Genomic DNA, 55,530 nt, shown 5'->3' with positions numbered 1-55,530 from the left:
GGCGGGAGCGGGGAGGGGCCGCCCGGGACATTAGAAATGGGCGTGCGGCTGCAGCTTCAGCCGGCTGCGGCCGAAATCGAGCTGCTTGCTGACGAGCCAGTCCAGGTTGCGGGCATTGAAGTAGCTCTTCAGCGCGTAGCGCCAGAACAGATCCTCCGCGCGGGAGGAGGGTCCGTGCACCGCCTTCACCTGGGCGACCTCGCCCAGCGCCCGCGCCTTGTGGGCGAGGTTGGCGCTGTTGTTCTGCCCCGTGCGGCGGAAGCAGGCCACCGGGCGGCCGACGCGCGCGTAGGGCTCCCGCGCCAGGGCACGGCAGAACATCTCGTAGTCGCCGCAATCCTTGAAGGCGTGATCGAAGCCGCCGAGCTCGGCGTAGAAGTCGCGGGCGATGTAGGTCGCCATGTGCATCACCGGATTCCATCCGAGGCACACGAGCATGCGCGGCGTCATCCAGTTGGGTGGGGCGGCCAGCCCGCCCAGGCTCCGGCCGCGCCCATCGATCCAGCGGATGCCGCCGACGACCCAGCGCCGACGGTGGCTCCGGTAGGCCGCGACGACGGCCTCCAGGCCGCCGGGAAGCAGGATGTCATCGGCGCCGAGGAACCCGAGCAATTCGCCCGAGGCGGCAAAGGAGCCCTTGTTGATCGCATCGAAGATGCCGCGATCCTTGCCCTGAAGCACCGTGGCGCCGAGGCTCCGGGCGAGTTCCACCGTACCGTCCGTGCTGCCCGCATCGACGATCACGTGCTCGACTTCGATGCCGTTGCGGGCGCTGGCGCGCGAGGATTCGATGCATTCGCGCAGGTATTCGACGCCGTTGAGCGTCGGGGTGACCACGGACACCTTCATCGCAGGCTCCCTCGTCTCTGGCTCGGATCACGACTCGATTGCGAGTTGGATCGCGCTTTGGATTGCACGGGTGTAGCGGCAGCGCCGGGCCTCATGGCGCCGCGGGATCGTCAGGCGAGGGATCGTCAGGCGCAGGATCGTCAGGCGACGGCCGCCAGGACGCCCGAGGAGAGCGCGCCGGAGGAGAAGCCGTCGCGGCCCGCGCTCAAGGGGAGGGGGGATACGAGGCCTCCGAACCGCTCGACCGGGGCGCTGCCGTGGCTGACGATGCCCTTGTTCATCGCCCAGACCGCGGCCTGCGTCCGGTTCTTCACCCGAACCTTGCGCAGGATCGCCTTGACGTGAACCTTGACCGTGGCCTCCGCGATGTCGAGATTGCGGGCGATGACCTTGTTGGATTCGCCCAGAGCCAGACCTTCGAGGATGTTGACCTCGCGGCTCGACAGGCTGGAGAGCGAGGTCCCGTCCGCCCGCTGAAGCCCGGTCAGGGCGGCGACCGGACCGGGGGACCGCACCGGCTCGACGGCCAGGCACAGACGCCCGAGGAAGCTCATCGGCAGCACCGCGCAATCGGCGATCACCACCTCCAGGGTCTTGAGAAGATCGGCGGGAGACACGTCCTCGGTCAGATAGGCCGAGGCACCGAGCTGGAGGCTACGCAGCATCAATCCTTCGGTATCGCGCAGCGCCAACGCCACGATCTTGACCTCCGGCAAGGCTTCGGCGACCTGCCCGATCAGGTCCCCCGCCTCCTCGTCGATGACGACGAGCGCTAGACGCGCCGCCTCGAGGTCGGACAGAGGCAGGGCCGGGCTGGCCGCGACCTGTCGCACCGTGAAGCGCGTTCCGGCCAGAAGCGAGACCAGACTTTCTCTGACCATGCGATTGTCACTGACAATCAGCGTATCGATGTGTTCCATCGGAGCTACTCCCCTGATCTGCCGGAAACCTCCCGCGCCGAATCTTCCTGAGCGGCCCGTTCTATTCGAGCCCTTCGCACAAACATATTGTGCGTCGCAGGATGTTAGGCACAAATTAACTAGACCGAATGGGAGCGTCCGTGTCATGTCAGAAAAAACTTGGACACCCAACAGGGCCTATCCAATTCGTACTAGATTTTACCCTTGAGGATGGTCGGCGCGAGAAGCGCAGCTTCCGTGCGATTTCTGACTCCGAGCATTCGGATCACGGCGGAAACATGAATTTTCACTGTCGCCTCGGCAATGTTCAGCGCGAAGGCGATCTCTCGATTGGACAATCCCTTGCCGATCAAGGCCAGAACTTCGCGCTGACGCAGCGTCAGACCGATCGTCCGCGCACCGCGCTCCGGCTGCCGCATCGCGGAGGCGGGTTCCGGCGACTTCACGGCCAGGATGGTGTTGGGGGCGTAGAGCCGGCCCTCGAGCGTCGTGCGGATGGCCTCGAGCATCTCCTCGTGGCGCTGCCGACGGACGATCAATCCGTGGAAGCCGAGGCTCAGGGCATCCTGAAACAGGTCGGCTGACGCGTGCGAAACGACGAGCAGGAGGCGCGCGGCGCCGGCCGCCCGCTTCAGCCCCCCGAGATAAGTCGGATCCCCGGCGGGAAGCAGGCGCGATCCGACGATGACGAGATCGGTTTTCAGCGGAGAGCGAAGATGATTGATGAGTTCCGACGCCCCGGACACATCGACGATAATCATTCCGCTCGAACCGATCTCCAGAGCCTTCCGCAAACCGACGCGGAAGCTTTTCTGGTCATCTGCGATAATGATCCGCCACATGACGTTTGCTTTACTCCACTGGCGGACGTCGATGTCAGAGACAAGCCCGGCTTGTCTTGATAACCTCACCTCGAGCAACGGGACGGCCGCCTCACGGCCTCCGAAAGATTTTCAGCTGCACCGCACAACGCTAGATAACAGACAAAGAGATAATTCAAACTATAGTTATGCGTTCGGTCGAGCCGATGCTGCATCACAGCAAAGCTCGAAGCTATCGAGTTTTATCACCCTGGCCGATACCAACAAGTTTCTCTCAAGAGACTACCCTATATAGGCAAACATTATTTTACTTACTCAATCGCGCTATCGATTGAATCCAAAAAAATCCAGGCTGGCACAGCGGTGACCATTGAATACGCCCTTTGGGCTATCAACTACGAGGTATCCGCCTGACACTTTTGTTATATACTGCGCTGCAGCGGAGTCGTATCTTACAACCCTACGGTTGATCGAGCGATCCTGGTCCGGTGCTCAGCGTATAACTCAGATGGATCATGCCGCTGCGGCGACCGTAGGTGATCGGGGGGCTTCGATGGTCTCAGTCATTGCAGCGGGCAATCCCCGCCGAGTCACGAATTCGGCCGCGAAGGTGCAGCACGCATCGGCGTGCAAAACCCTTGCCGCGTGTCCCGTCCACCATCGATCAAGAAAGCGGCCGCCTCATCTCCGCACGCCCAGCCGCTGACGTGTCGGGGCTCCGTCGATGAATCAGCACGCGGCACCGGCGCCAATCGGCATGGGCCCGCTGAGCGCGGAAGCCGTGCGGACCTTGGAAGCGATCAGTGATCCTGTCCTCGTCGTCGCCCGCTCGGGCAGCGTCGCCTATGCCAACAACCCCGCCCGCCAACTACTGACGCGGGAAGATCCGGTCCCGATCCACCTCACGGGCAAGGCCTCGACGGCCTTTCTGGCTCGCGCCCGGACCACGCGCAGGCCGCTCCCCGGCGTGATCGCGGTCAAGCGGAGAGCGGGCGTGTACCGCTACCGCTGCCAGGGCTGCCGCCTGAATCGCGAGAGCATCGATCCCCTCGTCCTGCTGCGGATCCTGCCGGTTCGGGATGCGCGCTTCAACCTGTTGGCGAGTGAGGCGGTGATGTTGCGGCGTGAGCTCGCAGAGCGCGAGCGCTACCAGCGCCGCCTGCAGTCACTGCTGCGCGAGCGCGACCTGCTGCTGGCCGACCTGCGCCGCACCGCCCAGGCCCGGACCCGCGCCGAGCGCGACCGGGACGCGGTTCTGGCTCAGCTCTACCGGGCGCATCACGCGGAGCGGGAACGCCTTGCCCGCGAGCTTCACGACGAGGCCGGCCAGCAGCTCGCATGGCTGAAGCTGCGGCTGGACCGGTTGCGGCGCGCGCCGTCACCCGAGGAAATCGAGGCGATGCTGAAGCAGGTCGATGCGATCTCGGCCAGCCTGCGCCAGGTGGTTCGGGAACTGCGCCCGGTGGCGCTGACCGAGCTCGGCCTGATCCTCGCCCTGTCCGGGCTCGTGCGGGAGTGGTCGGATCGGTGCGGGATCCCCATCGAGTTCCAGCTCTCCGGAATCACTGTGACCCTCACGCCGGAGATCGAGGTGACGATCTTCCGGCTCGTTCAGGAAGCCCTGACCAACGTCGTCAAGCACGCACCGGGGGTGCGCCACGTCTCCGTGACCCTGCAATACGCCCGCGCCGACGTCACGCTGGCGATCGAGGATGACGGACCGGGCCTCAAAATCGAGCCGGCGCCGGACGCGCGCCGCGCGGGGAGCGGTTTCGGTCTCGCGGGGATGCGCGAGCGGCTGATGCTGCTCGGGGGACAGCTCATGATCGAATCGCCTCCTGGCGGCGGGACGACGATTCTGGCGCGTTTGCCGATGACAGGGGGCTGATATGGGCAGGGCAGAAGCAAGTGTCAGGGTCGCCCTGATCGACGACCATCCGATCTTCAGAAGCGGCGTCCGCGGCCTGCTCGGCGAGACCGCCGGCATCGAGGTCGTCGGGGAGGCGAGCGACGGACGGCACGCTCTGGACCTCGTCCACCGGACACAGCCCGACGTCGTCGTCATGGATATCACCATGACCGGCATGAGCGGGCTCGCCGTGGCCCGTGCACTTCGCGAGGCGGGTTCGGCGGTGCACATCGTTTTCTTGACGGTCAACGAGGATCTCGGCTTCGTCGACGAGGCGCTGAGCGCGGGCGCCCAGGGCTACGTCCTGAAACGCTCCGCCGGCACCAGCCTTCTGGAGGCGATTGAGGCCGTCGTTTCCGGCGGCCGTTATGTCGACAAAGAGATGCGCGCGGCTCCCTCTCCGCCCGGCCGCACGGAGGCCGGGCCACCCGCTCCCCATCCCGGCGAGGAGGGCGGCCTCACCGTGCGGGAGCGCGAGGTGCTCCGGCTCATTGCCCTCGGCATGACGATGAAGGAGGTCAGCCTCTCGATGTCGATCTCGGTGGCCTCGGTCGATACCTACAAGATCCGCGGTTGCAAGAAGCTCGGTCTCCGCTCCCGCGCCAGCATCGTCCGCTACGCCCTCGGGCAAGGTTGGCTCGAGACGGAGAATAGGCGCCTCTCAACTGATCGGCCACCATCCTTGATGTGAGCTTTTCGAAAACACCCTTTCGCCCCTGCCGTATCACCGCCCCTCAAGGCCATCCTGGGTCGTCACCTCGATCTTCGAGACTGTCGATCGGATCGCTTGCCGGAAGCGCCCGCCGCTCCAGAGCGCTCTTTAATACGCCCGCTGCGCTCTCCTCGTCCAAGCGAGGACGATCGGCGACCGGGCGTCTTGTGAAACACCCTCAGTCGAGCTCCTGCGCCGCGCGCTCCAGTGCCCCGAGAAGGGGTTCGATCTGCGCAGCACTCAGATCGTGGAAGCCGAGGGTGCGGCCCATCACGACGCCGAGCAACGCGAAGAACAGGGCGGCTCCGACCCCCGCCGGTCCCTCCGTGGCCTCGAACCGGGCGAGCCGCTCGGCCACGAAGGCGCGGTATCCGGCGAGCGCATCCGGATTCTCGGCGGAGGCGAGCAGCAGGGCCCGACTAAAGTCTTCCTCCTCGCCGTAGCTGCGGCGCAGGTGCTCGATCATGCCGAGCGCGAGCCCCGAGGCTCCCCCCGCCCGCTCGGCCTCGCAGGCAGCGATGCCGGCGCGCAGGTGCTGCAGCTTGCGATCGACGAGGGCGAGGATCAGCGCGTCCTTCGAGGCATAGTGGTGCAGCACGCCGCCCTTGCTCAGGCCCGCCTCCGCCGCAACCGCATCGATGGTCAGGGCCCGCGCATCGCCGCGGCGCAGCACCGCACCGGCCGCGTCGAGAATCACTTCCGCACGGTCGTCGCGGCGGGTGCGCGTCCTCTGCGACATGATCGACCCCGAACCCTGTACGCCGTCCCGGACATTCGATCCGGTCTCTGCCGCTCAACAATCGCCGGATGGCGGATTTGGACTTCGCTCCAGCGCCGCGCGGGCTTGCTGATACGCTCCCCGCTCTGATCAAGTAGAGACCGTATCGAACGCGCAAAGCGCGCAGAGACGGCACGCCTCACCAGCAAAGATTAAAAACCGTCTGGACGGTCGGTAAGATAGACGATAAGCCTGCGCCGCGAAAGACGCCTTGGCGGAAGGGGGGCACCTATCCCGTCCCAATCCCGCGTCTGCGCCTCGTCCTCTGCCCGGAACCTCGGCCGATGTCCTCAGGGCTCCGCCCCGTCCTCACCGCAGTGCTCGCAGCGGCCCTCTCGGCCCTTTCCGTCACCGCGGCGCTCCCGGCGGGCACGCCGGCAGCATCCGCCGTGCCGGAGGCGGAGAACCCCTCCGTGGTGCTGGTCCGTGTGGTGACCGCCCGGAAGGGGCCGGTCACGTCGGACGTGGTTCTGACCGGTGACGTCCAGGCCCAGGCCCAGACCAACATCGCCTTCCGCACCAACGGCAAGGTCGCCGAGCGCCGGGTCGAGGTCGGCGACCACGTCACCGCCGATCAGGTGCTGGCGGTGCTGGAGCCGCTGGTGCAGCGGGCCAACCTCGACAATGCCCGCGCCGCCCTGGTCTCGGCGGAGGCGCAGCTCACCCAGGCCAAGGTGACCTTCGAGCGCCAGAAGCAGCTCATCGGCGGCGGCTACACCACGCGCCCGGCCTACGACAACGCCGAGCAGCAATTGCGCACCTCGCAGGCCGCGGTCGATTCGGCCAAGGCGGCGCTCGGCACCGCCGAGGAACAGCTCTCCTATACCGAGTTGAGGGCGGGCGTGCCCGGCATCGTCATGAGCCGCACCTTCGAGGTCGGTCAGGTGGTGCAGTCGGGCCAGGCGGTGATGGTGCTGGCCCAGGACGGCCCGCGCGACGCGGTGTTCAACGTCTACGAGGCGCTGACCGCACACCCGCCCGGCGACAAGACGATTCACGTCACCCTCCAGTCCGACCCCGCGGTGTCGGTCAACGGCCATGTGCGCGAGATCTCGCCGACGGTGGATGCGGCGAGCGGGACGGTGCGCGTCAAGGTCGGGCTCGACGAGACCCCGCCGGCGATGTCGCTGGGCGCCGTGGTGATCGGCCGGGGCCGCTTCGCCTCGCGGGAGGCGGTGGTGCTGCCATGGTCGGCCCTCTACCGCTCCGACGGCCGCCCGGCGGTGTGGATCTACGATGCCGGGGCGGGCACGGTCGCGATTCGCGATGTCGAGATCGACCGCTACGGCTTCGACGACATCGTGCTCAAGACCGGCGTCGAGCCCGGCGAGACGGTGGTCACCGCCGGAATCCAGTTCCTGCGTCCGGGTCAGCACGTCGCGCTGGCCGGGCCGGCGACCACGGACGAGGCCACGCGGGAGTCGGCCAAGGCCGCGGCGGGGGAGGGTGGACGATGAGGCGCATACTCCTCGTCGCCGCCGGTGCCTCTCTGCTGGCCGCCTGCCAGCCGTCGCAGGAGGCGCCGACGCCGCCCCCCGTGCGGCCGGTCCTGACGACTCTGGCGCATCCCACCGACAGCGTGATCTTCGGTCCCTTCGCCGGCACGGTCGAGCCGCGCTACCAGTCGCAGCTCGGCTTCCAGATCGGCGGCCGCGTGGTGGCGCGCGACGTCACCGTCGGCGACGTCGTGAAGAAGGGGCAGCGGCTGGCCGCCCTCGACCCGATCGTGTCGCGCTTCGATCTCAGCCGCGCCGAGGCGGAACTGGCCGACGCCAAGGCCCAGGCCGAGAACGCGACGGCCACCGAGGCGCGCACCCGGCGCCTGATGGAGGGCAACAACGTCACCCAGGCCCAACTCGACGCGGCGGTGGCCCGGCGTGACACCGCCCAGGCCCGCCTCGCCCAGGCCGGGGCCAGCCTGCAGAAGGCCCGCGATCAGATCGGCTATACCGAGCTGCACGCCGATTTCGACGGCGTCGTCACCCAGCGGCTCGCCGAGATCGGGCAGGTGGTGAGCCCGGGGCAGGGAATCGTCACGCTCGCCCGGCCCGAGACCCGCGAGGCGGTGGTCGACATCCCGGAGACGCTGGCCGGCGCCATGCCCAAGGATGGGCGGTTCACGGTGGTGCTCCAGAGCGCGCCGGAGATCACCGCCCGCGGCCGGGTGCGCGAAGTCGCCCCCTTCGCCGAATCCGGCACCCGCACCCGCCGCGTCCGCCTCACCCTGGAGGAGCCCGGTCCGGCCTTCCGCCTGGGAGCCACCATCACCGTCGCGCTGGAGCGCGGCATCGAGCGCCGCTTCGTCCTGCCGGCCACCGCGCTCCTCGATTCGGAGGGGCGCCGCTCGGTCTGGATCGTGCCGGAAGCCGGCCAACCGGGAAACGGGAGTGCGGACGATGCGCAGCCCGGCGAATCGGGCACCCGGCGGGTCGAGCGCCGCGACGTCACCCTCGACGGGGACGGGCCGGACAGGAACGGGCGCGTCGCCGTGCGCATGGGCCTGAAACCCGGCGAGCGGGTCGTGGTGGCGGGCGTCCACTCCCTGCGCGACGGCCAGACCGTCCGGCTGGCGGACGACCGGAACTGAGCCGGAACCCGGTAAGACAGGCTGCAAAGGTTTCCGCGTGAAGGACTTCAACCTTTCCGACTGGGCGCTCGGCCACCGTTCGCTGGTCTGGTTCCTGATGCTCGTGTGCCTCGTGGCCGGCGTGATGGCCTATTCCCGGCTCGGCCGCGAGGAGGATCCGCCCTTTGCCATCAAGACCATGGTGGTCCAGGCGAGCTGGCCCGGCGCCACGATCAAGGACACCCTCGATCAGGTCACCGACCGGATCGAGAAGGAGCTGCAGCAGATCAACGCCCTCGATTATGTCCGCAGCTACACCACGCCGGGCCAGTCGACGGTGTTCGTGCAATTCCGCGACACGACGCAGAAGGAGGAGATCCAGCCCGCCTTCTACCAAGTGAGGAAGCGCCTCGGCGACATCGCGCACACCTTCCCGCAAGGGGTGCAGGGGCCAGCCTTCAACGACGAGTTCGGCGACGTCTACGGCAACGTCTACGCCTTCACCGCCGACGGCCTGACCCACCGGCAGTTGCGCGACTACGTAGAGGGCGTGCGCACCGAGATCCTGAAGGTTCCCAATATCGGCAAGACCCTGCTGATGGGCGTGCAAGGCGAGACGATCTACCTCGACTTCTCGACCCGCAAGCTCGCGGGCTACGGCATCGACATCCAGGCGCTGATCAAGGCGCTGCAATCGCAGAACGCGGTGGCCGCCTCCGGCGTGGTCCAGGCGGGACCGGAGCGAGTGAGCTTGCGCGTCAGCGGCCAATTCACGTCGGAAGACTCGCTGCGCAACGTGAATCTTCGCTTCAACGACCGCTTCTTCCGCCTCGCGGATGTGGCCGAGATCTCCCGCGGCTACGAGGACCCGCCGGCCGCCCTGTTCCGCGTCGGCGGCAAGCCGGCGATCGGGCTCGCCATCGCCATGCGCCCCAACGCCAACCTCCTGAAGTTCGGCGAGGATCTGAAGGAGCGCATGCACCGCATCGAGGGCAAGCTGCCCATCGGCGTCGGCATCCATCTCGTCTCCGACCAGCCCAAGATCGTGGAGGAAGCGGTCGGCGGCTTCACCAAGGCGCTGGTCGAGGCAGTGGTCATCGTGCTGCTCGTCAGCTTCGTCAGCCTGGGGCTGCGTGCCGGGCTCGTCGTCGCGATCTCGATCCCGCTCGTGCTCGCCATCGTCTTCGTCATCATGCAGATCATGGGCGTGACGCTGCAGCGCATCTCGCTCGGCGCCCTCATCATCGCGCTCGGCCTCCTTGTCGACGACGCAATGATCACCGTCGAGATGATGGTGGCCCGGCTCGAACTCGGCGACAACCTGAAGAAGGCGGCGACCTACGCCTACACCTCCACCGCCTTCCCGATGCTCACCGGCACCCTGGTGACGGTGGCGGGCTTTCTACCGATCGGCTTCAACGGCTCGTCGGCGGGCGAGTACACCTACTCGCTGTTCGTGGTGATCGCCGCCTCGCTGCTGGTCTCCTGGGTGGTCGCGGTGCTGTTCGCGCCGCTGCTCGGCGTGACGATCCTGCCCAAGACCATGAAGCACCACGCCGAGAAGCAGGGCCTGTTCACCCGTGCCTTCATGGCGGCCTTACGGGTGGCGATGCGGCTGCGCTGGATCACCGTAATCGTCTGCGTCGCCCTGATGGGTCTCGCCGTCGTCGGGATGGGCCACGTGCAGCAGCAGTTCTTTCCCTCCTCCGATCGCTCCGAGGTGCTGGTCGATCTGACCCTGCCGCAGAACGCCACCGTCACCGAGACACGAGCGCAGATGGACCGCTTCGAAGCTCATCTGAAGGATGATCCCGATATCGAGCGCTGGTCCTCCTATGTCGGACAGGGCGCGGTGCGCTTCTACCTGCCGCTCGACCAGCAGCTCGCCAACGCCTTCTTCGGGCAGATCGTGATCGTCACGAAGTCGCTGGAGATCCGCGACCAAGTGATCGCGCGGCTGCAAAAGATCGGCCGGCACGACTTCGTCGGCACCGACGTGCTGGTCCAGCCGCTCAATCTCGGCCCGCCCGTGGGCCGTCCGATCCAGTACCGCCTCTCCGGGCCGAACGTGCAGGAGGTGCGCCGCCTTGCGCTCAAGCTCGCCGACGTGGTCGCCACCGACAAGCGTCTCGCCGTGCCGACCTTCGACTGGAACGAGCCCGGCAAGGTGCTGCGCGTCGAGATCCTGCAGGACAAGGCGCGCCAGCTCGGCGTCACCAGCCAGGACATCGCCGGCATCCTCAACGGCATCGTCGGCGGCCAGGCGATCACGCAGGTGCGCGATTCGATCTACCTCGTGAACGTGGTCGGCCGAGCGCGCACTGTCGAGCGCACCTCGCTCGACACGCTCCAGAGCCTTCAGGTCGCGCTCTCCAACGGGTCGGTCGTGCCGATCCTGGCTTTCGCCAAGATCGACTACGACCTGGAGCAGCCGATCGTCTGGCGCCGCGACCGGGTGCCGACGCTGACGGTGCGTGCCACCATCAACGACGCGACACAGCCGCCGACGATCGTCGCCGCGCTCCAGCCCGCCATCGACGCCTACGTCGCGGCGCTGCCGGAGGGCTACACGCTGGCCGTCGGCGGCGCGGTCGAGGAGGCGGGCAAGGGCCAGGGTCCGATCGCGGCCGTGGTGCCGGTGATGCTGCTGGCCATGGCCTTCTTCCTGATGATCCAGCTCCAGAGCTTCCAGAAGCTGTTCCTGGTGTTCTCGGTCGCGCCGCTGGGCCTGATCGGGGTGGTTCCGGCCCTTCTGCTGTTCGACAAGCCGATGGGCTTCGTCGCGATCCTCGGCATCCTGGCGCTCATCGGCATCATCGTGCGCAACGCGGTGATCCTGGTGAGCCAGATCGAGGAATGCGAGGCGGACGGGATGGAGCCCTGGGATGCGGTGGTGGAAGCCACCCGGCACCGCATGCGGCCGATCCTGCTCACCGCGGCGGCGGCGAGCCTGGGCCTGATTCCGATCGCCCGCGAGGTGTTCTGGGGCCCGATGGCCTACGCGATGATCGGCGGCATCCTGGCGGCGACGGCGCTGACCCTGCTGTTCCTGCCCGCGCTCTATGTCGGCTGGTACCGAATCAAGCCGCCGCCGCGGGGCAAGGCGTCCGCGCGCCATGCCGTCGGGCACTGACGCAGGACGCTGACCGGGCGGAAGCGGTCTGTCCGGCGGGAAGATTCGTCCCGTCGGCCGGAGCAAGACCGGACCTATTATGCAGTTTACGCGCAGTGTAGGGAATATTGCGCGCTTAAACGCATCACCCCTGCTCTGTTTGCATAGCCGTTCTGTGTAACCTGCTGCGGCACCAAATTCTCTTTTCGTATGTCAACCCATCCGCTAGGCACGTGCCGAACGCCGCGACAAGGCGGCGGCTTCGATCGTACCTTCAGGCGAGCCGGCTGCCCGCGATGACCACCGACCACGCCACGGCCAATTCCCGTCCGCTCGAGCGCGACGCGCAGGTGGCCATGAGCCACCACGACGTCAGTCCCAACGATATCGCGCTCGGCGTGGTGATCGGACGCGCTTCGGAATATTTCGACTTCTTCGTGTTCGGCATCGCCTCGGTACTGGTGTTCCCGAAGGTGTTCTTCCCCTTCGCCGACCCACTGACGGGCACGCTCTACGCGTTCGCGATCTTCGCGCTCGCCTTCATCGCCCGCCCGCTCGGCTCGATCTTCTTCATGTGGGTGCACAAGCGGCACGGGCGCGGGGTGAAGCTCACCGCCGCCCTGTTCCTGCTCGGCGGCTCGACCGCGGCGATCAGCTTCCTGCCGAGCTACAACTCGATCGGGGTCGTCTCCATCGAGCTGCTGGCGATCCTGCGGGTGGCGCAGGGTTTCGCGCTGGGCGGCGCCTGGGACGGCATGGCCTCGCTTCTCGCCCTCAACGCGCCGCGCGAGCGCCGCGGCTGGTACGCGATGATCCCGCAGCTCGGCGCGCCGTTCGGCTTCATGGTGGCGAGCGCCCTGTTCGCCTTCTTCGTGGTCAACCTGACGCCTGAGGACTTCACCGACTGGGGCTGGCGCTTCCCGTTCTTCTGCGCCTTCACCATCAACGTCGTGGCCCTGTTCGCCCGCCTGCGCCTCGTCGCGACGCCGGAATTCACCCGCCTCCTCGACAAGGGCCAGCTCGAGCCCGTCGGCATCGTCGATCTCGCCCGCCACCACGCGCTGGACGTGTGGATCGGCGCCTTCGTGCCGCTGGCGAGCTTCGCCCTGTTCCACCTCGTGACGATCTTCCCGATCGCGTGGCTCGTGCTGTCGAGCGACCGTTCCGCCGGCGACTTCCTGATGGTGCAGTTCTCCGGCGCCGTCATCTGCGCCGGCGCGGTCGCCGCCTCGGGCCTGATCGCCGACCAGATCGGGCGCCGCAACATGCTGCTCATCAGTGCCGGCCTGATCGCCGCCTTCGCCTGCGGCTCGATCCTGGCGCCGCTGATCTTCGGCGAGAACGCCATCGGCCAGACGATCTACGTCAATATCGGCTTCATGCTGCTCGGCCTGTCCTACGGCCAGACCACCGGCGCCGTGACGTCGCGGCTCGGCTCGCGCTACCGCTATACCGGCGCGGCGCTGACCTCGGATCTCGCCTGGCTGTTCGGCGCAGGGTTCGCCCCCCTCGTGGTGCTGTACCTCTCCACCGCCTACGGCCTCGCCATGGTCGGCGTGTACCTGCTGTCCGGTGCTCTGGCGACGCTGCTCGCGCTCTCCCTCGACCGCTCCGAGATGCGCCAGATGTGATTGTGGGCCCGCGGGCGGAGAGCCTCTCGCCGCGGGATCTTGAGTGAAACGAACCGTCGCCGTGCGGGACGATGCCCGCGCGGCCCTTGCGATGGAACGAAGATTCGTGGCCATGACCGCCGACCGTTCATTGAGAGCCCGTTCCGGGGCCGGCTCCGTGCGCCGGATCCTGCAGGGCGCCGTCCTGCTGCCCCTGTTCGGCCTGCTCGCCGGCTGCAACCTCGTGGTGATGCAGCCGTCGGGCGACATCGCCGTGCAGCAGCGCAACCTCATCCTCGCCTCGACGGGGCTGATGCTGCTCATCATCGTGCCCGTCATCGCGCTGACCCTGCTGTTCGCGTGGCGCTACCGTGCCTCGAACACGGCCGCCCGCCACGACCCCGACTGGGATCACTCGACCGGGCTCGAAGTGGTGATCTGGACCGCGCCGCTGCTGATCATCATCGCCCTCGGCGCCCTGACCTGGATCAGCACCCACACCCTCGACCCGTTCCGGCCGCTCTCGCGCATCGAACCCGGCAAGCCGGTGGCGGCGGACGTGAAGCCGCTCGAGGTGCAGGTCGTCGCCCTCGATTGGAAGTGGCTGTTCTTCTACCCCGAATACAACGTCGCCACCGTCAACGAATTGGCCGCGCCGGTGAACCGGCCGATCCAGTTCAAGATCACCGCCTCCTCGGTGATGAACGCCTTCTACGTCCCCGCGCTCGCCGGCATGATCTACGCCATGCCCGGCATGCAGACGCAGCTCCACGCGGTGATCAACAAGGCCGGCGAGTACGAGGGCCTGTCCTCGCACTACAGCGGCACCGGCTTCTCGCGCATGACCTTCAAGTTCCACGGGCTCGATGGCGACGGCTTCGACCAGTGGATTGCCAAAGTGAAGCAGCAGGGTTCGGACCTGACCCGCGATGCTTATCTTGAGCTCGAACGCCCGAGCGAGCGGGTGCCCGTCACCTATTATTCGAAGTTCGCCGACGGGCTCTTCGGCAAGATCGTCGGCATGTGCGCCATGCCCGGCAAGATGTGCATGGGCGAGATGATGGCCATCGACGCCAAGGGCGGCGCCGGCAAGGAGAGCCGCGAGAACGTCGACCGGCTGCAATACGACAACCGCCACACGCAGCGCGGCGACGAGCCCCCGGGCGCGACCACGCCGGCCTCGCACCGCGCGCCCAAGAGCGAGTCACCCGACTCCGACAAGACCCACGAGGGGAGCGGCCAAGGCCGCACCGCTCCCGACCAGACCAACAACTGATCCGTCGCCGCCCCAGGATTTACGGACGAGCCTCATTCCATGTTCGCAAACACGGACCTGCAGCATCTGCTGTTCGGGCGCCTCTCTCTCGAGGACATCCCGTTCCACGAACCGATCCTGCAAGTAACCTTTGCAGGCGTCGCCGTGGCCGGGATCGCGGTGCTCGCCGCGATCACCTATTTCCGCTTCTGGGGCCCGCTCTGGCGCGACTGGCTGACCTCGGTCGATCACAAGAAGATCGGCATCATGTACGTCATCCTGGCGCTCGTGATGCTGCTGCGCGGCTTTGCCGACGCGCTGCTGATGCGCTCGCAGCAGGCGATCGCCTTCGGCGCCAACGAGGGCTACCTGCCGCCGCACCACTACGACCAGATCTTCACGGCGCACGGCGTGATCATGATCTTCTTCGTGGCGATGCCCTTCGTCACCGGCCTGATGAACTACGTCGTGCCGCTGCAGATCGGCGCCCGCGACGTCGCCTTCCCGTTCCTGAACAACTTCTCGTTCTGGATGACGGTCTCTGGCGCGGTCACGATCATGATCTCGCTGTTCGTGGGTGAGTTCGCCCGCACCGGCTGGCTCGCCTACCCGCCGCTCTCGGGCGCGGACATGAGTCCCGGCGTCGGCGTCGACTACTACATTTGGGGCCTGCAGATCGCGGGCATCGGCACGACGCTGTCGGGCATCAACCTGATCGCGACCATCGTGAAGATGCGCGCGCCCGGCATGTCGATGATGAAGCTGCCGATCTTCACCTGGACCTCGCTCTGCACCAACGTGCTGATTGTCGCCGCCTTCCCGATCCTCGCCGCCGTTCTCGCGCTGCTGACCCTCGACCGCTACGTCGGCACGCACTTCTTCACGAACGACCTCGGCGGCAATCCGATGATGTACTTCAACCTCATCTGGATCTGGGGTCATCCGGAGGTCTACATCCTCATCCTGCCGGCCTTCGGCGTGTTCTCGGAGGTCACCTCGGCCTTCTGCGGCAAGCGCCTGTTCGGCTACACCTCGATGGTCTACGCGACCATCGTCATCACGATCCTGTCCTACCTCGTGTGGCTGCACCACTTCTTTACGATGGGGTCGGGCGCGAGCGTGAACTCGTTCTTCGGCATCACGACGATGATCATCTCGATCCCGACGGGTGCCAAGATCTTCAACTGGCTGTTCACGATGTATCGCGGCCGCATCCGGTTCGACGTGCCGATGCTGTGGACCGTCAGCTTCATGGTGACCTTCGTCATCGGCGGCATGACCGGCGTGCTGCTCGCCGTGCCGCCGGCCGACTTCGTGCTCCACAACTCGCTGTTCCTGATCGCGCACTTCCACAACGTGATCATCGGCGGCGTGCTGTTCGGCATGTTCGCCGGCGTGAACTACTGGTTCCCGAAGGCCTTCGGATTCAAGCTCGACGAGTTCTGGGGCAAGGTCAGCTTCTGGTTCTGGACCATCGGCTTCTACGTCGCCTTCATGCCGCTCTACGTGCTCGGCCTGATGGGCGTGACCCGCCGTGCCCAGCACTTCGACGATCCCTCGCTGCAGCCGTGGTTCGTGGTCGCCGCCATCGGCGCGGGCCTGATCGCCATCGGCATCGGCGCGATGATCGTCCAGTTCGCGGTCTCGATCAAAAACCGCGAGAAGCTGCGCGACGTCACCGGCGATCCGTGGGAGGGCCGCACCCTCGAATGGTCCACCTCCTCGCCGCCGCCGGACTACAACTTCGCCTTCACGCCCGTGGTGCACGGCCTCGACGCGTGGTGGGAGATGAAGGCCCGCGGCTTCCAGCGCCCGCTCCAGGGCTACAAGCCGATCCACATGCCCAAGAACACCGCCACCGGCGTGATCCTGGGCGTGATCAGCATCGCCTTCTCCTTCGCAATGATCTGGTACATCTGGTGGCTGGCGGCGCTGACCCTCGTGGCGACCTTCGTCGTCGCGATCGGCCACACCTTCAACTACAACCGCGACTACTACATCCCCGCCGAAACGGTTCGCCGCACGGAAGAGCAGCGGACCGAGGCGCTGGCGGCGGTGCGGGCCTGAGGACACCATGGCATCCCATGCAAACTCCGCCCTGACTGGGGCGGCCTCCGCCGACGTGCCGCGCTACCTCGATCTCGAGGGCGAGCATCACCCGGAAGGGAGCACGATGCTCGGCTTCTGGATCTACCTGATGAGCGACTGCCTCATCTTCGCGGTCCTGTTCGCCACCTACGCCGTGCTCGGCCGCAACTATGCGGCCGGGCCCTCGCCGAAAGACCTGTTCGACCTGTCCCTGGTGGCGGTGAACACGTCGATGCTGCTGTTCTCCTCCATCACCTACGGTTTCGCCATGCTGGCGATGGCGAAGAACGATGTCGCCAAGACACAAGCGTGGCTGGCGGTCACCGGCCTGTTCGGCGCGGCCTTCGTCGGGCTCGAACTCTACGAGTTCGCGCACCTGATCCACGAGGGCGCCACGCCCCAGCGCAGCGGCTTCCTGTCGGCGTTCTTCACCCTGGTCGGCACCCACGGCCTGCACGTCACCTTCGGCCTGATCTGGCTCGTCGTGCTGATGGTCCAGACCCAGCTCAAGGGCCTGATCCCGGAGAACCAGCGCCGGCTGATGTGCCTGTCGATGTTCTGGCACTTCCTCGACGTCATCTGGATCGGCGTCTTCACCTTCGTGTACCTGATGGGAGTCCTGCAATGAGCGGGGCAGCGCGCGCGGACGATCACGCCCATGGTCATGGCCACGATGGTCATGGCCACGGCGGCCATGGGCAGGACGCCCACGGCCACGGCTCGTTCAAGGATTACGTGACGGGCTTCGTCCTCTCCGTCATCCTGACGGCGATCCCGTTCTGGCTGGTGATGGGCAACGTCATCGAGGACAAGCTCGTCACGGGCGTCGTTATCCTCGCGCTGGCGATGGTGCAGATCGTGGTTCACATGATCTACTTCCTGCACATGAACACCAAGTCGGAGGGCGGCTGGACCTTCCTGGCGCTGATCTTCACGGTCACGATCGTGGTCATCACGCTGTGCGGCTCGATCTGGGTCATGCACCACCTCAACACCAACATGATGCCGATCTCGGCCGAGGAGATGCGTCACGCCCCCTGACGCCTCCCCGGAGTCCGGCGCGCCCGGACCCGCTGCTGCGGCAGCGGGTCCGGGGCGTTCCTTACTCGCCCGCATTGCGCTGGTTCTGGCAGGCCTCGCCTTGATCGGCATGTTCCTTGCCCTCGGCACGTGGCAGGTCGAGCGCCGGGTGTGGAAGCTCGACCTGATCGACCGGGTCGAGGCCCGCATCCATGCCGAGCCGGTGTCCGCACCGGGACCGGAGGACTGGGCCGGCCTCACGGCGGCCTCGGCCGAGTACCGGCGGGTTCGGCTCACCGGGCGCTTCGCCCATGACCGCGCCACCCTGGTCCAGGCCGTGACCGGGCGCGGCGCCGGGTTCTGGGTGCTGGTGCCGCTGGCCACCGACCGCGGCTTCACCGTGCTCGTCAATCGCGGCTTCGTCCCGTCGGAATCCCGCGAGCGTGCGGCCCGTGCGACGGGCGAACCGGACGGGGAGGTGACGGTCACGGGGCTTCTGCGTCTGACCGAGCCCGGCGGCGGCTTCCTGCGCCGCAACGATCCGGCGGCGGATCGCTGGTACTCCCGCGACGTCGCCGCCATCGCCGCTGCCCGCGGGATCGACCGGAAGCAGGCCGAGGTCGCGCCCTACTTCGTGGATGCCGACGCCGCTCCGAATCTGGGCGGCCTGCCGGTCGGCGGCCTCACCGTGGTGGCGTTCCACAACAATCATCTCGTCTACGCGCTGACGTGGTACGCGCTCGCCGGCATGAGTGCTGCGGCCCTCGTCTACGCGCTCAGAGGATCACGCAGGGTGTCCCGTCGCTGATAGTCCTCCCTCGGCACATTGACGCATCTGCGGTGGGCGGACGGTCGCACTACTGCGTGACGAGACGCCCGGCGGGCTCGAAAACAATTTTTTATATTTCAGATCACCCCGCCGTATCGATTTAATGGCTGAGGTTGTTAACCCTTTGCGCACAGGGGCTGTCGCGATTCGCGGCCGCTCCGTGACGCCGGATAAAGGGGGGAATCGATATGGGAGTCGCCCTGCACGGGCTTGGGCGGGAAGGGCTCGATCGCCGCGACGGCGACGAGTTCGCCCGTCGCGTGCCTGAGCCTCTGGCGGGTCTCATCGTTCACATGGAGCGGACGCTCGTTACGCTGACCGGGGAGAACGGGGGCCGCAACGAGCTGCATGCCCTGCGCAACACGCTCTCCGACCTCTGCGTGCTGACCGAGGAGACCCCGCGGATCCGGCGGGCGGTGGATCGTTTCGTTCTGGCCGGCGACCGCCTCGGCGAGGCGGTGATCGCGCCGCGAGGCTACGAGCGCCGGTGGTGCAGCGCCCGCCTGAGCAAGGCCCGGCAAGCGCTCGCGTCTCTCGAACGGACGCTGGCGGACGCCCGCCCGAGCCGGATCGCAGTGCGGCTCGACCGCGACTGGTAGGGGCAGGAGCCGGACGAGGCACGCGAAAACGGCCGAGCTTGGCGGGAACAGTTACGCCGGCCAAAGGTTTGCGGACGCGGACACTCGCCGCGCCGTTCCCCCTCGAGCCACCGAATGGACAGACCCAGCCGATCGGCCCAGACCTGGGCAGCCACGGCCGGCGCCGCCGCCCTGGCGGTCGGCGCATGGTACCTCCTGCCCGTCGAGGATTGGCTGCGCGCCTTCTCGAATTGGGCGAACGGTCTCGGCCCCTACGGCCTCGCGGCCTTCGGCGTGCTGTTCTTCCTCGCGACCCTCCTCGTCGTGCCGGGCACGCCGCTCACCATCGCCGGGGCGGTCGCCTTCGGCTGGGCGGTGATGCCGGTGGTGCTGCTCGCGGCGACACTCGGCTCCTGGCTCGCCTTCGTGGCCGCCCGCTACTTGTTTCGCGAGCGGGTGCGGGGGCTGATCGCGCGCCGGCCGGCGCTGAATGCCACCGTGGAGGCGGTCGGCGACGGCGGCTGGCGGCTGATGACCCTGATGCGGCTCAGTCCCTTCGTGCCGTTCAACGCCCAGAACTACGTGTTCGGGGTGACGGATGTCCGCACCTCCGCCTATCTGGTCTCCACAATCATCGGCATGCTGCCGGGCACTCTGGTCTGCGTCTATCTCGGCGTGATCGGCCGCCATGCCGGCAGCGACGAGCCGACCCACTGGATCACCCTCGGTCTCGGCCTTCTCGCCACCGTGGCGGCGGTGGAACTGACCCGGCGGCGGGTGCGGGCCAAGCTTGAGACGGGCAAGCCGGCCCGCGCATGAGGATGGATCTCGGAGTGGGCAAAGGATCGGCCGAGAGCTGGCTGCGGCCCGGGCTCACCTGCTGGCGGCAGGAGCGGGCGGGGCGCGCCGCGGTGCTGCATGACGGCGCGGCCTATTTCGCCGCCGCCCACGCGGCGCTACTGAACGCGCGCCGCTCCATCACCCTGATCGGCTGGAGCTTCGATCCGCGCTCGCGCCTGTTGCCGGGCGATGCGCCGGATGCCGGCGAGACGCTGGCCGAGTTGCTGCGCCGCCTCAAGACGGCGCGGCCGGAACTCGCCGTCCGCATCCTGATCTGGGACATGCCCTGGCCGATCTCGGCGGGCAACGACCACACGCCCGACAGCGTGCGCGCGAGCCTCGGCCCCGATATCGACTTCCGCATCGACAGCACGCTGCCCTTCGGCGCCTGCCAACATCAGAAGATCCTGGTGATCGACGATCGGATCGCCTTCTGCGGCGGCAGCGATTTCGAGGTGAACCGCTGGGACACGCCTGCCCACCGCGACCGCGATCCCCGCCGCCGCCTGCCGTCGGGCGAGGACTACCCGCCGCGCCACGACGTGATGATGCTGGTCGATCGCTCCGCCGCCACCGCCCTGGCCGAACTGGCCCGCGAGCGCTGGCGCCGCGCCACCGGCGAGACCTTCCCCTTCGCCGATTCCGAGGCCGATCACGATCCCTGGCCCGGCACCCTGGCGCCGCACCTGACCGACGTGACGGTGGGCATCGCCCGGACCGATCCGCCGCTCGGCGGCCGTGCGGCGGTCACGGAGAGCGCCGCCCTCTATCTCGCCTCGATCCGTGCGGCGGAGCGGTTCATCTATTTGGAGAACCAGTACCTCGCCTCGCCGGTGGTGGCGGAGGCGCTGGCCGCGCGCCTCGCCGAGCCGGAGGGGCCGGAGATCGTGATCGTCCTGTCCGAGCGCAGCCCGAGCGGCTTCGACCGCCTGACCATGGACAGCGCACGCCGCGGCCTGATCCGCGGCTTGCGGCGCGCAGATCGCTTCGGCCGCCTGCGGATCGTGGCGCCGCATACCGAGAAGCGCCGGCCGATCCTGGTTCACGCCAAGGTCGCGATCATCGACGAGCGCCTGCTCCGGATCGGCTCGACCAACCTCAACAACCGCTCCTTCGGCTACGACACCGAGTGCGATCTGGCCGTGGAGGTGCCGCCCGAGGACGGTGAATCCCGCGCGGCGGTGCGGCGGCTGCTCGTGCGGCTGCTCGCCCATCACGGCGGCTGCCCGCCCGACGTGTTCGCGCAGGCCTTCGAGGCCCGCGGCTCCCTGCGGGCGGTGCTCGACGATCCCCGGTTGATGCCGAGCCCACGGGTCTGCCCGCTGGTTCCCTCCCGCCGCGGCCCCGTGGCCCGCCTCGTCGAGGCGTTCCATCTCGGCGACCCGGTGAGCCCCGCCGATGCGTGGCGCCCCTGGCGGCGGCGCAAGGCGCTGCGCCGAGCCAGAGGCGAGGTGGCTTCGAAGGCCGGGGCGCCATCGCCGGGGGAGGTTTTAGAGGCGACCTGAGCCCCTGTTTCGCGGGCGCCGGGACGGGTCGATCGAGCCGATCTTCGAAAGCCCGGCTCGAAGGAGGTCCGGCGACGGGGCCGTCCTGACGACTACTTGTCGAACACGCGCTGCAGAGCCGCCTGATCTTTCCGCGCGTCCTTGTCCGCGGGCAGGGCGAGCAGGGTGAGGATGCGCGCCTTGTCCGGCGTGAGGTCGCCCGCGAACACGGCGCCGGCCTTGCGCAGGGTGTTGCCGCCGCCCTTGAAGCCGTAGACCGGCAGCGCGCGGCCATCCGCGACCTTGGTCGCCACGATCACCGGCACGCCTTTGGCGATGACCTCGGCGATGGCGTCGTGCATCTCGGCATTGACGTTGCCCCAGCCATAGGCCTCGACCACGATCGCCTCGGCGCCGCTCTCAGCGGCGTGCCGCACCTGCGAGCCGTCCGCGCCGGCATACATCGCCACGAGATCGACCCGCGGCATCCGCTCCGGCAGCGGCAGGGTCTGGCGGCGCAGGGAGCGGCGGCCGAACACGACGCGATCCTCGTCCACGTAACCGAGGATGCCGGCCTCGCCCGAGTTGAAGGTCTCGACGTTGCTGGTGTGGGTCTTGCGCACCTCGCGGGCCGCGTTGATGCGGTGGTTGAGCGTCACCGTCACCCCCTGGCCGACCGCGCCCTCGGCCAGGATCTGGCGGGCGGCGTTGAGGAGGTTGCGCGGCCCGTCGGCATCGGCGTCGGAGGCGTTGCGCTGCGCGCCCACCAGCACCACAGGCTTGTCGCTCTTCAGGGTCAGGTCGAGGAAGTAGGCGGTCTGGTCCAGGGTGTCGGTCCCGTGCAGGACGATCGCCCCGCGGATGCCGGGATCGGCGAGCAGCGCGTCGATCCGGCGAGCCAGCGCCGGCCAGCGGTCCGGGCCCATATAGTCGCTCGGCACATTGCTGAACTCGGTGACCTCGATGGTGGCGATGTCCTTGAGCTTCGGCACCGCCGTCACGAGATCCGCGCCGGAGAGCGCCGGAACCGGCGCGTGGGTCGTCGGATCGAGCTTCATCGCGATGGTGCCACCGGTCGCGACCACGGCGATCCGCGGCGGTTCGGCGAGCGCCGGCCCGGCGAGCGCGATCAGGGCGGCGAGACCGAGGGCGGTCAGAGGTCCGGTGGTCTTCATCATCACGCGCGTTCTCTCCCGTCCACGGCCGGTCGTCGGGCCGGCTCGCGGGCGACCATGCGCGTGCGGGTGCAAACCCTCAACCCGGCCCGATCCGGATCTCCGCCAGAACCGGCAGGTGATCGGAGGCCTGCCGCGCCAGCGGAGTGTCCACCACCGCGACGCGCTCGACGGCGACCTGCTCGCTGACGAAGACATGGTCGATGCGCAGCAGGGGGAAGCGGCTCGGGAAGCTCGCCCCGCCGCGCCAGCGACGGTCCCCGGTCAGGCGGCGCGCATCGGTGAGGCGTCGGCTCAGCCGGCGGTAGGCGCGCGACCAGCCGGTGGCGTTGAAATCGCCGAGCAGCACCGTCGGCACACGGCAGGCGGGATCGCCGAGCCAGTCGGGTCCGAGCAGCGCCTCGGCCTGGGCGATGCGCTCCGCCCCGAGCAGCCCGAAATGGGTGGTGAGAACCTGGAGCGCAACATCACCCGCACTCACCTCGACCCAGAGGGCGCCGCGCGGCTCCAGGCCGGGGCGCTGCAGCAGGCCGGGCAGGGCGTCGGCGCGCTTGAGCCGCGAGGGCAGGTGGGTGAGCAGCGCGTCGCCGTAGCGCTCCTCCTCGATATGCAGGGCCGGGTGGAAATGCGCGAACATGCCGACGAGCCGCGCGATCTCCTCCGCCTGATCGAGGCCGCCGGTGCGCGCACGTCCGACATCGACCTCTTGGAGCGCGACGATGTCGGGCTCCAAGGCAGCGATCACCTGCGCGACCCGCTCCGGCGCCACCCGCCCGTCGGTGCCGCGGCAGTGGCGGACATTGTAGGTGACAAGGCGCAGGCGCCGCGACGCCACCGGATTCGGCGCCTCCGCCGCGATCCGTGGCCGCTCCTCCGTCTGCCCTTCGATTGGCTCCCCGCGCACGCCCCCTCCCCCGGCCGATCCCCGCGCATCCGTCTGCCAAGGACCGGAGAGGCGCGCCAACCGAACGCCGGGACCGGCCAACCGATCCCTGATCGCGGCACCGTCCGCGCGGCAAAACCGCGCCGACAGCCGTTTTCCGAGCTCGGCGGAACCGCATCGGGGATGACCTCTTTCGAAAGGGCGAGGCGCACGGTGCGGCGAGAGCAGGAGCGGATGGACGTGATGCGGACGAGAGAGGTGCGCGGGGCATGAGGACCGAGGCATGAGGACCGAGGACGCCAGCGCCCGCTACGTCGATCTCGATGCCTGGGGCGGGCTCGATATCCTCCAGGCGCTCTGGGAGGGCCAGCTCGCGGCGGTCGCGGCGGTGGGGCCGGCCCTGCCGGCGATCGAGGCGGCGGCGCGGGCCGCCGAGCCGGGCCTGCGCGAGGGCGGGCGGCTGGTCTATGTCGGGGCCGGCACCTCGGCGCGGATCGGCGTGCAGGACGGAGCGGAATTGCCGCCGACCTTCGACTGGCCGGAGACGCAGCTCGGCTTCGCCATCGCCGGCGGGGAGGGCGCCCTGCTGCGCGCCGTGGAGGATGCGGAGGATTCCGCCTCCGACGGGGCGACCTGGATCAGCCGTGCCGAGATCGGCCCGCGCGACGTTGTGATAGGGCTCGCCGCCAGCGGCTCGACGCCGTTCACCGTCGAGGCGCTGAAGGCGGCCCGCATCCTCGGCGCCGTCACCGTCGGCATCAGCAACAATCCCGAGGCGCCGATCCTGCGCGAGGCCGCCCACGGCATCCTCGCCGCGACCGGAGCAGAGGTGCTGGCGGGCTCCACCCGCATGAAGGCGGGCACGGCGCAGAAGGTGATCCTCAACCTGTTCTCGACTCTGGTGATGATCCGGCTCGGCCGGGTCTATCGCGGGCGGATGGTGGCGATGCGGGCGACCAACCGGAAGCTACGCGCCCGCGGCGTCGCCATGGTCTCCGAACTCGCCGGCTGCCCGGCGGAGACGGCCGCCGACGCGCTGACGCGGGCCGAGGGCGACATCAAGCGCGCGGTGCTGATCGCCGGAGGAATGAGCGTGATGCGGGCCGACGACCTGCTCAACCGCCACGACGGCAGCTTGCGCCGGGCGCTTCGTGAAGTGGGGCGATCATGACTGCAACGACCTCGATGACGACCTTCATGGCGCGGGAGATCGCCGAGATTCCCGCTGCCGCCGAAGCGGTGCTGGCGGCGGGCGAGGCGGCCCGCATCGGCGCGCGGCTGAGGGCCGAGAGTTTCCCCTTCGTAGTGGTGTGCGGGCGGGGCAGTTCGGGCCATGCCGGCGTCCATCTGCGCTACCTGATCGAGACGCGGCTCGGCCTGCCGGTCTCGGCCGCCGCGCCCTCGGTGGTGACGGGGTATGCCCGCCCGCCGCAGGTCGCGGGTGCGCTCTTCGTCGTGGTCTCGCAATCGGGCCGCTCGCCCGATCTCGTCGCGGCGACGCAAGCCGCACGCGCGGGCGGCGCCCTGACGCTCGCCCTCGTCAACGATCCCGACTCGCCGGCCGCGCAAGCCAGCGACCTCGTCCTGCCGATCCTCGCCGGACCGGAGCAGGCGGTCGCCGCCACCAAGACGGTGACGAACTCAGCCATCGCGGGCGCAGCGCTCGTGGCCGCTTGGGCCGGCGATCGGGAGCTGGAACAGGGGCTTTCCGCCATGCCGGAGCGGCTCGACCGAGCGCTCGCCCTCGACTGGTCGGCCTGGAGCGCCGATCTCGCGGAGGCGCCGACAGCCTTCGTCACCGGGCGCGGCCACAGCCTTGGCCCCTTGCGCGAGATCGCGCTCAAGCTCGCCGAGACCCTGCGCCTGCCGGCCCTCGGCTACTCGGCGGCGGAGCTGCGCCACGGCCCCCGCGCCTCCGTCTCGGCGGCGACGCCGGTCCTGGCCCTGCGCCAGGCCGACCCGCTGGCCGAGGGCGTGGACGATCTGGTGCGCGATCTGACCGCGGACGGCCTGCGGGTCCATGCCTGCGGCGGCCCCCTCGGCACGCTGCCCTGGATCGGGGACGGCCATCCAGCCTGCGATCCCATCACCATGTTGGTGCCGGCCTACCGCGCCATCGAGGCGGAGGCCCGCCGCCGCGGCCTCGACCCGGACAAGCCAACCGGCCTCACCAAGGTGACGGAGACGCTGTGATGAATCCGGATTTCGACAAGGCGAGCCTTTTCGCGGGTCCAGGGCAGAGCCCTGGGATCCCATCGGGGCGCTGCCCCGATACCCCGCCGAAGGGCTGATCCCTTTGGGAGCTCAGGATCATTGCGCCCTCGCCGTCGAGCGGGTCTTTGACGGCGAGCGGATGCTCGGCGACCGCGTCGTCGTCCTGCGCGGTGGGCGGATCGCCGACGTCACCGCCGAACCGCCCGCCAACGTGCCGCTCGTGCAGCTGCCGGCCGGCGCGGTCCTGGCGCCGGGCTTCATCGATTGTCAGGTCAATGGCGGCGGCGGGGTGCTGCTCAACGACGATTCGAGCGTCATCGGCATCGCCCGGATCGCGGCCGCCCACCGGAAAGGCGGTAGCACCGCCCTGCTGCCCACCCTCATCACCGACACGCGGCCGGCGATCCGGGCGGCGATCGAGGGCGTTGCCGAAGCGATCCGTGCGGGCGTTCCGGGCATCCTCGGCATCCACCTCGAAGGGCCTTTCCTGAGCCCGCAGCGGATCGGCATCCACGATCCCGGCCGCCTCGCCGAATTCGGCCCCGGCGATGCCGAGCTGCTCACCGGATTGGGGACGCGGGGCATCACCCTGGTGACCCTGGCGCCCGAGCGGGTGCCGGCCGGCGCGGTGGCGGACCTCGTCGCCCGCGGCGCACGGGTCTGCGCCGGGCATACGGCGGATGCGGGCCCCGCGATCCGGGCGGCGGTGGCGGAGGGGCTCACCGGCTTCACCCATCTGTTCAACGCGATGTCCCAGATCGGCCCGCGCGAGGCCGGCGCGGTGGGCGTCGCCCTCGCGGAAGAGGCGACGTTTGCCGGGATCATCGCCGACGGCCACCATGTCGGCGGCGACCAGCTTCGGCTGGCCCTGCGCCTCAAGGGGCGCGACCGACTGATGCTGGTGAGCGATGCCATGCCGCCGGTCGGCGACACCCGCGCGGACACCGCCTTCACCCTGTTCGGGCGCCGCATCGTCCGAACCGGTGATCGCCTCACCGGCGAGGACGGCACCCTGGCGGGCGCGGCGATCACCATGGCCGAGGCCGTGCGTCACATGCGCACCCACGGCGGCGCCTCCCTCGAAGAGGCCCTGGCCATGGCCTCGCTCACCCCAGCCCGCTTCCTCGGGCTCGATGCCCGGCTCGGCCGGATCGCCCCCGGCTTTGCGGCCGATCTCGTCGCGCTCACCGCTGAGGGCGACGTGCTCGGCACCTGGATCGGCGGGCAGCACGCCGCCTGAGTCGACCTTCGCTCTGTCGTCGCCTGATGTCGCAGGGGCGAACCCTGCGCGTTGCGGGAACGTTGGCGCGGCGCCATTCGACGGAAGCGACCGTGACGGACAGACCCATCGCCGACTACGCCGTGATCGGCGATACCTGCACCACGGCCCTCATCGCCCGCGACGGTTCGCTCGACTGGCTCTGCTGGCCCCGGCACGACAGTCCGGCTTTGTTCCTGGCCCTGCTCGACAGCGAGCGCGGCGGCGCCTGCCGCCTCGTGCTCGAGGATCTACGCGAGACCAACCGCCGCTACCTGCCCGGCACCAACATCCTCGAGACCACCTTCGTCACCGCCACCGGCCGGGCGGTGCTTACCGACTTCATGCCCTTGCATCCCCTCGAAACCGTGCCGGAGGAGGGGCCGGACGGCCGCGCCCAGGGCCAGGTGGTGCGTCGCCTCGCCTGCGTGTCGGGCCGCGTCGCCGGCCACTGGCGCCTGCACCCGCGCTTCGACTATGCCCGCGCCCCGACCGAGGCCTCGGCGGAGAGCGAGACCTGCGTCCGTTTCCGCGGCGGCGGTGACGCGATCCGCGCCGCCTGCACCCGGCCGCTTACCCTCCACGAGGGAGTCGCTAAAGCCGAATTCGCGCTGACGACCGGCGCCCGTGCCGACCTCGTGATCGCTCACGGCGAGGACGGGGCAGCGGGGGAGGGGGCGCTCGACGCGGTCGATGCCTCGCTCGCCGCCACGCGGACCTATTGGGAGGAATGGTCGGGCCGCTGCACCTATGATGGGCCCTATCGGGAGACGGTGCTGCGCAGCGCGCTCACCCTCAAGCTCCTGACCCACGGCCCCTCGGGCGGCATCGTCGCCGCCGCGACCGTCGGCCTGCCCGAGGCGGTACCGGGCAACCGCAACTACGATTACCGCTACGTCTGGATGCGGGATGCGAGCTTCACCGTCACCGCCTTCGTCAACCTGGGTTACGACCGCGAGGCTGCCGAGTTCCTACGCTTCCTGCGCGAAGCCGATGCCAGCCGGGGCCGCAACCTCCACCTGATGTACGCCCTCGGCGGCGAGGTGCCGCCGGAGGAGTGCCTCGACCACCTGCGCGGCTGGCGCGGCGTCACACCGGTCCGGATCGGCAACGCGGCGGCGGATCAGGAGCAGTACGACATCTACGGCGAATTCCTGGTGGCGCTGCACGGCTACCTGGAGGCGGTGGACTACGACCCGCCGGTCAAGGTCAACGACCACCTGCCCGAGGCGCTCGGCCACCTCACCGACCACATCCTGCGCGCCCGCCACGCCCCCGACCACGGCCTGTGGGAAATGCGGACGGAGAAGCGCCAGAGCCTGCACACCAAGGCGATGCTCTGGGTCGGTCTCGACCGCGCCGTGCAGATCGCCCGCTCCGATCCAAAGCACCGGCTCGCCGACGCGGAAACGATCGAGCGGTGGGAGCAGGCCGCCGCCGAGATCCGCGCGGAGTATCATGCGCGCGGCTGGAATCCGTCGCGCGGCGCCTACACCATGGCCTATGGGGCGGACGATCTCGACGCGGCGGTGCTGCGCGCCGTGCTGTTCGACGCCTTTGACCCGGACGATCCGCGCGTCGCGCAAACCCTCGAACGCATCGGCGCTGAACTCGGCGCGGGCGACCTCCTCTACCGCTACCGGATCGATGACGGCTTGATCGGCGAGGAGGCGACCTTCACCGCCTGCGCCTTCTGGCGGGTCGGCTGCCTCGCGCTGGCCGGGCGAGGTGATGAGGCGACCGCCCTGTTCGAACGGCTGTTGGCGCGGGGCAACGACCTCGACCTGTTCGCCGAGGAGATCGACGCGGAATCGGGCGAGCAGCGCGGGAACCTGCCCCAGGGCTTCACCCACATGGCGGTGATCAACCACGCCGTCCGCTTGGCCGCGGACGAGGGCGGGACCCGGACCGACGAGCCGGATTGCCGGGCGCAGCCCGAGGTGGTCCCGGCGTGAACGACATGACGTGACCTGTCCGATGAAATGACCTGTCCGATGAAATGACTTGGCCGGCGCGATCCGCGTCGATCGACACAAACCGGACCGATTGTCGGGTTAACCCTTCGTCCGAGGGGCGGCGATGCGGAGGTGATCCGATGCGAAGCTACAACCTGTTCCGTCGCCGGGGCCAGGAATCGCTCCTTTGCGCGGTCCCGGAGAGCTGCGCCGTGCCGCGCTTCGTCGGCGGACGGCGCTGGACCTTCGGCGGGCGAATCGACGGCAGCAAGAGCCCTCCGCCCGGATTCGACGACCGCGCCGCGGCGACCGCCGTGCGCTTCAACGGCTATTACCTGTTCCAGTGCCTCGACGAGGGCGGGACGGACCGATCGGCCGACCGGTCGTGAGCGCGTGCGCGATCGTGTCGAGCATTCCTTAACGGCCGGCATGGCAGATAGATCGGGCCGTCGGAGGGGCCGGAGACCGATCATGATGAGCGAGAAGCGCCAGGAGACGCGCAAGCGGACCTTCCTCAAGGGAAGGATCCACTTCAACAAGGGGGCGTCCAGCATGGACTGCCTCATCCGCGACTTCTCGGAGATGGGTGCGCGGCTGGAACTGAGCGAGACCAACACCCTGCCGGAATCGTTCGACCTCTACATCCCGCAGAAGGAAATGACCCTGCGGTCGAACCTGCGCTGGCGCCGCGGCGACGCGGTCGGCGTCGCCTTCGCGGAAGCCCATAAGCCTGCCTCCCCCGAGCCGGCACCGGCGACCGACCCGTCGATCGCCATCCTGCTGCGCCGGATCGCCGAGCTGGAGGCCGAGAATGCCGGCCTGCGCTCCGTCATCGCCACCATGGGCACCGGATCGGCGAGAGGTCCCCAGCTCGCCTGAAGCGACGCCCGCCCCCGCCAAGGCACGGGCGGACGTCGCTTGAACCGGATCAGGCCGCGGCCTCCAGCGCCGCCCGGATGCGCGCGGCGTGCTCGGCCAGTACGGCATTGTCGGCCATGCCGCCCTCGTGGCGCTTCAGCGGCACGCCGTCGTGGCGCGGCACGAGGTGGAAGTGCAGGTGGAACACCGTCTGCCCCCCCGCCGGCTCGTTGTACTGGAACAGCGTCAGACCGTCCGCGTCGAAAGCCGCCTTCACCGCGTGCCCGACCCGCTGCACCGTGCCGATCAGCGCGGCGAGCGTCTGCGGCTCGGCGTCGAGCAGCCCGCGCGAGGGCGCCTTCGGGATGACGAGGGTGTGGCCCTCGCCCTGGGGCATCACGTCCATGAAGGCGAGGCTGTGCTCGTCCTCGTAGACCTTGTGGGCGGGGATCTCCCCGCGCAGGATCTTCCCGAAGATGTTGTCCGGATCGTAGGGCGTCATCGCACGGCTCCTCGCAGAAACGGGCGGCACGTTGCACGGGCCGCAGTCTCCCAGCAACCTTGCTCCCAGCAACCTTGACCGCTCCGGCCGCGTTGACGCCCCCGTGACGGCGGCAGGCGATGTGAGCCTGCGCCGCACCGGCATCGTCCCGAAAGGTCGCTTCCGGCTTTCGGGGAATGCCGAAGCGGAACGATGCTCCAGGGAGCGGGCCATGGCCGAGAGCACGGGTGCGATCTACACGGCGGCGGGCGCCAACCTCGCCATCGCGGCGGCCAAGTTCGTCGGCGCCTTCCTGACCGGTTCGACGGCGATGCTGGCCGAGGGCGCGCACTCACTGGTCGACACCGCCAACCAGCTCCTGCTGCTCGTTGGTCTGAAGCGGGCGAAGAAGCCGGCGGATGCCAAGCATCCCTTCGGCTACGGGCGCGAGGTGTATTTCTACGCCTTCATCGTCGCCCTGTTCATCTTCCTCGGCGGCGGCATCTTCGCGATCTACGAGGGCGCGCACAAGATCGAGCATCCCGAGCCCATCACCGACTCGACGGTGTTCGGCGTCCACCTGTCCGGCTTCTGGGTGAACGTCGCAATCCTCGGCTTCGCCATCCTGGCCGAGGGGTACTCGTGCCTTGTCGCGCTCAAGGCGTTCTGGGCGGAGAAAGGCGAGCACGGCGCGCTGTCGGCGATCCACCGCAGCAAGGATCCGTCACTCTACACCATCCTCGTCGAGGATGTGGCCGCGCTGATCGGCCTCGTCATCGCCATGACCGGCGTGGTGCTCGCCCACATGCTCGACAAGCCGGCGCTCGACGGCTGGGCCTCGATCGGGATCGGCCTCGTGCTGATCGGCATGTCGATCTTCCTGATGATCGAGACCCACGGCCTGCTGATCGGCGAGGCCGCCGACCCGGACGTTGTGCGCACGATCCAGGCGGCGGTGCGGGAGGAGCCGGCCGTGCAGCATGTCAACGAGGTGCTGACGCAGCATCTCGGCCCGTCCGACATCTTGGTGAACCTCAGCCTCGACTTCGCCGACGACGTACCCGCGGGCGAGGTCGAGCGGACGGTGGCGCGGCTGGAGAGCCGCATCAAGGCGAAGAGCCGCAATGTCACCCGCGTCTTCATCGAGATCCAGGCACGGAAGGCCCACGCCGCGGGTCGCGCGCCGACCGACGCGCCCACCGGCCCCGACGCGGCCCCGCCCGGTTCGGCCGTGCCGGCCTGATCCCCTACCCCTCGCCGCCCTCGCGGGCGAGCAGGGCCGCCTTGCGCGCCGTGCCCCAACGATACCCTGAGAGCGCCCCGTCCGAGCGCACCACCCGGTGGCAGGGGATCGCGACCGCCAGCGCGTTGGCGCCGCAGGCCATGGCCACCGCCCGCACCGCGGCCGGCGCGCCGATGACGCGGGCGATCTCGGCATAGGTCGCGGTGGTGCCGGCCGGAATCCGGCGCAGGGCCTGCCAGACCCGCTGCTGGAAGGCGGTGCCGCCGATGTCGAGCGGCAGGTCGAAGGCGGCGCCCGGCGTCTCGACGAGGCGGACAACCGCGCCCACCGTCGCCGCGAAATCCGCCGCGCCCTCCGCGATCTCCGCGTGGGGGAAGCGCGCTGCGAGATCGCGCCGGAGCCCCTCTTCGTCGTCGCCGAGCAGGATCGCGCAGATCCCCCGCCCGGTTGCCGCGACCAGCACCCGCCCCAGGGCGCAGGGGCCGACCGCGAAGGCGATCCGCTCCCCCGCGCCGCCCTTGCGGTAGGCCGACGGGCTCATGCCGAGCCGCTCCGCCCCGTCCGCATAGAACCGGCTCGGCGCACCGTAGCCCGCCGCGTAGACGCTCTCGGTCACGCTCTTCCCCTCCGCGAGGCTGTCGGCGGCGCGGGCCGCGCGGTGCGCCTGGGCATAAGCCGCCGGCGTCACCCCGGTCACGGCCTTGAAGACGCGGTGGAAGTGGAACGGGCTCAAGCCCGACGCTCGAGCGAGCGCGTCGAGGGAGGGCGGCGTCTCCGCCGCCTCGATCAGCCGGCAGGCGCGGGTGATTTGTTCCGATTGCCGCTCAGACGGGGCCGGCTCGTCCGGCCGGCAGCGGCGGCAGGGCCGGAAGCCGGCCGACTCCGCTTCGGCCGGACCGGCATGGAAGGAGAGGTTTTCGGGCCGCGCCGCCCGCGACGGGCAGCCCGGCCGGCAATAGACGCCCGTCGAGCGCACCGCGTAGACGAAGCACCCGTCGAAGCCGGCATCGCGCGCGGCGACGGCCGCCCGCATCCGCGCCTCAGTGAGCGGCGCCTCGTCGGGCAGGGCGGTCTCGGATTCGGCGAGCATGGCTCCTCCGGGAATATTGGGATGAGCGATCCTGACCGAGCGACGCGAGCGGCGCATCCCGTCCCTTGCTGTCGAATCCCGATACCGCCGCAACCCCCCTCTCCCCGCATGCGGGGAGAGGGGCGCATCCCGGTTACGCCGCCGTGCGCCGCTCCACCATCCGCGCGAGGTAGGCCGCACCGAGGGGGATCAGGCTGTCGTCGAAGTCGAAGCTCGCATTGTGCAGGCCGGCCCCCGGCGTGGCACCGAGCCAGGCATAGGCGCCGGGCACCGCTGCGACCATGTCGGCGAAATCCTCGCTGCCCATGCGCGGCACGGTGTTGGCCTCGACCTTGTCGGGGCCGAACAGCTCGGTGGCGATTTCGGCCGCCGCGGCGGCCTGTTCGGGATGGTTGTCGAGGACCGAGAAGACGTCGCGCAGGTCCACCTCGATAGTGGCGCCGTAGGCCGTGGCGAAGCCCGCCGCCAGCTCTCGGATGCGGCGCGCAATCAGCTTGCGCAGATCCGGGTCGAAGGTGCGCACGGTGCCGGCGAGATGCGCGCCCTCGGGGATGACGTTGTAGGCCGCGCCCGCATGGATCTGGGTGATCGAGACCACCGCCGATTTCAGCGGGTTGCTGTTGCGGCTGACGATCGACTGCATCGCCTGTGCCAGCCCCGTGGCAACCACGATCGGGTCGATACCCTGATGCGGCATCGCCGCGTGCGCGCCGCGGCCGGTGATGCGGATGTCGAAGAAGTCGGCCGCCGCCATGATCGGGCCGGGCTTCACCTGCAGCACGCCGTGCGGCCCGTGCGGCGCGTTGTGGATCGCGTAGATCTCATCGACCGGAAACTTCTCGAACAGGCCGTCGGCGATCATGGCGCGGGCGCCGCCCAGACCCTCCTCCGCCGGCTGGAACACGAACACGGCGGTGCCGTCGAAATCCCGCGTCTCGGCAAGGTAGCGGGCGGCGCCGATCAGCATGGTGGTGTGCCCGTCATGCCCGCAGGCATGCATCTTCCCCGGCACGGTGGAGCGGTAGGGGAGGTTGGTCTCCTCGGTGATCGGCAGGGCGTCCATGTCGGCGCGCAACCCGATCCGGCGCGAGCCCGGCCGGCCCTGCAGCACGCCGACGACGCCGGTCTTGCCGAGGCCCCGGTGGACCTCGATGCCGAACCTTTCGAGGTGCTCGGCGACGATGCCGGAGGTGCGGACCTCCTCGAAGCCGATCTCGGGATGGGCGTGGAGATCGCGCCGCAGGGCGGTCAGCTCGTCGGCATAGGTGCGGATGCGGTCGATGACAGTCATTCGCTTGCGTCCTCACAGGTCCGGCGGAAGGGCGACATCGCCTCGTACTCGGCCATCGCCGCGCGCACGTGGCGGCGCTCCCGCTGCAGATAATCGCCGACGGCACGGGCCAGTGCCGGATCGGCGATGTCGTGGGCCGAGTACATCGGCACCGGGCGGTAGCCGCGGGCGAGCTTGTGCTCACCCTGGGCGCCGGCCTCGACCCGCTTCAGCCCGCGGGCAATCGCGAAGTCGATGGCCTGATAATAGCAGACCTCGAAATGCAGGAAGGGGTGATCCTCGATGCAACCCCAGTTTCGGCCGTACAGCGCCGTGTCGCCGATGAAGTTGATGGCCCCGGCGATCGGCCGGCCGGCATTCCGGGCGATCACCAGCAGGATGCGATCCGCCATCCGCTCGCCGATCAGCGAGAAGAACGTCCGGTTGAGGTAGGGCCGGCCCCATTTGCGGGCGCCGGTATCCTGGTAGAACTCGTAGAAGGCGTCCCAGTCGGCCTCCGTGATGTCGGCGCCGGTCCTGTGCTCGACCGTGATCCCCCGGCTCAGGGCGTCCCGCCGCTCGCGCCGGATCGCCTTGCGCTTGCGCGAGGCGAGCGCCCCGAGAAAATCCTCGAAGCCGCCATAGCCCTCGTTCAGCCAGTGGAACTGCTGGTCCATGCGCGGCATCATCCCGAGCGCCTCCGCCTGCACGGCCTCTCGCTCGCGCAGGAAGGTGAGGTGAATCGAGGAGGCCTCGGTCTCGGCCCGCAGGGCACGCAGGCCCGCGACGAGGGCCGCAGCCGCCGTGTCGGGATCCTCGCCGGGCGCGACGAGGAAGCGGGGGCCGGTCACTGGCGTGAACGGCACGCTCACTTGGAGCTTCGGGTAGTAGCTGCCTCCGGCCCGCTCGTAGGCATCGGCCCAGCCATGGTCGAACACGTATTCGCCCTGGCTGTGGGATTTGAGGTAGCAGGGCGCGGCGCCGACGAGCCGGCCCTCGCGCTCGACGCGGACATGCAGAGGCAGCCAGCCGGTGCGGCGGGAGACGCAGCCCGCCTCTTCCAGCGCCGAGAGGAAGGCGTGGGAGGTGAACGGGTTGAAGGTCTCGTCGCCGGCGCCCAGCGTCTCGGGGGAGGTGGCGAGCGCGTCCCACTCGGCCGCGTCGAAGCGGGCCATGCCCGGCACGGCGCGCACCTGCAGGACGGGCTCGGAAGCGTTCGCCGTCGCGGGGGTGGTCATGGTCGCCAAGGTAGAGCGCTCGAGCGCGGAAGTGGATACCGGATCGGCATCGGCAAGGCGCGACAAAACGGGAGCCGCCCTCGATCCAACTCTCCTCCTCATCCTGAGGTGCCGCGAAAGCGGCCTCGAAGGATGAGGCGGTGGGTCGGGGTTCGGTCATTGCTGGTGAGTCGGAGGCCCGCACAGCTTGCTCCGGCCCCTGCCGCGCGCCCATATCACATCCATGTGCGGGCGCTTCTTCATCGGCCAGCCGCCGGAGGTCTACCGCGCCCTCTACGGCTACCCGGAACAGCCGAACTTCCCCGGCCGCTTCAACGTGGCCCCGACCCAGCCGGTGCCGGTGGTGGTGCGGGAGCAGGGCGAGCGGCACTTCCGGCTGATGCGCTGGGGCCTGTGGCCGGGCTGGCTCAAGGACCCGTCGGACTTCCCCACCCTGTTCAACGCGCGCATCGAGACGGCCGCCGAGAAGCCGGCCTTCCGCGGGGCGCTGCGCCACCGCCGCTGCGTCTTCCTCGCCGACGGCTTCTACGAGTGGCGCCGCGACGGAGAAGGCAGAACCGCGACGAAGACGCCCTTCGCCGTGCGCCGGGCCGACGGGGCGCCGATGGCGCTCGCCGGCCTGTGGGAGCCCTGGATGGGCGCCGACGGCTCGGAGGTCGATACCGCGGCGATCGTCACCTGCACGGCCAACGGGACCCTCAGCGCGATCCACGAGCGGATGCCGGCGATCCTGGCGCCGGAATCGATCGGCGCGTGGCTCGACGCGGCGGTGGATGCCCCCGAGGCGGCCCGCCTGTGCCGGCCCTGCCCCGACGACTGGCTGCGGCTCGATCCGGTGAGCGAGCGCGTCAACAGCGTGCGCAACGACGATGCCGCGCTTCCCGAGCCGCTGGCCGCGCGCCCGCCCGCGGCCCCGGCGCGGACGCCAGCCGTGCAGGGCGAGCTGTTCTGAGGGACGGGCTGCCTCAGGCCGCCTCTCCGCCCCCGGCGAGTTCGGCTCCGAACCTCTCCGCGGCGTAGGCCTCGAGGTCGAAGTCGTCGTCGGGGACGCGGAACATGAAGCGTTCGGCGATCTCGGTCAGCAGGATGTCGGGCCGGACCCGCTCGACATAGGACCAATCGACCGAGGTGCTCCAGACGAAATGCACCTCGGAAAACGTCTCGGCCAGCATGATGGTGAGCATCAGCGGGGCGAAGTGCGAATACGAATCGCCGAACAGGACGAGACGGCGCGGGTCGCGCGCCGCGGCATTGGCGTAGATCACGTGCGAGCCGACATGGAGCGTGTCGGCCCGGCCGGCCGCCTCCCGCGCCGCCACGATCGGGCTGGCGTAGCGGCGCACGGCGTCGCGCTGGATCGTGTGGAGCCGGGTCTGCTCGGTGCGGGGCGGATCGAAGCGCCCCCCGAGGTCGCCGGAGATCTCGGTCTCGTGGAAGCCGCGGCTCGCGAGATCCGGGCAGGGCTCGGCCCGCAGCGTGCGGCAGATCGCGCGATAGGCGAGATGGCAGCCGGCGAAGGTCCAGTGGCTGTCGGTGCGGTAGAACAGATCCTCGCCCGCCCGCGCCGCCCGCATCGGCGCGACGAGGTCGATGCAGGTCCGGCGCAGGACGCGCGTCGTCGGCCATTCCCGCAGCCAGCCCTTCAGCCGCGAGAACCAGCGCCGCCGCGGCAGGCCGCGGATCAGGCGGCGGGCCGGGGAGAGGCGGGGATCGACCGCGATCCCGTCGAGGAAGTTGTCGTAGACGCTGAGCTTTTCCGGGACGACGAGGTGGTGGTAGGCGATGCCGAGCCCGCGCGCCCGCGCCGCGCGGGCGGCGATGCGCTGGCGCCACAGCTCGCTCTGGTGCGCCATGAAGCCCGACGCATTGAACTGCGCGATGACGTTGTTGCTGCCGGCCACGACGAAGAGCCAGCCGTCCTTGCCGACATGGATGTGATCGGTGGCCGTGTCCGACACGAAAATCCCGTTCTTCTCAACCGTCTTCGCCGATGCCGAACGCGCGGGCGGGCCGAGGCTCCTACAGGCCCCGGTTGCTCCAAGGCAAATGCTGCGTGAGCCGGCAATGCGCGGCGGGCCTCGCCCGCAGCGCTGTGCTAAAGCATCGTGCCGGATATCCGATCCGGCACGATGCTCTATCCGTTTGTTCACGCATCGTCATTTTCCGAAAGTCGGCGGCCACCTTTCGGGACGATGCTCTCGCCGTATTGCGAATGTCTTGAGCGGGTGACGATCCGCGAGGAGCGGAATTGGACGAGGCAGGATTGCAAGAGACCGGACCGGACGAGGCAGCGGCCCATGCGCGGCGGATCGAGGAGGGGCTCGTCCTCACCTGCGACGCCGCGCGCCTCTACCGCGACGGGGGCTTTGCCGGCGAGGCCGCCCTGCTCGACCGGCTGCGGGGGCGGGTGAGCCGGCAGACCGAGGTGATCGGCGAGGTCTTTCCCGGCTTTCCCGCGCACGATCCCGAGCCGCCGCGCCTCTACGGCGGCAGCGCCGCTTTCCGCGTCAAGCAGGGCGCCGCGCTCGCCGCCCCGCGCCCGGTGGGGCCGCCCTCGCTCCTGTGCGAGACCCGCGACGTCCGGCTCGCCGGCAACGCCCTGTTCCACGTCGCGGACGGCCAGCCGCAGGTGCTGTTCGAGACCTTCCGACCGCAGGAGCGGCACGTGGTGCCCGGCCCCGGCCCCGATTTCCTGCACGTGGACGAGACCGTCGCCGAGGCCGGTCCCGTCCTCCTCCTCAACTCGGCGGGCTCGTTCAATTACGGCCATTGGCTGATCGACGACTTGCCCCGGCTGCGCGCCCTCAAGGACTTGCGTGCGCACCGGCCAGGTGAGCCGGTCACCGTGGCGCTCGTCTCCTACTTCCCGCATATCGACGCAGCCCGACGGCACTCGATCGCGCTGTGTCTCGGGAGGTCGAGCGGCGTCTCGATCCGCTTCCTCGACCGCGACAAGTCCTATCACTTCGCCCGCCTCTACCACGCCACGCCGTGCAGCCTGCCGAGCACGGGCAAATCCCCGCACGCCCTGCGCTTTCTCACCCGGCAGGTGCGGGCGCGGACGCGCCTGCCGCGCGCGCTGTTCGGGCTCCGGCGGCTGGCCGGGCGGGGCCGGCGCCTGTTCGTCGACCGGCATCCGGGGCGGGGGCGGGGGCTCGCCAACCGCGAGGCGGTGCTCGGCCTGCTGCGCGGCCTCGGCTTCGACGCGTTCGATCCCGAACTCACCAGCGTGCGGCAGCAGGCGGTGCGGTTCTCGGCGGCCGAGATCGTGGTCGGCATCGCCGGGGCGGGCATGGCCAACACGGTGTTCTGCCGGCCCGGCACGCCGGTGATTCACCTCGTGCCGGAGGGCTGGGAGGACCAGTTCTACGGCGAGATCGCCACCGCCTGCGGCCAGGGCTACGCGGCGGTGTTCGGCCCCCGGATCCCGTCGGACGCGCCCGAATACCTTCGCGATTTCGCGATCGACCCGGAGGTCCTGCGCGAAGCCCTCACGGCGGAAGGTCTGCGGTAAGGTTCCGGGATTCCAAAGGGACCATCCCTTTGGGGGGTATCGGGGCAGAGCCCCGATCTTTCCCCACCAAGGCTCAGCGCGGGCGCCGCAATGTCCGGCCGGCGGCCTTCGCCTCCTTGCGGAACACGCCGACCAGCTCGACATGGGCCGACCATGCGAACTGATCGACCAGCGTGACCCGCTCCAGCCGGTAGCCGCCGGCGATCAGGGTCGCGGCGTCGCGGGCAAAGGTGCCGGGATCGCAGGCGACGCCGACGACGAGGGGCACCTTCGATTCCGCGATCCGGCGCACCTGCGCCTCGGCTCCGGCCCGCGGCGGATCGAACACCACCGCATCGAGGACGTCGAGTTCAGGCCCGAGCAGGGGGCGGCGGAACAGGTCGCGGGCCTCCGGGGTGATCCGGGCGAAGCCAGCCCCGGCGCGGTAGGCGCGGGTGAGGGCGGTGATCGACGCGGCCTCGCCCTCGACGGCATGGACCTCGCGGCCCCCGGCGGCAAGCGCCAGGGCGAAGGGGCCGCTGCCGCAGAACAGGTCGGCGACGCGGCGCACCTTGGCTTTCCCCTCGTCCAGCGCCTCCAGCACCAGGGCGGTCAGCGCCGCCTCACCGGCCTGCGTCGCCTGGAGGAAGCCGCCGGGCGGGGGCACGCGCCGGGCCGGGCCCTCGCCGACTTCCGGCGGACGGCGCTCCACCACCACGTCGCCGTGGATCGAGAGCCGGGCGAGGTCGAGTTCGCCGGCAAGCCGGGTGAGGACGCCGCGCACGCCCTCGCTCACCTTCCCGTGGCCGCGGATGTCGATGTCGAGGCCGGTGACGGTCGCGGTAGCGGCGACGTCGAGCGGCTTGCGGCCGTGCCCGAGCGGGGCGGCCAGCGCCTGCGCCACCGCGGGCGCCCGGTGCAGGCCCGGCACGGTGATCGGGCAATGGTCGATCGGAACCAGCGCGTGGCTGCGCGCCGCCATCAGCCCGGCCTCGGCCCGGCCCTCGATCTCGCGCACATGCAGGGTGATCCGCCGCCGGCCGGTGCCGCGCGCGTCGACGAGCGGCCGCAGGTCCGTCTCGATGCGTGCCTGCGCCAGCGCCCCGGCGACGATGCCGCGCTTCCACTCGGCGTAGAGGGTGGGCGCGAGGTGCTGCACGGCACAGCCACCGCAGGCGGCGAAGTAGGGGCAGAACGGCGCGATCCGCTCCGGCGAGGCTTCCTCGACGGCGACCAGCGTGCCGACGCGGTCGCCCCGGCGCACCCGCACCCGCTCGCCGGGCAGGGCGCCGGGCACGGGGAGCCCGTCCTCGCTGATGCCGTCGCCGCGGGCGCCGAGCCGGGCGATGGTCAGGGTTTCTTCGGGGCGGCTCTCTTCGGTCACGTCGGACATGTCATCCATCATGGGAGGAACGCCTCGCGGCGACCAGGAACTCGCGGTTGCCGTCGCCGCCCTCGATCGGGGAGGGGATCGGCCCGGCGACGGTGAAACCGAGGCCGACGAGCACGGCGCGCACGCCTTCGCAGACCTCGGCATGGATTTGCGGATCGCGCACGAGGCCGCCGCGGCCGACGCGCTCGCGGCCGGCCTCGAATTGCGGCTTGATCAGCGCGGCGATGGCCGCCTCATCGGCAAGCTGCTCGGTAACCGCCGGCAGAACCAGCCGCAGGCCGATGAAGCTGACGTCGATGGTGGCCAGACGCGGCGCGGGCTGGATCGCGCCGGGGACGAGCCCACGGATATCGGTAGCCTCCAGGCTCGTCACCCGCGGGTCGGCGCGCAAGCGCGCGTCGAGTTGGTCGCGGCCGACATCGACGGCGTGGACATGGGCGGCACCGCGGCGCAGTAGCACGTCGGTGAAGCCCCCGGTCGAGGCACCGACATCGAGGCAGGGCAGGCCGGTGGGGTCGAGGCCGAAGGCATCGAGCGCCGCCGCGAGCTTCAGGCCGCCGCGGGAGACGTAAGGGTGGGGAGCCGTCGCCTCGATCCGCGCGCCTGCGCCAATGGGGTCGGAGGGACGCGCGACGAGGCAGCCGTCGGCGCGGACGAGGCCGGCTTCGATCGCCGCCCGCGCCTGCGCCCGGCTGCGGAAATGCCCGTTCTCGACCAGGAAAAGGTCGGCCCGCCGCCGCTCACCCGTCATCGGGTCCTTCCTCTTTCGAAAACCGCTCCGCCGCAGCCGCGACGGCCGCCCTGACATCGGATCCGGGCCGATCGCCGCGGGCCTCGATTCCGCACCGGCTGTTTTACGAGAACCGGTCATCGCCCCTCGGAACGATGCGCAAGTGATCGGACGGATAGCCCGTCCCCTGTCGAAACGCACCGCTTCGCGTTACCTAGAGCATCACCTGAGACGGCGCGTGCCGGCTCGTCCGATCAAGGGCGATGCGAAATCCGCTTTTGCCGGGTAGCCTGGATCGCGCACCGCCTCAAGCGGTGGCGGGATGCCGGACGGGACCGCCGGGTCGCAGCAACGGAGTGAGTCGGTTCATGAGAGGTGCCATCATGCAAAGGGCCACGATGCCTGCTGTCCGCCACATCCCCTTGGTCGCAGCCCTGCTCGCGGGCCTTGCCGGACCCGCCTTCGCGCAAGACGCCAAGGAGGCACCGAAGGAAGCGCCGAAGGAGACGGCCCAGCCGCCCGCCAAGGCGGAGGCTGCGGGCGCGCCGCAGACCTACGAGAGCGGGATCACGAACGGCAAGGGCGAGACCATCGGCAAGATCATGATCCGCGACGGGGCGAATTCGCTGGCCATGCGGGTGACGATTCAGCCCGGCGGCCTGCCTCCGGGCTGGCACGGCATCCATTTCCACGCGGTTGGCGACTGCTCGGACACCGAGAAGTTCGAGAAGTCGAAGGCTCACGTGAATCACGACCAGAGCAAGCACGGCCTGCTCAACCCCGATGGTCCGGACGAGGGCGACCTGCCCAACGTCTACGCCAACGCCGACGGCTCGGTGAACGCGGAAGTGTCGAGCGAGACCCCGCTGACCGGCGAGGGCGGCCTGCGCGACGGCGACGGCTCGGCGCTGATCATCCACGCCAACGAGGACGACCACACCAGCCAGCCCATCGGCGGGGCGGGCCCACGGATCGGCTGCGCGGTGATCAAGTAAAGGCGACGCAAAACCCTCCCCCTCTGCGGGGGAGGGTTCCTCTCCGTGCGGGCTACCGCTTCAGGCTCACCACGCTGCCCTCGCGCTGCACCGCCTTCTCCGGCAGAGCGGCGCGCACGGCCTTGAGGATGCCCTCGGCGTCGAGACCGGCCTCGGCGTACATCTTCTCCGGCTTGTCGTGGTCCTGGTACAGGTCCGGCAGCGTCAGCGTGCGAACCCGGACACGGCCCGCATCCAGAACGCCCCGCTCCGACAAGAGGTGCAGCACCATCGCGCCGAAGCCGCCGACCGAGCCCTCCTCCACCGTCACCAGAACCTCGTGGTGCATGGCCAGATCGACGATCAGCTCCGCGTCCAGCGGCTTGGCAAAGCGCGCATCGGCCACCGTCGCCGCAACACCCTCCGCCTCCAGCGCGTCGGCCGCCTTCAACGCCTCCGACAGGCGCGTGCCCAGCGACAGCAGCGCCACCCGCGCGCCCTCGGGGCGCCGCACCACGCGCCCGCGGCCGATGGCGAGCGGCTCGCCCCTCTCCGGCAACTCGACGCCGACACCCTCGCCGCGCGGATAGCGCAGGGCGATCGGGCCCGAATCATGCGCGTGGCAGGTCGCCACCATGTGCACCAGCTCGGCCTCGTCGGCCGCCGCCATCACCGTCATGTTCGGCAGGCAGCAGAGATAGGCCAGATCGAACGCACCCGCATGCGTCGCCCCGTCCGCGCCGACGAGACCGGCCCGGTCGAGGCAGAAGCGCACGGGCAGGTTCTGCAAGGCCACGTCGTGCACGACCTGATCGTAGGCCCGCTGCAGGAAGGTCGAGTAGATCGCCACGAACGGCTTGTAGCCCTCAGTGGCCAAGCCGCCGGCAAAGGTCACCGCGTGCTGCTCGGCGATGCCGACGTCGAAGGTCTTGTCCGGATGCGCCTTGCCGAACAGGTCGATGCCGGTGCCGCCGGGCATCGCCGCGGTGATCGCCACTACCTTCGGGTCGGCATCGGCCGCCTTGATCAGGCTCTCGCCGAACACCCGCGTATAGGCCGGGGCGTTCGCCTTGGCCTTGGCCTGGACCCCTGAGACCACGTCGAACTTCACCACGCCGTGGTAGCGGTCGGCGGATGCTTCAGCCGGCGCGTAGCCCTTGCCCTTCTGCGTCACCACGTGAAGCAGGATCGGGCCCTGATCCGAGTCGCGCACGTTCTTCAGGACCGGCAGCAGATGATCGAGGTTGTGCCCGTCGACGGGGCCCACATAGTGGAAGCCCATCTCCTCGAACATCGTGCCGCCGCCCACGATCAGCGAGCGGGCATACTCTTCGGCCGCCGCCGCGCGCTGGTAGAGCGCCTTCGGCAAGAGCTTGCCGAGCTGCTTGGCGGTCTCGCGGAGCGAACGGTAGGTGCCGCCGGAGGCCAGCCGCGCGAGGTAGGCCGACATGGCGCCGACGGGCGGCGCGATCGACATGTCGTTGTCGTTGAGGATGACGATCAGGCGCGAGTGCAGCGCGCCGGCATTGTTCATGGCTTCATACGCCATGCCGGCCGACATCGAGCCGTCGCCGATCACCGCGATCATGTTGCGGCGCTTCGGCGCCGGGCCGCCCTTGGCCTTGGCCTCCGCCTCGTCGAGGTCGCGGGCCACCGCCATGCCGAGCGCGGCGGAGATCGAGGTGGAGGAGTGCGCCGCGCCGAAGGGGTCGTACTCACTCTCGGAGCGCTTGGTGAAGCCCGACAACCCGCCGCCCTGGCGGAGCGTCCGGATGCGGTCGCGCCGTCCGGTGAGGATCTTGTGCGGGTAGCACTGGTGCCCGACGTCCCAGACGATGCGGTCGTCGGGGGTGTCGAACACGTGGTGCAGGGCCACGGTGAGTTCGACCACGCCCAGGCCCGAGCCGAGATGGCCGCCGGTGATCGACACCGCGTCGATCATCTCGGCGCGCACCGCGTCGGCCACTGTCTGCAGCTCGCTCTCCGGCAGAAGCCGGAGACGATCCGGCGTCTCAAGACCCTCTAGGATCGTCGTGTCCGCTAGTGCCACCGGACCAGCCTCATGCCCGAAGTGAGGAACAGCGCGCAAACCCTTGCGCGCGATGAGTTTCGTATGGATTCGAACCGCACCCGGCCGCCTACTCGATATCGAGCGGCGCGGTGCCCGCGGCCCGGCCGTCCGGCCCGATCGCGATCTTCTGGATGCGCGCCTCGGCCCGCTTCAGCAGCGTCTCGCAGTGCCGCTTGAGCGCCTCGCCGCGCTCGTAGATCGCCACCGACTCGTCGAGGGGCACGTCGCCGCGCTCCAGCCGGCGCACGATCTCCTCGAGCTGCTCCATCGCCCGCTCGAAGGGCAGATCGTCCAGCGCCGCCGCCGACGCGTCGGGTGTATGATCGTTCATCCGGATTCCTTTTGGCGCGCGTTATGACGGGCGACGTGCGGTCGCACAAGCCCGGGTCGATTGCGTGCGACCGATCCCCGCTCTCCGCACCCGGCCGATCACGCCAGGGCGATCCGGAACGGCGCCCCCTCGTAAGCCTCGGCGCCGCGCCCGATCCCGGCGATCGCCGCGCTCATCCGCCCCTCGCGCCCGAGCAGGCGGTCGGCGATCTCCACGAACAGCCGATTCGGCGTGGCGCTCGGCGCGAGGTGCCGCAACTCCTGCGCGAGGTCCGCCTCGCTCACCGATGGCCGCAGGGCGCAGGCCGCCGCATAGGCCGCCGCGGTCGAGCGGCTGATGCCGGCGTAGCAGTGGATCACCATCGGCCGCTCGCGCGGCCACGCCGCCGCGAAGTCGAGAACCGCCCGCACATGCGCCTCACCGGGCGGCAAGTGGCCTTCCAGCGGCGCGGCGATGTCGCTGAAGCCGACCCGGAGATGGTGTTCCGGGCGGATCGCGGCCGGACGCTCTACCGTGCTGCCCAGCGTCGCCAGGGTAATAAGATAACTTGCGCCGCTCGAAGCGACGGTCTCGGCCAAGCGCGAGAGAGGGCAGATGTGAAGGCTCGGCATTGTCTTGTCTGTCTCACGCTCCGCGCTGGAGCGCCTCGAAGCGGGTGCGATAGCACGCCTCCGCCTCCGCCGTCGGCCATCCGGCCACCAGCCGCTCGATGTCGGCGGACAGCGGCTCCGGCAGGACCGGAAGGCGACCGAAGATCCCATCGGCCTCGGCTTGCGAGAAGCCGGCGAGCCGGGTCGCCTCGATCGCCGCGGCGATCCGGTCGGCACGCTTGACCAGCCGCGACAGGGCCGGGGAGGGCGCGCCGAGACCGAAGCGCTGGCGGATCGCCGCGAGCAGGCGCCGCTCGACGCTGCGATAGGCGTCGCCGATCGCGTTCTTCAGCGGCGAGATGATGTCGCCGATGACGTATTCGGGCGCGTCGTGCAGCAACAATTCGAGCCGCTCCGGCCTCCCGATCCGCGGATCGAGGCCGCCGCCGATCGCTTCGACCAGCAGGGAGTGCTGCGCCACCGAGAAGACGTGCGGCCCCGCCGTCTGCCCGTTCCAGCGGGCGACGCGGGCGAGTCCGTGGGCGATGTCGGCGATCTCGACATCGAGCGGCGAAGGGTCGAGCAGGTCGAGCCGCCGGCCCGACAGCATCCGCTGCCAGGCGCGCGGCGGCTTCGCGGTGGCTGTCACGGATGGCGGCCCTCGCCAAGACTCTTGCCAAGACTCTTGCCAAGAGCCGCGCAGGCGGCGTGGCGGTGGCAGCCGGTGAGGTGGTCGTTGACCATGCCGACCGCCTGCATGAAGGCGTGGACGATGGTGGGCCCGCAGAAGGTGAAGCCTTTTGCCTTCAACGCCTTGCCCATCCGTCTTGAGACGTCGGTTTCGGTCGCGATCTCGGCCCGGCTCGCCGCCTTCGTCTGGATCGGCCGGCCGTCGCAGAAATCCCAGAGGAAGGACGAGAAGCCCGGCCCCGCCTCTTCGATCGCGAGCCATGCCCGCGCCCCGTTGATCGCGCCGCGGATCTTGGCGCGGTTGCGGATGATGCCGGTGTCGCCCATCAGCCGCTCGACATCGGCCTCGGTGAAGCGGGCGACCCGCTCCGGCTCGAAGCCGGCGAAAGCGCGGCGGAAGCCCTCGCGGCGGCGCAGGATGGTGATCCACGACAGGCCCGCCTGGAACCCGTCGAGGATTAGTTTTTCGTACAAGGCGCGCGCGTCGAACTCGGGCACGCCCCACTCGGTGTCGTGATAGGCGACGTAGAACGGGTCGAGCCCTGGCCACCAGCAGCGCGGGCAGCCGTCGGGATGAAGGATGAGGCCGGAGGCGTCCGCGCTCATCCGGCGGCGGCCGTGTCGGAGGGAAAGGCGAAGGTGGCGAAGTCAGGCTTCATCACACCCGCCACCGTGCCGCCCGCCCGCACCGGCTCGTCGGCGGCAAGCGCGTCGCCGAGACGGTCGAGGCGGATCGTCGCCAGCCCCCGATCGCCCGCGCGGCTGCCCGTGACACCGAGGCTGCGCGCGCCCGCGGTCACCTCGGTGCCGGGCTCGGGCGCCGGACCGTCGCGGTAGACGATCGGCAGAATGCGGGTGCGGGCGGTGCCGCGGTGCTGCATGCGCGAGACCACCTCCTGGCCGACATAGCAGCCCTTCTTGAAGTCGACGCCACCGAGCTGATCCATCAGCGCCTCGTGTGGGAAGGCGTCGCTGAGGGCAAAGTCGCGCCCGCCCTCCGGCACGCCGAGGCCGATGCGGTGGGCGTGATACGCGTCCTCCGTCGCATCCGCCGAGAAGGCGCCTTGCGAGAAGTACAGCCGCTCGCCCAGCGCGGGCAGGCGCCCGTCGCGCACGCGCACGGTTTCCGCAGCCGTCTCGGCGCCGTTCCAGGCTGCGGCGACACCGAGAGTCGGATCGGCGGCGATGCTCACCTTGGCCCGCAGGCGGTAGAGGCCGAGCCGCTTGACGAGATCGGGCACGCGCTCGGCCGCGACATCGAGGCGGAAGCCGTCCCCGGTGCGCGACACCAGGAAATCGAACTGGATCTTGCCCTGGGGCGTCAGCAGCGCGCCGAGCCGCGCCTCACCCTCGGGCAGGGTCTCGACGTTGCAGGTGAGGATGCCTTGCAGAAAGGGGAGCGCGTCCGGCCCCGACACGGCGACGACGGCACGGTCCGGCAGCAGGGCGATCGGCATGGCATCTCCTTCGGGCGCAGCGGCGTTGCGTGCATGGGACGCCTGACATAAGCCGCGCCTATCCTCGTCTCAATCGCATGATGCGAACCGGGAGAGCCCGATGGAAGCGCCTTTCGACCTCGTCCTGTCCGGCGGCACGCTGGTGAACCACGACGGCGAGCACAGCGCCGATCTCGGCATCCGCGGCGGACGCGTGGCAGCCATCGGCGATCTCTCGGGCGCGGCGGCTGCCGAGCGGCGCGATTGCCGCGGCCTGCACCTCCTGCCCGGCGTGATCGACAGCCAGGTGCATTTCCGCGAGCCCGGCCTCGACCACAAGGAGGATCTGGAGACGGGCTCGCGCGCGGCGGTGATGGGCGGCGTCACGGCGGTGTTCGAGATGCCCAACACCAACCCGCAGACCACGAGCGCCGCGGCGCTCGCCGACAAGGTCGCCCGCGCGCACCACCGGATGCATTGCGACTTCGCCTTCTGGGTCGGCGGCACCCACGAGAATGCGGGCGAGGTGGCCGAGCTGGAGCGGCTGCCGGGAGCGGCCGGGATCAAGGTGTTCATCGGCTCCTCCACCGGCTCGCTGCTGGTCGAGGACGATGCGGGCGTGCGGGCGATCCTGAGCCGCATCCGCCGCCGCGCCGCCTTCCATTCCGAGGACGAGCCGATGCTGCGGGAGCGGAAAGGGCTTCGCGTGCCGGGCGATCCCGCTTCGCACCCGGTCTGGCGCTCGCCGGACGTTGCGGTGAAGGCGACCGAGCGGCTGATCGCGATCGCGCGGGAGACGGGCGCGCGCATCCACATCCTGCACATCTCGACCCGGGACGAGATGCCGATCCTGGCCGACGCCAAGGACGTGGCAAGCGTCGAGGTGACACCGCACCACCTGACCCTCGACGGCAGCGAGGCCTATGCCCGGCTCGGGACGCTGGTGCAGATGAATCCGCCGGTGCGCGATGTCGGGCATCGCAACGGAATCTGGCGCGGGCTGTCGCAAGGGATCGTCGACGTGCTCGGCTCCGACCACGCGCCGCACACGCTTGCAGAGAAGGCCAAGCCCTATCCGGATTCTCCCTCGGGCATGACCGGCGTGCAGACGCTGGTGCCGATCATGCTCGACCACGTGGCGGCCGGCCGTCTCTCGCTCGCCCGCTTCGTCGACCTGACCAGCGCCGGCCCCAAGCGCCTGTTCGGCATCGCCCGGAAAGGGCGGCTCGCGATGGGCTACGATGCCGACGTCACCGTGGTCGATCTCAAGCGGCGCGAGACCATCCGCAATGAATGGATCGCCTCGAAATGCGGCTGGACGCCCTATGACGGCGTCACCGTCACCGGCTGGCCGGTGGGCACGGTGGTGCGCGGCACGCCTGTGATGTGGCAGGGCGAGCTGGCCAACCCGTCGCGGGGCGAGGCGGTGGTGTTCGAGGAAGCGCTGCCGGCGCAGGCGGAGACGGGAAGATCCTGACCGTCGCCCGAGCCGCGAAACTTACGATCTGGCTCGAGGCGATTCCGTCGTGAGACCGCTTCCGGTCGATCGTTCGGCTTTGTCTCTCACCGTCATCGCGAGGCGAAGCCGAAGCGATCCAGGGCGCGACCTGTCCGGCAATGTCGCGGTGCTGGATCGCTTCGCTGACGCTCGCGATGACGGTGAGGGACCAAACTGATCAGGCGGAGGTTGGATGAGCCGCGCATCCCCTCAGCCCGCAGATGGGGAAAGGGGCCGGCTCCGTCCGATCGCCGAGACGGCCTCTCAGTGCTGCAGTGTCGTGGTGAAGCCGCCGCCGCGGATGCGCTCGGGCAGGGTCTCGGCGTAGCGGGCGGTGGCGTCCTCGCCGTAGGTGGCGACCAATTCCTGGAAGGCCGCGAACAGGGCGGCCTGGGCCATGCAGTCGCCGTCGATCCCGTCGAGACAGCCTTCCGCGAAGGCCTCCGTCACGAGGCCGAGCGCGAGGCGCTTGCTCTCCGCATCGACGTCGAAGGCAGCGGTGTCGGTATCGTGGATCATGGCGGACGGCTTCGCTTCTCGGCCGGAACGGTGCCGGCAAGACATCGCCACGATACGGCAGCCTTCACGGGCCGGGAAGCAGGGAATTGCGAAGAGGTTAATGCGAAGGGGCAATTGCGAAGGAATTTTGCAACGGCTCCGGGGTGTGGCGCTCCCGCAACAAACGCTGCCCTATCCGCCGAACCGCCCGGCGATGGCGTGCGAGAGCCGCTCGCCCTCGGCGATGTAGCGGCGGGCGGCCTCGCCCGCGGCGGGCGTGCAGATCCGGTAGGTCAGGCTGTAGCCGCGAAAGCCCCGGTTGTAGGCGCCGGCCAGCCGGTCGCGGCGGCTCGGGGTGACGCCCTCACTGTCGAGGATCGCCTTCATCTGCGCCGGCCACTCGGCGGCGTCCGGCTCGGCGCAGAGGCTGCGCAGGAAGGCGAGCGCCCCGACGATCTCGGAGAGCCGCATCAGGTCGCGGTCGTAGGGCGCGGGCGGCGGCTCGGCCGGGGGCGGCGGCTCCTTCTCCTTCTCCTTCTCGGGCGGCTTCGGAGCGGATCGGGCTGGGCTCGAGCGCTGCTGGGCGAACGCCTCCGCCGCCGGGATGAGGGCGAGCAAGGTTGCGAGGATCAGCCGCATGATCAAGCTGAAAAGATTCGCTCCTACGCCGCCATCGAGAGGCGCCTCTCGATGGAATCGAGCGCGGGGCTCCCCTCTCCCCGTGTGCGGGGAGGGGGGATTCACGGGAAGCCGCCGGGAACCGATCGAACCCCTCATTGCGAACCTTCAGCCACCTGACCCACGCGGGAGAACGCCTCGCGCAGGGTGTCGATCAGTCCCGGCGTGGTGACCAGCCCCGCGATTTCGTCGAGATGCGCCCAGCGCACGGCGAGCGCCTCCGGCCCCGGCACCGGCTCGACCGCGCGCCAGAGCGCGGCATGAGGGTGGATCACGTAGTGGTGGCGGATGCGGCCGGCCTCGTCCCGCAGGATGATCTCGGTCGGCGTCAGGCTCGGGCCGACCACCTCGGCGAGCGCGCCGACCTCCTCCTGCAATTCGCGAAGCGCCCCCTCGGCAAGGGATTCACCGGCCTCCAGCAGGCCGCCGGGCAGGGTCCAGACGCCGCGCACCGGTTCGTTGGCACGCGCGGCGAGCAGCACGCGGCCGTCGCGGATCACCGCGATCGACACGCCGATCAGCGGGCGGGCCGGAAACAGCCGCCCGTCATCCGGCCCCCTGTCCTCCTGCCCGGCGCCGCTCACGGAGCCGGCACCGCGACGAGACGGCCGTCGGCGAGGCCGACGAGAATGGTTCGGGCGGTTCCGCCGACCTCGAGCACGGCGATGCCGTGGGCGGCCGGGGCGGGCAGGGGGATGCGCGCCCGCTCCTCCGGCGTGCCGCCCTTGAGCGAGACCAAAGCCAGCGCCCCGCGGCCCGCCACCGGAAGGGCGAGATCGGGCGGCGTGCCGGTGCGGGGAACGGCGGCGGCGAGATCCGCTCCCTCACCCGCGGCCGGGCCGGCATAGCCCGGCCGCTCGCCGGCGAGGCTGAAGACCCCGTCGGCGAAGCGCCAGAGCTGAAGCACGCCGGCGCCATCGGGGGCGCGGATCGCGGCGACCTGCGGCTGGCCGGCTCCGGTGAAGTCGGCGAGGCCGGCAAGCGCTAGCGGCGCACCGTCGGCGTCTTTGCCCGCCTGCGGCGGCGTCTGCGCCGCGAGCGTCCAGGCGCCGTCCTTGCCCTTCGCGGCCAGCGCCAAGCCGGAGCCGGTCGCCCCCTGCGCGGTCACGGCGACCACCGCCGGGCGGCCGTCGAGGCGGGTGATCCGCGGCGCGCGGCCGGCGAAGACCCGGTCGTCCCCCGGCGCCAGGGTCTGTGTCGTCACCGGCACCGCCTTCGGCTCGGCGGTGACGCCGAGCGGCTGGCGCTCGCGCAGGGTCAGCACGGCGCCCTGGCCCGGCGCCCCGCCGAGAGCCCGCGTCGGCCCGGTGAGATAGGCACTCAACGGGCCGTCGAGGGCGCGGCGCGAGCCCGGCACGGCGCCGCGCGGCGTCTCGGCGGCGGCGAACCCCTCGATCGCCTCGGCGCCGATCAGCGTGGTGCGCAGACGTTCGCCGTCGAGGCTGAGCACGGCGCCGCCGTCCTCGCCCCAGACCACGACGACGGCGGGCGGCGCGGTGCTCGCGGTCGACAGGCTCGCCTTGGCCTTCGGGTCGGCGCTGACGGGGGCACGGGCGAGCGGTAGCAATCCGGAGGTCGCGACCGCGAGCGCCACGTCGCTGCCGGGGCCGCGCATCGCCTTGATCGCGAAGGGCAGCGTCACCGGCTCGACCTGCGACCGCTCCCGGGTCCCGTCCCCCGCCGCGAGGGCAGGGAGGGCGATCAGCGTCAGCAGGGCGGAGAGAACCGCCCGGCGTTCAGACATGCTGGCCGCCGTTGATGTGGAGTTCGGCGCCGTTCACGTAGGAGGAGGCCTCGGTGCAGAGGAAGTAGATCGCCTTGGCGACCTCGTCCGGCGTGCCGAGGCGGCGCTGCGGGATCTGCTCCACCAGCTTGTCGGTGCCGGGCGAGAGGATCGAGGTGTCGATCTCACCGGGTGAGATCGCGTTGACGCGCACGCCGAGCGGCCCGAAATCCGCGGCCATCTCGCGGGTGAGGCCGGCCAGCGCCGCCTTCGAGGTGCCGTAGGCGGCACCCGCGAAGGGGTGGACCCGCGAGCCGGCGATCGAGGTGACGTTGACGATCGAGCCGCGCGCGCGTTTCAGCTCGTCGCACAGGCCCCGCGCCAGCAGGATCGGCGCGAAGAAGTTGACCTGGAAGACACGGGCCCAGTCCTCGTACTCGGTGGTGAGCGCACCGAGCCGCTCGCCCGCCGGCCCTTTGGGCGAGATGCCGGCATTGTTGACGAGCGCGTGCAGCAGGCCGCCCTCGGCGGCGAGCCGCTCGGCCACCTCCCGCACGCCGCGCACCGTATCCGCCGCATCGGCGAGATCGACCTGGAGGTGGTCCTCCGGTCCCATCTCCCAGGGGCAGTTCTCGGGGAAGGCGTGGCGCGAGCAGGTGATGACGCGCCAGCCCGCGGCGGAGAAGCGCTTGACGGTGGCATGCCCGATGCCGCGGCTCGCGCCGGTGAGCAGCATCACCCGTCGACGGTCGTTGGATGAGGCCAAGGCCGGGATCCCTCGCTGCCCGCACGCACCGCGGTAAGCGGGCTTGAGCGGGTCTTCGCCCCAGGGATAAGCCGCGCCCTGCCGGAAATCCAGGGCGGCGCTGCATTGCGAAAGGCACCGCAGAGGCGGCGGCCTGAAAGCCGGCGGCTCCGCCCGCTCTGCGCGCTTGTTCTGCCGCGGCCTTCATGCAACCCCAGGGCAGGGATCGTGAGTTCAAGGGAACGGGCGCGTGATCGGACCAGTGGCGGAACAAGGGATGCGACGCGCGTGAGCGAAGCGGAAACGAGGCCGACCGTCCTCGTCGTGGAGGATGATGCCGTGATCCGGCACGCCGCGCTGGAGCTGATCGCCGAGGCGGGATTTGCTGTCCGCGAGGCCTGCAACGGCAACGAGGCGATCCGCCTGCTCGACGCGGTTCAGGAATCGGGCGAGACGGTCTGCGTCGTCGTCACCGACATCGACATGCCGCTCGGCATCGACGGCATCAAGCTCGCCGCCTGCATCGACCGGCGCTGGCCGGACATCGGCATCGTCATCACCTCGGGCAAGGTGCGACCCGCCCCCGGCGACGTGCCGACCGACGGCCTGTTCATCCGCAAGCCCTATACCGAGGAGAGCCTGATCTCGGCGATCCGCTCGGTGATGCGGTGAAGGGCCCCGGCCGAGTCCGGGGCCTCGACTTCAGGGATAGAGCCGCGCGCGGGCCCAGCCGTCGCCCTCGCGGGTGAAGCGGACGCGGTCGTGCAGGCGGTAGGCACCGTTCTGCCAGAACTCCAGTTGCACCGGGGCGATCCGGAAGCCGAGCCAGTGCTCGGGGCGCGGCACCGGGCCGTTCTCGTACTTCTCGGACAGGGCGGCGACCTCGGCCATCAGGGTCGGGCGGTCGAGGAGCGGGCGCGACTGACGGCTGGCGACGGCGCCGATGCGGCTGTCGCGGTGGCGGCTCTCGAAATAGGCGTCGGCCTCCTCGATCGTCACGCGGGAGACGGGGCCGCGGGCGCGGATCTGCCGGCCCAGGGACTTCCAGTACAGCACCGTCGCCGCCTGTGGGTTGGCCAGCAATTGCTCGCCCTTGGCCGATTCGGCGTTGGTGTAGAAGACGAGCCCGCGCGGATCGTAGCCCTTCAGGAGCACCACCCGCACGTCGGGCAGGCCGTCGGGGCCGGCGGTGGCGAGCGCCATGGCGTTGGCGTCGACGGGCTCCGCGGCTTCCGCCTCGGCCATCCAGGCGGAAAACAGCGCCCAGGGGTCTGACGATAACGTGAAATCCTGTGGGTGGACCGGATCTCCGCCGGTATCACCCTCTCTTAACCGATCGATGGCCATTTTCGTCCCTGTGGCAGCCGGGTCGGGGGGCACCGACGTCGGGCAGCACACCCGTCGGACCCCGTTTCTGTCTCGAGTTCAGGTGTAATGCGTCTGCGTCCGTGTAAAGCCCTCGCTCGTGCGCGCTCCGCCGAAGGGGTGTCCCAAGGGACGTGCGAAGTGGCGTGCGAAGGGACGTCCGGTCCGGCGCGCGAGCCCGCGCCCCGGCATGGCGGCCCGGCCCGGCTCGCGGGCCTTCTGGCGCTCGGCCTCGTGATCTCCTGCGGCGGCTGCAGCGGGCCGATCCTGTCGTTCAAGGCGGAGGAACCGCCGGCCGCCCCCGAACCGCTCGTGACGGGCAGCATCCCGAAGCGGCCCGCGAGCTTCGGACGCGACCTCGACGGCGAGGATTGGCGCCGGGCCCACGCCGCGCTCTCCGTCGCCCTCGATCCGCAGGGCAACGGGCGCCCGGTGAAGTGGGAGAATCCGGAGACCGCCATGCGCGGCGCGATCAACCCCACCGGCCTGCCCTACGTCGCCGGCGACGAGATCTGCCGCGACTTCCTCGCCACCGTCGTCGGCGGCGCCAACAGCCGCTTCGTGCGCGGCACGGGCTGCAAGCCCTCCGGCGGCGAGTGGGAGTTGAAGCGGCTGCGCGCCTCCGTCAACGCGAAGTCCTGAGGCTGTCCCGGCGAGGCTAGGCAAGAAACCGGCCGCGGAGCGGTGATGACGATCCTCGCGGGTGTTGCAGAACCGCAACGAGCTTCCCACGTTGAAGCCAAGCGGCAGAGGCCGTATCCCTGCACGGTTGCGACCCCCACAAAAGAATCCCGATGCGAAACCCCTACGACGTTCTGGGTGTGCCCAAGGGCGCGGGTGAGGCCGAGATCAAGAAGGCCTTCCGCAAGCTCGCCAAGGCGTACCACCCCGACAGCAACAAGGATCCGAAGGCCGCCGAGCGCTTCGCGGAGGCGAACACGGCCTACGAGATCCTCGGCGACAAGGAGAAGCGCGCGCAGTTCGACCGCGGCGAGATCGACGCCGAGGGCAAGCCGCGGGCGACCGGCTTCGAGGGCTTTTCCGGCTTCGGCGGCGGGCGCGGCGGCTTCGACTTCGAGGGCTTCACGCAGAGGCGCGGCGGTGGCGCCGGGGCCGGGCCCGGCGGGGTCGGCGAGGACTTCATCAGCCACATCTTCGGCGAGGCCTTCCGCGCCGGCGGTGCGGGGGCCGGCGGGTTCTCCCGCGGCGGGCCGACCCGCGGGGAGGATGTCGCGGCCGAACTCAGCGTCACGCTCGAACAGATCGCGGGCGAGGAGAAGATGCGCATCGGCCTGCCCGGCGGGCGCGACGTCGACGTGATGATCCCCAAGGGCGTCGTTGACGGCCAGACCATCCGCCTGCGCGGCCTGGGCGGCGCGGGCGGCCCCCGCGGCGAGCCGGGCGACGCGCTGCTGACCATCCGCGTCCTGCCCCATCCGGTGTTCAAGGTGGAGGGCGCGGATCTGCGCGCCACCGTCGATCTGCCGCTGGAGGACGCGGTGCTCGGTGGCTCCCTGCGGGTGCCGACACTGACCGGCGCGGTCGAGATGAAGGTGCCGGCGATGACGAGTTCCGGCCGCACCTTCCGCCTGCGCGGCAAGGGCCTGCCGAAGAAGGACGGCAGCCGCGGCGACCTCTTCGCCACAACCGCCATCGCCCTGCCGGCCGGCGACGACGCGGCACTCACTGACTATGCCCGCCGCCGCCGCGAGGCGAAGGCCGGGACGGCGTAACAGCTCGGGCAAGCCTCGCGGCTCGCCGAACGGGTGAGAGCCGAGAAGCCGCGTGAGAGCCAGTGTGCCGTATGGCAGGCTCGAAGAGCGCCTGCGGAGCGGCCTCGGCTTTTTGCCGAGGCGTCGAGCGGAGCGAAAGCCCAAGGCGCCGAGGATGCCCGCAGAGGTCGCCGCCGGCGCCGGAGGCCGAAACAAGAAAACCCTGATCGCCCCGAGGCGATCGCGAGCGCCTTCAGGCTTCCCCCTCCGGCCACCCTCCGCTAAGGAAGCCCCCGGCGCAGGGCCGTCCCGTGAGAGACGCCCGCGCGGCCGAAGCGAAGGTGACGCATGTCGGAACAGAAGCCGGGCGGGCTGCTCGCGGGCAAGCGCGGGCTGGTGCTGGGAGTGGCCAACAACCGCTCGATCGCCTGGGGCATCGCCCGAAGCGCCGCCGCGCACGGGGCGGAACTGGCCTTCACCTACCAGGGCGAGGCGCTGAAGAAGCGCGTCGAGCCGCTAGCGCGCGAACTGAACGCACACGTGGTCGGCCATTGCGACGTCACCGAC

Annotated in this window: 54 protein-coding genes (1 of these 54 only partly in view); 29 read left to right on the top strand and 25 right to left on the bottom strand. The window is 69.9% G+C overall.

The features are described 5' to 3' along the window. Nucleotides 1-30: 30 nt before the first annotated feature. The 3 genes from LPC10_RS22180 to LPC10_RS22170 form a co-directional block, all read right to left on the bottom strand. Nucleotides 31-849 carry a glycosyltransferase family 2 protein gene (locus tag LPC10_RS22180; RefSeq protein WP_231344408.1) on the bottom strand — a complete coding sequence of 273 codons (819 nt, stop codon included), beginning with the start codon at nt 847-849 and terminating at the stop codon, nt 31-33. 140 nt (nt 850-989) lie between these two features. Continuing rightward, complete coding sequence (locus LPC10_RS22175; RefSeq protein WP_231344407.1) at nt 990-1,730, bottom strand: response regulator transcription factor; 741 nt, start codon at nt 1,728-1,730, stop codon at nt 990-992. A gap of 230 nt (nt 1,731-1,960) precedes the next feature. After that, nucleotides 1,961-2,611, bottom strand: coding sequence for a response regulator transcription factor (locus tag LPC10_RS22170; RefSeq protein WP_231344406.1), 651 nt, complete (start codon nt 2,609-2,611; stop codon nt 1,961-1,963). 736 nt (nt 2,612-3,347) lie between these two features. On the opposite strand from LPC10_RS22170, the gene LPC10_RS22165 reads away from it, so the two are divergent. Together LPC10_RS22165 and LPC10_RS22160 are read left to right on the top strand one after the other, a co-directional pair. Then, complete coding sequence (locus LPC10_RS22165; protein WP_231344405.1) at nt 3,348-4,478, top strand: sensor histidine kinase; 1,131 nt, start codon at nt 3,348-3,350, stop codon at nt 4,476-4,478. A 1-nt stretch (nt 4,479) separates the two neighbouring features. Further along, nucleotides 4,480-5,190 (top strand): response regulator transcription factor, encoded by a 711-nt coding sequence (locus LPC10_RS22160; RefSeq protein ID WP_231344404.1) that lies wholly within the window; start codon nt 4,480-4,482, stop codon nt 5,188-5,190. A 199-nt stretch (nt 5,191-5,389) separates the two neighbouring features. On the opposite strand, the gene LPC10_RS22155 is transcribed toward LPC10_RS22160, so the two are convergent. Beyond that, a complete protein-coding gene (locus tag LPC10_RS22155) occupies nt 5,390-5,950 on the bottom strand; it encodes a TetR/AcrR family transcriptional regulator (protein ID WP_231344403.1) in 561 nt (186 codons plus the stop codon). 323 nt (nt 5,951-6,273) lie between these two features. Here LPC10_RS22155 and LPC10_RS22150 point away from each other — a divergent pair, with 323 nt between their 5' ends. From LPC10_RS22150 to LPC10_RS22095, 12 genes are all read left to right on the top strand, one after another. After that, nucleotides 6,274-7,446, top strand: a complete 1,173-nt coding sequence (locus tag LPC10_RS22150; RefSeq protein ID WP_231344402.1) for an efflux RND transporter periplasmic adaptor subunit — start codon at nt 6,274-6,276, stop codon at nt 7,444-7,446. After that, on the top strand, nt 7,443-8,576 hold the full coding sequence (locus LPC10_RS22145; protein WP_231344401.1) for an efflux RND transporter periplasmic adaptor subunit: 1,134 nt from the start codon (nt 7,443-7,445) through the stop codon (nt 8,574-8,576). The genes LPC10_RS22150 and LPC10_RS22145 overlap by 4 nt, the downstream gene beginning before the upstream one ends. Nucleotides 8,577-8,613: 37 nt before the next feature. Further along, the gene (locus tag LPC10_RS22140) at nt 8,614-11,688 is read left to right on the top strand and encodes an efflux RND transporter permease subunit (protein WP_305080613.1); all 3,075 of its coding nucleotides are present in this window, start codon (nt 8,614-8,616) and stop codon (nt 11,686-11,688) included. 275 nt (nt 11,689-11,963) lie between these two features. Beyond that, entirely contained in the window at nt 11,964-13,298 is a 1,335-nt protein-coding gene (locus tag LPC10_RS22135; protein WP_231344400.1) for an MFS transporter, read from the top strand. 112 nt (nt 13,299-13,410) lie between these two features. Beyond that, nucleotides 13,411-14,553 (top strand): ubiquinol oxidase subunit II, encoded by a 1,143-nt coding sequence (gene cyoA / locus LPC10_RS22130; protein WP_231347121.1) that lies wholly within the window; start codon nt 13,411-13,413, stop codon nt 14,551-14,553. Nucleotides 14,554-14,592: 39 nt separating this feature from the next. Continuing rightward, nucleotides 14,593-16,599 carry a cytochrome o ubiquinol oxidase subunit I gene (gene cyoB / locus LPC10_RS22125; RefSeq protein WP_231344399.1) on the top strand — a complete coding sequence of 669 codons (2,007 nt, stop codon included), beginning with the start codon at nt 14,593-14,595 and terminating at the stop codon, nt 16,597-16,599. Nucleotides 16,600-16,606: 7 nt separating this feature from the next. Continuing rightward, nucleotides 16,607-17,248, top strand: coding sequence for a cytochrome o ubiquinol oxidase subunit III (cyoC, locus tag LPC10_RS22120; RefSeq protein WP_231344397.1), 642 nt, complete (start codon nt 16,607-16,609; stop codon nt 17,246-17,248). Next, on the top strand, nt 17,245-17,661 hold the full coding sequence (gene cyoD, locus LPC10_RS22115) for a cytochrome o ubiquinol oxidase subunit IV (protein ID WP_231344395.1): 417 nt from the start codon (nt 17,245-17,247) through the stop codon (nt 17,659-17,661). Before cyoC ends, cyoD begins: the two co-directional genes overlap by 4 nt. A gap of 109 nt (nt 17,662-17,770) precedes the next feature. Continuing rightward, the gene (locus tag LPC10_RS22110; protein ID WP_231344394.1) at nt 17,771-18,448 is read left to right on the top strand and encodes an SURF1 family protein; all 678 of its coding nucleotides are present in this window, start codon (nt 17,771-17,773) and stop codon (nt 18,446-18,448) included. Between the two features lie 209 nt (nt 18,449-18,657). Continuing rightward, nucleotides 18,658-19,068: a hypothetical protein gene (locus tag LPC10_RS22105; protein WP_231344393.1), complete on the top strand. Its 411-nt coding sequence runs from the start codon at nt 18,658-18,660 to the stop codon at nt 19,066-19,068. 114 nt (nt 19,069-19,182) lie between these two features. Beyond that, complete coding sequence (locus tag LPC10_RS22100; RefSeq protein WP_231344392.1) at nt 19,183-19,866, top strand: TVP38/TMEM64 family protein; 684 nt, start codon at nt 19,183-19,185, stop codon at nt 19,864-19,866. Further along, nucleotides 19,863-21,392, top strand: a complete 1,530-nt coding sequence (locus LPC10_RS22095; protein WP_370644602.1) for a phospholipase D-like domain-containing protein — start codon at nt 19,863-19,865, stop codon at nt 21,390-21,392. The genes LPC10_RS22100 and LPC10_RS22095 overlap by 4 nt, the downstream gene beginning before the upstream one ends. A 92-nt stretch (nt 21,393-21,484) precedes the next feature. Here LPC10_RS22095 and LPC10_RS22090 read toward each other — a convergent pair whose 3' ends face one another. Both LPC10_RS22090 and LPC10_RS22085 read right to left on the bottom strand, forming a co-directional pair. Next, on the bottom strand, nt 21,485-22,549 hold the full coding sequence (locus LPC10_RS22090; protein ID WP_231344390.1) for an asparaginase: 1,065 nt from the start codon (nt 22,547-22,549) through the stop codon (nt 21,485-21,487). A 76-nt stretch (nt 22,550-22,625) separates the two neighbouring features. Then, the gene (locus LPC10_RS22085) at nt 22,626-23,405 is read right to left on the bottom strand and encodes an endonuclease/exonuclease/phosphatase family protein (RefSeq protein ID WP_231347120.1); all 780 of its coding nucleotides are present in this window, start codon (nt 23,403-23,405) and stop codon (nt 22,626-22,628) included. A gap of 307 nt (nt 23,406-23,712) precedes the next feature. Between LPC10_RS22085 and LPC10_RS22080 the strand changes: the two genes are divergently transcribed. From LPC10_RS22080 to LPC10_RS22055, 6 genes are all read left to right on the top strand, one after another. Further along, on the top strand, nt 23,713-24,600 hold the full coding sequence (locus LPC10_RS22080; RefSeq protein WP_166060796.1) for an N-acetylmuramic acid 6-phosphate etherase: 888 nt from the start codon (nt 23,713-23,715) through the stop codon (nt 24,598-24,600). After that, the gene (locus tag LPC10_RS22075; protein ID WP_231344389.1) at nt 24,597-25,622 is read left to right on the top strand and encodes an SIS domain-containing protein; all 1,026 of its coding nucleotides are present in this window, start codon (nt 24,597-24,599) and stop codon (nt 25,620-25,622) included. Before LPC10_RS22080 ends, LPC10_RS22075 begins: the two co-directional genes overlap by 4 nt. Before the next feature lie 160 nt (nt 25,623-25,782). Next, nucleotides 25,783-26,883 (top strand): N-acetylglucosamine-6-phosphate deacetylase, encoded by a 1,101-nt coding sequence (nagA, locus tag LPC10_RS22070; RefSeq protein WP_370644741.1) that lies wholly within the window; start codon nt 25,783-25,785, stop codon nt 26,881-26,883. A gap of 92 nt (nt 26,884-26,975) precedes the next feature. Beyond that, nucleotides 26,976-28,856, top strand: coding sequence for a glycoside hydrolase family 15 protein (locus LPC10_RS22065; RefSeq protein ID WP_231344387.1), 1,881 nt, complete (start codon nt 26,976-26,978; stop codon nt 28,854-28,856). A 140-nt stretch (nt 28,857-28,996) separates the two neighbouring features. After that, nucleotides 28,997-29,245: a hypothetical protein gene (locus LPC10_RS22060; protein WP_231344386.1), complete on the top strand. Its 249-nt coding sequence runs from the start codon at nt 28,997-28,999 to the stop codon at nt 29,243-29,245. Nucleotides 29,246-29,327: 82 nt separating this feature from the next. After that, a complete protein-coding gene (locus LPC10_RS22055; protein WP_231344385.1) occupies nt 29,328-29,735 on the top strand; it encodes a PilZ domain-containing protein in 408 nt (135 codons plus the stop codon). Nucleotides 29,736-29,784: 49 nt separating this feature from the next. Here the strand turns inward: LPC10_RS22055 and LPC10_RS22050 are convergent, their stop codons facing one another. Further along, nucleotides 29,785-30,216 carry an HIT family protein gene (locus LPC10_RS22050; protein WP_231344384.1) on the bottom strand — a complete coding sequence of 144 codons (432 nt, stop codon included), beginning with the start codon at nt 30,214-30,216 and terminating at the stop codon, nt 29,785-29,787. Between the two features lie 211 nt (nt 30,217-30,427). Here LPC10_RS22050 and LPC10_RS22045 point away from each other — a divergent pair, with 211 nt between their 5' ends. Beyond that, the gene (locus LPC10_RS22045; RefSeq protein ID WP_231344383.1) at nt 30,428-31,438 is read left to right on the top strand and encodes a cation diffusion facilitator family transporter; all 1,011 of its coding nucleotides are present in this window, start codon (nt 30,428-30,430) and stop codon (nt 31,436-31,438) included. A 4-nt stretch (nt 31,439-31,442) separates the two neighbouring features. Here LPC10_RS22045 and ada read toward each other — a convergent pair whose 3' ends face one another. The 3 genes from ada to LPC10_RS22030 all read right to left on the bottom strand — a co-directional run bounded on the left by ada (nt 31,443) and on the right by LPC10_RS22030 (nt 35,036). After that, nucleotides 31,443-32,528 (bottom strand): bifunctional DNA-binding transcriptional regulator/O6-methylguanine-DNA methyltransferase Ada, encoded by a 1,086-nt coding sequence (ada, locus tag LPC10_RS22040; RefSeq protein WP_231344382.1) that lies wholly within the window; start codon nt 32,526-32,528, stop codon nt 31,443-31,445. A 133-nt stretch (nt 32,529-32,661) separates the two neighbouring features. Beyond that, on the bottom strand, nt 32,662-33,819 hold the full coding sequence (locus tag LPC10_RS22035) for a M20 aminoacylase family protein (RefSeq protein ID WP_231344381.1): 1,158 nt from the start codon (nt 33,817-33,819) through the stop codon (nt 32,662-32,664). Continuing rightward, nucleotides 33,816-35,036 carry a GNAT family N-acetyltransferase gene (locus LPC10_RS22030; RefSeq protein WP_231344380.1) on the bottom strand — a complete coding sequence of 407 codons (1,221 nt, stop codon included), beginning with the start codon at nt 35,034-35,036 and terminating at the stop codon, nt 33,816-33,818. Before LPC10_RS22030 ends, LPC10_RS22035 begins: the two co-directional genes overlap by 4 nt. Nucleotides 35,037-35,259: 223 nt before the next feature. Here LPC10_RS22030 and LPC10_RS22025 point away from each other — a divergent pair, with 223 nt between their 5' ends. Next, nucleotides 35,260-35,988 carry an SOS response-associated peptidase gene (locus tag LPC10_RS22025; RefSeq protein WP_231347119.1) on the top strand — a complete coding sequence of 243 codons (729 nt, stop codon included), beginning with the start codon at nt 35,260-35,262 and terminating at the stop codon, nt 35,986-35,988. A gap of 13 nt (nt 35,989-36,001) precedes the next feature. On the opposite strand, the gene LPC10_RS22020 is transcribed toward LPC10_RS22025, so the two are convergent. Beyond that, a complete protein-coding gene (locus tag LPC10_RS22020; RefSeq protein ID WP_231344379.1) occupies nt 36,002-36,994 on the bottom strand; it encodes a hypothetical protein in 993 nt (330 codons plus the stop codon). Nucleotides 36,995-37,299: 305 nt separating this feature from the next. Between LPC10_RS22020 and LPC10_RS22015 the strand changes: the two genes are divergently transcribed. Further along, nucleotides 37,300-38,550, top strand: a complete 1,251-nt coding sequence (locus LPC10_RS22015) for a DUF563 domain-containing protein (RefSeq protein WP_231344378.1) — start codon at nt 37,300-37,302, stop codon at nt 38,548-38,550. 73 nt (nt 38,551-38,623) lie between these two features. On the opposite strand, the gene LPC10_RS22010 is transcribed toward LPC10_RS22015, so the two are convergent. Then, a complete protein-coding gene (locus LPC10_RS22010) occupies nt 38,624-39,934 on the bottom strand; it encodes a class I SAM-dependent RNA methyltransferase (RefSeq protein WP_370644599.1) in 1,311 nt (436 codons plus the stop codon). Continuing rightward, nucleotides 39,924-40,673, bottom strand: a complete 750-nt coding sequence (locus tag LPC10_RS22005) for a TlyA family RNA methyltransferase (protein ID WP_231344375.1) — start codon at nt 40,671-40,673, stop codon at nt 39,924-39,926. The genes LPC10_RS22010 and LPC10_RS22005 overlap by 11 nt, the downstream gene beginning before the upstream one ends. A gap of 362 nt (nt 40,674-41,035) precedes the next feature. Here LPC10_RS22005 and LPC10_RS22000 point away from each other — a divergent pair, with 362 nt between their 5' ends. Continuing rightward, a complete protein-coding gene (locus LPC10_RS22000) occupies nt 41,036-41,647 on the top strand; it encodes a superoxide dismutase family protein (RefSeq protein WP_231344373.1) in 612 nt (203 codons plus the stop codon). 52 nt (nt 41,648-41,699) lie between these two features. Here LPC10_RS22000 and dxs read toward each other — a convergent pair whose 3' ends face one another. The 6 genes from dxs to LPC10_RS21970 form a co-directional block, all read right to left on the bottom strand. Beyond that, nucleotides 41,700-43,676 carry a 1-deoxy-D-xylulose-5-phosphate synthase gene (gene dxs, locus LPC10_RS21995; protein ID WP_231344372.1) on the bottom strand — a complete coding sequence of 659 codons (1,977 nt, stop codon included), beginning with the start codon at nt 43,674-43,676 and terminating at the stop codon, nt 41,700-41,702. A gap of 88 nt (nt 43,677-43,764) precedes the next feature. Further along, complete coding sequence (locus LPC10_RS21990) at nt 43,765-44,028, bottom strand: exodeoxyribonuclease VII small subunit (protein WP_108941996.1); 264 nt, start codon at nt 44,026-44,028, stop codon at nt 43,765-43,767. Between the two features lie 98 nt (nt 44,029-44,126). Continuing rightward, the gene (locus LPC10_RS21985; protein WP_231344371.1) at nt 44,127-44,639 is read right to left on the bottom strand and encodes a tyrosine phosphatase family protein; all 513 of its coding nucleotides are present in this window, start codon (nt 44,637-44,639) and stop codon (nt 44,127-44,129) included. Nucleotides 44,640-44,652: 13 nt separating this feature from the next. Further along, on the bottom strand, nt 44,653-45,228 hold the full coding sequence (locus LPC10_RS21980; protein ID WP_231347118.1) for an HD family hydrolase: 576 nt from the start codon (nt 45,226-45,228) through the stop codon (nt 44,653-44,655). A gap of 35 nt (nt 45,229-45,263) precedes the next feature. Then, nucleotides 45,264-45,914, bottom strand: coding sequence for a DNA-3-methyladenine glycosylase I (locus LPC10_RS21975; protein WP_231344370.1), 651 nt, complete (start codon nt 45,912-45,914; stop codon nt 45,264-45,266). Beyond that, entirely contained in the window at nt 45,911-46,765 is an 855-nt protein-coding gene (locus LPC10_RS21970) for a folate-binding protein YgfZ (protein ID WP_231344369.1), read from the bottom strand. Before LPC10_RS21970 ends, LPC10_RS21975 begins: the two co-directional genes overlap by 4 nt. 100 nt (nt 46,766-46,865) lie before the next feature. Here LPC10_RS21970 and LPC10_RS21965 point away from each other — a divergent pair, with 100 nt between their 5' ends. After that, entirely contained in the window at nt 46,866-48,221 is a 1,356-nt protein-coding gene (locus tag LPC10_RS21965) for a dihydroorotase (protein ID WP_231344368.1), read from the top strand. A gap of 285 nt (nt 48,222-48,506) precedes the next feature. Here LPC10_RS21965 and LPC10_RS21960 read toward each other — a convergent pair whose 3' ends face one another. From LPC10_RS21960 to LPC10_RS21940, 5 genes are all read right to left on the bottom strand, one after another. Next, entirely contained in the window at nt 48,507-48,761 is a 255-nt protein-coding gene (locus LPC10_RS21960) for a hypothetical protein (RefSeq protein ID WP_108941991.1), read from the bottom strand. Between the two features lie 171 nt (nt 48,762-48,932). Beyond that, nucleotides 48,933-49,379 (bottom strand): TIGR02301 family protein, encoded by a 447-nt coding sequence (locus tag LPC10_RS21955; protein ID WP_231344367.1) that lies wholly within the window; start codon nt 49,377-49,379, stop codon nt 48,933-48,935. Nucleotides 49,380-49,513: 134 nt separating this feature from the next. Further along, nucleotides 49,514-50,002 (bottom strand): NUDIX hydrolase, encoded by a 489-nt coding sequence (locus LPC10_RS21950; RefSeq protein ID WP_231344366.1) that lies wholly within the window; start codon nt 50,000-50,002, stop codon nt 49,514-49,516. Continuing rightward, a complete protein-coding gene (locus tag LPC10_RS21945; protein WP_231344365.1) occupies nt 49,999-51,162 on the bottom strand; it encodes a hypothetical protein in 1,164 nt (387 codons plus the stop codon). The genes LPC10_RS21950 and LPC10_RS21945 overlap by 4 nt, the downstream gene beginning before the upstream one ends. Beyond that, nucleotides 51,155-51,877 (bottom strand): SDR family NAD(P)-dependent oxidoreductase, encoded by a 723-nt coding sequence (locus LPC10_RS21940; protein WP_231347117.1) that lies wholly within the window; start codon nt 51,875-51,877, stop codon nt 51,155-51,157. Before LPC10_RS21940 ends, LPC10_RS21945 begins: the two co-directional genes overlap by 8 nt. Nucleotides 51,878-52,174: 297 nt before the next feature. Between LPC10_RS21940 and LPC10_RS21935 the strand changes: the two genes are divergently transcribed. Next, the gene (locus LPC10_RS21935) at nt 52,175-52,558 is read left to right on the top strand and encodes a response regulator (RefSeq protein ID WP_231344364.1); all 384 of its coding nucleotides are present in this window, start codon (nt 52,175-52,177) and stop codon (nt 52,556-52,558) included. Nucleotides 52,559-52,588: 30 nt separating this feature from the next. Here LPC10_RS21935 and pdxH read toward each other — a convergent pair whose 3' ends face one another. Next, nucleotides 52,589-53,233, bottom strand: a complete 645-nt coding sequence (gene pdxH / locus LPC10_RS21930) for a pyridoxamine 5'-phosphate oxidase (RefSeq protein WP_231344363.1) — start codon at nt 53,231-53,233, stop codon at nt 52,589-52,591. Nucleotides 53,234-53,320: 87 nt separating this feature from the next. On the opposite strand from pdxH, the gene LPC10_RS21925 reads away from it, so the two are divergent. The 3 genes from LPC10_RS21925 to fabI form a co-directional block, all read left to right on the top strand. Further along, nucleotides 53,321-53,893: an RT0821/Lpp0805 family surface protein gene (locus LPC10_RS21925; RefSeq protein WP_370644597.1), complete on the top strand. Its 573-nt coding sequence runs from the start codon at nt 53,321-53,323 to the stop codon at nt 53,891-53,893. Between the two features lie 152 nt (nt 53,894-54,045). Next, nucleotides 54,046-54,984, top strand: coding sequence for a DnaJ C-terminal domain-containing protein (locus LPC10_RS21920; protein WP_231344361.1), 939 nt, complete (start codon nt 54,046-54,048; stop codon nt 54,982-54,984). 327 nt (nt 54,985-55,311) lie between these two features. Then, a protein-coding gene (fabI, locus tag LPC10_RS21915; protein WP_012456504.1) for an enoyl-ACP reductase FabI crosses the window boundary here: on the top strand, nt 55,312-55,530 show its start. Its footprint extends 609 nt past the window's final position; the window shows 219 of its 828 coding nt (coding positions 1-219); it begins with the start codon at nt 55,312-55,314; its stop codon lies beyond the right edge, outside the window.

The organism is Methylorubrum sp. B1-46, assembly GCF_021117295.1.
In the GTDB taxonomy this organism is placed as follows: domain Bacteria; phylum Pseudomonadota; class Alphaproteobacteria; order Rhizobiales; family Beijerinckiaceae; genus Methylobacterium.
The sequence above is the reverse complement of the archived record's forward strand: the minus strand, read 5'-3'. Positions and strand labels throughout refer to the sequence as shown.

Excerpts from the sequence above, each read along its gene's own strand:
- LPC10_RS21965 (WP_231344368.1), top strand. The coding sequence starts at position 46,866 with ATGGAAGCGCCTTTCGACCTCGTCCTGTCCGGCGGCACGCTGGTGAAC.
- LPC10_RS22100 (WP_231344392.1), top strand. The coding sequence starts at position 19,183 with ATGGACAGACCCAGCCGATCGGCCCAGACCTGGGCAGCCACGGCCGGC.
- LPC10_RS21940 (WP_231347117.1), bottom strand. The coding sequence starts at position 51,877 with ATGCTGCTCACCGGCGCGAGCCGCGGCATCGGGCATGCCACCGTCAAG.
- LPC10_RS22000 (WP_231344373.1), top strand. The coding sequence starts at position 41,036 with ATGCAAAGGGCCACGATGCCTGCTGTCCGCCACATCCCCTTGGTCGCA.
- LPC10_RS22175 (WP_231344407.1), bottom strand. The coding sequence starts at position 1,730 with ATGGTCAGAGAAAGTCTGGTCTCGCTTCTGGCCGGAACGCGCTTCACG.
- nagA (WP_370644741.1), top strand. The coding sequence starts at position 25,783 with ATGCTCGGCGACCGCGTCGTCGTCCTGCGCGGTGGGCGGATCGCCGAC.
- LPC10_RS22160 (WP_231344404.1), top strand. The coding sequence starts at position 4,480 with ATGGGCAGGGCAGAAGCAAGTGTCAGGGTCGCCCTGATCGACGACCAT.
- LPC10_RS22090 (WP_231344390.1), bottom strand. The coding sequence starts at position 22,549 with ATGATGAAGACCACCGGACCTCTGACCGCCCTCGGTCTCGCCGCCCTG.
- LPC10_RS22025 (WP_231347119.1), top strand. The coding sequence starts at position 35,260 with ATGTGCGGGCGCTTCTTCATCGGCCAGCCGCCGGAGGTCTACCGCGCC.
- LPC10_RS22135 (WP_231344400.1), top strand. The coding sequence starts at position 11,964 with ATGACCACCGACCACGCCACGGCCAATTCCCGTCCGCTCGAGCGCGAC.
- LPC10_RS22180 (WP_231344408.1), bottom strand. The coding sequence starts at position 849 with ATGAAGGTGTCCGTGGTCACCCCGACGCTCAACGGCGTCGAATACCTG.
- LPC10_RS22045 (WP_231344383.1), top strand. The coding sequence starts at position 30,428 with ATGGCCGAGAGCACGGGTGCGATCTACACGGCGGCGGGCGCCAACCTC.
- LPC10_RS22155 (WP_231344403.1), bottom strand. The coding sequence starts at position 5,950 with ATGTCGCAGAGGACGCGCACCCGCCGCGACGACCGTGCGGAAGTGATT.
- ada (WP_231344382.1), bottom strand. The coding sequence starts at position 32,528 with ATGCTCGCCGAATCCGAGACCGCCCTGCCCGACGAGGCGCCGCTCACT.
- LPC10_RS22150 (WP_231344402.1), top strand. The coding sequence starts at position 6,274 with ATGTCCTCAGGGCTCCGCCCCGTCCTCACCGCAGTGCTCGCAGCGGCC.
- cyoD (WP_231344395.1), top strand. The coding sequence starts at position 17,245 with ATGAGCGGGGCAGCGCGCGCGGACGATCACGCCCATGGTCATGGCCAC.
- LPC10_RS22110 (WP_231344394.1), top strand. The coding sequence starts at position 17,771 with ATGTTCCTTGCCCTCGGCACGTGGCAGGTCGAGCGCCGGGTGTGGAAG.
- LPC10_RS21920 (WP_231344361.1), top strand. The coding sequence starts at position 54,046 with ATGCGAAACCCCTACGACGTTCTGGGTGTGCCCAAGGGCGCGGGTGAG.
- LPC10_RS22170 (WP_231344406.1), bottom strand. The coding sequence starts at position 2,611 with ATGTGGCGGATCATTATCGCAGATGACCAGAAAAGCTTCCGCGTCGGT.
- LPC10_RS22095 (WP_370644602.1), top strand. The coding sequence starts at position 19,863 with ATGAGGATGGATCTCGGAGTGGGCAAAGGATCGGCCGAGAGCTGGCTG.
- LPC10_RS21955 (WP_231344367.1), bottom strand. The coding sequence starts at position 49,379 with ATGCGGCTGATCCTCGCAACCTTGCTCGCCCTCATCCCGGCGGCGGAG.
- LPC10_RS22075 (WP_231344389.1), top strand. The coding sequence starts at position 24,597 with ATGACTGCAACGACCTCGATGACGACCTTCATGGCGCGGGAGATCGCC.
- LPC10_RS21985 (WP_231344371.1), bottom strand. The coding sequence starts at position 44,639 with ATGCCGAGCCTTCACATCTGCCCTCTCTCGCGCTTGGCCGAGACCGTC.
- LPC10_RS21975 (WP_231344370.1), bottom strand. The coding sequence starts at position 45,914 with ATGAGCGCGGACGCCTCCGGCCTCATCCTTCATCCCGACGGCTGCCCG.
- cyoC (WP_231344397.1), top strand. The coding sequence starts at position 16,607 with ATGGCATCCCATGCAAACTCCGCCCTGACTGGGGCGGCCTCCGCCGAC.
- LPC10_RS21945 (WP_231344365.1), bottom strand. The coding sequence starts at position 51,162 with ATGTCTGAACGCCGGGCGGTTCTCTCCGCCCTGCTGACGCTGATCGCC.
- LPC10_RS22145 (WP_231344401.1), top strand. The coding sequence starts at position 7,443 with ATGAGGCGCATACTCCTCGTCGCCGCCGGTGCCTCTCTGCTGGCCGCC.
- LPC10_RS22005 (WP_231344375.1), bottom strand. The coding sequence starts at position 40,673 with ATGACGGGTGAGCGGCGGCGGGCCGACCTTTTCCTGGTCGAGAACGGG.
- LPC10_RS22035 (WP_231344381.1), bottom strand. The coding sequence starts at position 33,819 with ATGACTGTCATCGACCGCATCCGCACCTATGCCGACGAGCTGACCGCC.
- LPC10_RS21925 (WP_370644597.1), top strand. The coding sequence starts at position 53,321 with ATGCGTCTGCGTCCGTGTAAAGCCCTCGCTCGTGCGCGCTCCGCCGAA.
- LPC10_RS22050 (WP_231344384.1), bottom strand. The coding sequence starts at position 30,216 with ATGACGCCCTACGATCCGGACAACATCTTCGGGAAGATCCTGCGCGGG.
- LPC10_RS21980 (WP_231347118.1), bottom strand. The coding sequence starts at position 45,228 with ATGCTGTCGGGCCGGCGGCTCGACCTGCTCGACCCTTCGCCGCTCGAT.
- LPC10_RS21970 (WP_231344369.1), bottom strand. The coding sequence starts at position 46,765 with ATGCCGATCGCCCTGCTGCCGGACCGTGCCGTCGTCGCCGTGTCGGGG.
- cyoB (WP_231344399.1), top strand. The coding sequence starts at position 14,593 with ATGTTCGCAAACACGGACCTGCAGCATCTGCTGTTCGGGCGCCTCTCT.
- LPC10_RS22060 (WP_231344386.1), top strand. The coding sequence starts at position 28,997 with ATGCGAAGCTACAACCTGTTCCGTCGCCGGGGCCAGGAATCGCTCCTT.
- LPC10_RS22055 (WP_231344385.1), top strand. The coding sequence starts at position 29,328 with ATGATGAGCGAGAAGCGCCAGGAGACGCGCAAGCGGACCTTCCTCAAG.
- cyoA (WP_231347121.1), top strand. The coding sequence starts at position 13,411 with ATGACCGCCGACCGTTCATTGAGAGCCCGTTCCGGGGCCGGCTCCGTG.
- LPC10_RS22030 (WP_231344380.1), bottom strand. The coding sequence starts at position 35,036 with ATGACCACCCCCGCGACGGCGAACGCTTCCGAGCCCGTCCTGCAGGTG.
- LPC10_RS22165 (WP_231344405.1), top strand. The coding sequence starts at position 3,348 with ATGGGCCCGCTGAGCGCGGAAGCCGTGCGGACCTTGGAAGCGATCAGT.
- pdxH (WP_231344363.1), bottom strand. The coding sequence starts at position 53,233 with ATGGCCATCGATCGGTTAAGAGAGGGTGATACCGGCGGAGATCCGGTC.
- LPC10_RS21990 (WP_108941996.1), bottom strand. The coding sequence starts at position 44,028 with ATGAACGATCATACACCCGACGCGTCGGCGGCGGCGCTGGACGATCTG.
- LPC10_RS22010 (WP_370644599.1), bottom strand. The coding sequence starts at position 39,934 with ATGATGGATGACATGTCCGACGTGACCGAAGAGAGCCGCCCCGAAGAA.
- LPC10_RS22080 (WP_166060796.1), top strand. The coding sequence starts at position 23,713 with ATGAGGACCGAGGACGCCAGCGCCCGCTACGTCGATCTCGATGCCTGG.
- LPC10_RS21960 (WP_108941991.1), bottom strand. The coding sequence starts at position 48,761 with ATGATCCACGATACCGACACCGCTGCCTTCGACGTCGATGCGGAGAGC.
- LPC10_RS22105 (WP_231344393.1), top strand. The coding sequence starts at position 18,658 with ATGGGAGTCGCCCTGCACGGGCTTGGGCGGGAAGGGCTCGATCGCCGC.